Annotated in this window: 44 protein-coding genes and 1 pseudogene; 13 read left to right on the top strand and 32 right to left on the bottom strand. The window is 62.2% G+C overall.

Annotated features, from left to right (window positions below):
• Nucleotides 1-811, top strand: an 811-nt coding sequence (locus tag ASC93_RS23605; protein WP_229412850.1) for an IS1595 family transposase, incomplete at its 5' end; no start/stop codon positions are given.
• A 426-nt stretch (nucleotides 812-1,237) separates the two neighbouring features.
• Here the strand turns inward: ASC93_RS23605 and secF are convergent.
• The 5 genes from secF to queA form a co-directional block, all read right to left on the bottom strand.
• Nucleotides 1,238-2,260, bottom strand: a complete 1,023-nt coding sequence (gene secF, locus ASC93_RS23610; RefSeq protein WP_056448344.1) for a protein translocase subunit SecF — start codon at nucleotides 2,258-2,260, stop codon at nucleotides 1,238-1,240.
• A 14-nt stretch (nucleotides 2,261-2,274) separates the two neighbouring features.
• Nucleotides 2,275-4,167, bottom strand: coding sequence for a protein translocase subunit SecD (secD, locus tag ASC93_RS23615; protein WP_056448347.1), 1,893 nt, complete (start codon nucleotides 4,165-4,167; stop codon nucleotides 2,275-2,277).
• Between the two features lie 54 nt (nucleotides 4,168-4,221).
• Nucleotides 4,222-4,500, bottom strand: a complete 279-nt coding sequence (gene yajC / locus ASC93_RS23620; RefSeq protein ID WP_229412851.1) for a preprotein translocase subunit YajC — start codon at nucleotides 4,498-4,500, stop codon at nucleotides 4,222-4,224.
• A 359-nt stretch (nucleotides 4,501-4,859) separates the two neighbouring features.
• Nucleotides 4,860-5,999, bottom strand: a complete 1,140-nt coding sequence (gene tgt / locus ASC93_RS23625; RefSeq protein WP_056448353.1) for a tRNA guanosine(34) transglycosylase Tgt — start codon at nucleotides 5,997-5,999, stop codon at nucleotides 4,860-4,862.
• 8 nt (nucleotides 6,000-6,007) lie between these two features.
• Entirely contained in the window at nucleotides 6,008-7,057 is a 1,050-nt protein-coding gene (gene queA / locus ASC93_RS23630; protein ID WP_056448356.1) for a tRNA preQ1(34) S-adenosylmethionine ribosyltransferase-isomerase QueA, read from the bottom strand.
• 149 nt (nucleotides 7,058-7,206) lie between these two features.
• Here queA and recG point away from each other — a divergent pair, with 149 nt between their 5' ends.
• Nucleotides 7,207-9,291 carry an ATP-dependent DNA helicase RecG gene (gene recG / locus ASC93_RS23635; RefSeq protein ID WP_056448358.1) on the top strand — a complete coding sequence of 695 codons (2,085 nt, stop codon included), beginning with the start codon at nucleotides 7,207-7,209 and terminating at the stop codon, nucleotides 9,289-9,291.
• Between the two features lie 157 nt (nucleotides 9,292-9,448).
• On the opposite strand, the gene ASC93_RS23640 is transcribed toward recG, so the two are convergent.
• Both ASC93_RS23640 and ASC93_RS23645 read right to left on the bottom strand, forming a co-directional pair.
• Nucleotides 9,449-9,721, bottom strand: coding sequence for a hypothetical protein (locus ASC93_RS23640; protein ID WP_056448362.1), 273 nt, complete (start codon nucleotides 9,719-9,721; stop codon nucleotides 9,449-9,451).
• A 125-nt stretch (nucleotides 9,722-9,846) separates the two neighbouring features.
• On the bottom strand, nucleotides 9,847-10,527 hold the full coding sequence (locus ASC93_RS23645) for a DJ-1/PfpI family protein (protein WP_056448449.1): 681 nt from the start codon (nucleotides 10,525-10,527) through the stop codon (nucleotides 9,847-9,849).
• A 90-nt stretch (nucleotides 10,528-10,617) separates the two neighbouring features.
• On the opposite strand from ASC93_RS23645, the gene ASC93_RS23650 reads away from it, so the two are divergent.
• Nucleotides 10,618-11,595: a GlxA family transcriptional regulator gene (locus ASC93_RS23650; protein WP_056448365.1), complete on the top strand. Its 978-nt coding sequence runs from the start codon at nucleotides 10,618-10,620 to the stop codon at nucleotides 11,593-11,595.
• A gap of 156 nt (nucleotides 11,596-11,751) precedes the next feature.
• On the opposite strand, the gene ASC93_RS23655 is transcribed toward ASC93_RS23650, so the two are convergent.
• From ASC93_RS23655 to ASC93_RS23665, 3 genes are all read right to left on the bottom strand, one after another.
• Nucleotides 11,752-12,063: a hypothetical protein gene (locus ASC93_RS23655; RefSeq protein ID WP_056448369.1), complete on the bottom strand. Its 312-nt coding sequence runs from the start codon at nucleotides 12,061-12,063 to the stop codon at nucleotides 11,752-11,754.
• A 168-nt stretch (nucleotides 12,064-12,231) separates the two neighbouring features.
• A complete protein-coding gene (locus tag ASC93_RS23660; RefSeq protein ID WP_229412852.1) occupies nucleotides 12,232-13,167 on the bottom strand; it encodes an NAD(P)/FAD-dependent oxidoreductase in 936 nt (311 codons plus the stop codon).
• Entirely contained in the window at nucleotides 13,127-13,591 is a 465-nt protein-coding gene (locus tag ASC93_RS23665; RefSeq protein WP_056448376.1) for an Rrf2 family transcriptional regulator, read from the bottom strand. The genes ASC93_RS23660 and ASC93_RS23665 overlap by 41 nt, the downstream gene beginning before the upstream one ends.
• Nucleotides 13,592-13,964: 373 nt before the next feature.
• Here ASC93_RS23665 and ASC93_RS23670 point away from each other — a divergent pair, with 373 nt between their 5' ends.
• A complete protein-coding gene (locus tag ASC93_RS23670; protein WP_056448378.1) occupies nucleotides 13,965-14,870 on the top strand; it encodes a hypothetical protein in 906 nt (301 codons plus the stop codon).
• Nucleotides 14,871-15,135: 265 nt separating this feature from the next.
• On the opposite strand, the gene ASC93_RS23675 is transcribed toward ASC93_RS23670, so the two are convergent.
• On the bottom strand, nucleotides 15,136-15,987 hold the full coding sequence (locus ASC93_RS23675) for an NAD(P)H-binding protein (RefSeq protein WP_082548297.1): 852 nt from the start codon (nucleotides 15,985-15,987) through the stop codon (nucleotides 15,136-15,138).
• Nucleotides 15,988-16,049: 62 nt separating this feature from the next.
• Between ASC93_RS23675 and ASC93_RS23680 the strand changes: the two genes are divergently transcribed.
• Nucleotides 16,050-17,033 carry an AraC family transcriptional regulator gene (locus ASC93_RS23680; RefSeq protein ID WP_082548298.1) on the top strand — a complete coding sequence of 328 codons (984 nt, stop codon included), beginning with the start codon at nucleotides 16,050-16,052 and terminating at the stop codon, nucleotides 17,031-17,033.
• Between the two features lie 120 nt (nucleotides 17,034-17,153).
• Here the strand turns inward: ASC93_RS23680 and ASC93_RS23685 are convergent, their stop codons facing one another.
• The 6 genes from ASC93_RS23685 to pyrC form a co-directional block, all read right to left on the bottom strand.
• Nucleotides 17,154-17,630 (bottom strand): hypothetical protein, encoded by a 477-nt coding sequence (locus tag ASC93_RS23685; RefSeq protein WP_200958393.1) that lies wholly within the window; start codon nucleotides 17,628-17,630, stop codon nucleotides 17,154-17,156.
• Nucleotides 17,631-17,829: 199 nt separating this feature from the next.
• Nucleotides 17,830-18,129 carry a hypothetical protein gene (locus ASC93_RS23690; protein ID WP_056448384.1) on the bottom strand — a complete coding sequence of 100 codons (300 nt, stop codon included), beginning with the start codon at nucleotides 18,127-18,129 and terminating at the stop codon, nucleotides 17,830-17,832.
• 150 nt (nucleotides 18,130-18,279) lie between these two features.
• Nucleotides 18,280-18,654 (bottom strand): 50S ribosome-binding protein YggL, encoded by a 375-nt coding sequence (locus ASC93_RS23695; protein WP_056448387.1) that lies wholly within the window; start codon nucleotides 18,652-18,654, stop codon nucleotides 18,280-18,282.
• A complete protein-coding gene (locus ASC93_RS23700) occupies nucleotides 18,651-19,658 on the bottom strand; it encodes a Gfo/Idh/MocA family protein (protein ID WP_056448389.1) in 1,008 nt (335 codons plus the stop codon). The genes ASC93_RS23695 and ASC93_RS23700 overlap by 4 nt, the downstream gene beginning before the upstream one ends.
• A 13-nt stretch (nucleotides 19,659-19,671) precedes the next feature.
• Nucleotides 19,672-20,466 carry a DUF3025 domain-containing protein gene (locus ASC93_RS23705; RefSeq protein WP_056448391.1) on the bottom strand — a complete coding sequence of 265 codons (795 nt, stop codon included), beginning with the start codon at nucleotides 20,464-20,466 and terminating at the stop codon, nucleotides 19,672-19,674.
• Between the two features lie 4 nt (nucleotides 20,467-20,470).
• Entirely contained in the window at nucleotides 20,471-21,520 is a 1,050-nt protein-coding gene (pyrC, locus tag ASC93_RS23710) for a dihydroorotase (RefSeq protein WP_056448396.1), read from the bottom strand.
• Between the two features lie 146 nt (nucleotides 21,521-21,666).
• On the opposite strand from pyrC, the gene ASC93_RS23715 reads away from it, so the two are divergent.
• The gene (locus ASC93_RS23715) at nucleotides 21,667-22,404 is read left to right on the top strand and encodes a sulfite exporter TauE/SafE family protein (RefSeq protein ID WP_056448398.1); all 738 of its coding nucleotides are present in this window, start codon (nucleotides 21,667-21,669) and stop codon (nucleotides 22,402-22,404) included.
• Nucleotides 22,405-22,606: 202 nt separating this feature from the next.
• On the opposite strand, the gene ASC93_RS23720 is transcribed toward ASC93_RS23715, so the two are convergent.
• On the bottom strand, nucleotides 22,607-23,332 hold the full coding sequence (locus ASC93_RS23720) for an amino acid ABC transporter ATP-binding protein (protein ID WP_056448455.1): 726 nt from the start codon (nucleotides 23,330-23,332) through the stop codon (nucleotides 22,607-22,609).
• Between the two features lie 185 nt (nucleotides 23,333-23,517).
• Here ASC93_RS23720 and ASC93_RS23725 point away from each other — a divergent pair, with 185 nt between their 5' ends.
• Both ASC93_RS23725 and ASC93_RS23730 read left to right on the top strand, forming a co-directional pair.
• Nucleotides 23,518-24,789 (top strand): dicarboxylate/amino acid:cation symporter, encoded by a 1,272-nt coding sequence (locus ASC93_RS23725; RefSeq protein WP_056448402.1) that lies wholly within the window; start codon nucleotides 23,518-23,520, stop codon nucleotides 24,787-24,789.
• A 74-nt stretch (nucleotides 24,790-24,863) separates the two neighbouring features.
• On the top strand, nucleotides 24,864-25,934 hold the full coding sequence (locus ASC93_RS23730; protein ID WP_056448404.1) for a type II asparaginase: 1,071 nt from the start codon (nucleotides 24,864-24,866) through the stop codon (nucleotides 25,932-25,934).
• Nucleotides 25,935-26,100: 166 nt separating this feature from the next.
• On the opposite strand, the gene ASC93_RS23735 is transcribed toward ASC93_RS23730, so the two are convergent.
• Both ASC93_RS23735 and ASC93_RS23740 read right to left on the bottom strand, forming a co-directional pair.
• Nucleotides 26,101-26,973 carry a Kdo hydroxylase family protein gene (locus tag ASC93_RS23735; protein WP_056448407.1) on the bottom strand — a complete coding sequence of 291 codons (873 nt, stop codon included), beginning with the start codon at nucleotides 26,971-26,973 and terminating at the stop codon, nucleotides 26,101-26,103.
• 16 nt (nucleotides 26,974-26,989) lie between these two features.
• The gene (locus ASC93_RS23740; RefSeq protein ID WP_056448410.1) at nucleotides 26,990-28,834 is read right to left on the bottom strand and encodes an ABC transporter ATP-binding protein/permease; all 1,845 of its coding nucleotides are present in this window, start codon (nucleotides 28,832-28,834) and stop codon (nucleotides 26,990-26,992) included.
• Nucleotides 28,835-28,895: 61 nt separating this feature from the next.
• On the opposite strand from ASC93_RS23740, the gene ASC93_RS23745 reads away from it, so the two are divergent.
• Both ASC93_RS23745 and ASC93_RS23750 read left to right on the top strand, forming a co-directional pair.
• Nucleotides 28,896-29,330, top strand: coding sequence for an acyl-CoA thioesterase (locus tag ASC93_RS23745; protein WP_056448413.1), 435 nt, complete (start codon nucleotides 28,896-28,898; stop codon nucleotides 29,328-29,330).
• A gap of 24 nt (nucleotides 29,331-29,354) precedes the next feature.
• Nucleotides 29,355-29,873 (top strand): annotated as a pseudogene (locus tag ASC93_RS23750) (alkaline phosphatase); the annotation flags it as partial.
• Here ASC93_RS23750 and ASC93_RS30180 read toward each other — a convergent pair.
• From ASC93_RS30180 to ASC93_RS23770, 10 genes are all read right to left on the bottom strand, one after another.
• Nucleotides 29,871-30,626, bottom strand: coding sequence for a glycosyltransferase (locus ASC93_RS30180; protein ID WP_082548299.1), 756 nt, complete (start codon nucleotides 30,624-30,626; stop codon nucleotides 29,871-29,873). The pseudogene ASC93_RS23750 and the gene ASC93_RS30180 sit on opposite strands and share 3 nt — an antisense overlap.
• 301 nt (nucleotides 30,627-30,927) lie before the next feature.
• A complete protein-coding gene (locus ASC93_RS30185) occupies nucleotides 30,928-32,274 on the bottom strand; it encodes a glycosyltransferase family 4 protein (protein WP_082548300.1) in 1,347 nt (448 codons plus the stop codon).
• A 149-nt stretch (nucleotides 32,275-32,423) separates the two neighbouring features.
• On the bottom strand, nucleotides 32,424-33,500 hold the full coding sequence (locus tag ASC93_RS31120) for a hypothetical protein (protein WP_157202096.1): 1,077 nt from the start codon (nucleotides 33,498-33,500) through the stop codon (nucleotides 32,424-32,426).
• Nucleotides 33,501-33,688: 188 nt separating this feature from the next.
• Nucleotides 33,689-34,210: a DUF6817 domain-containing protein gene (locus ASC93_RS31125; RefSeq protein WP_157202097.1), complete on the bottom strand. Its 522-nt coding sequence runs from the start codon at nucleotides 34,208-34,210 to the stop codon at nucleotides 33,689-33,691.
• 10 nt (nucleotides 34,211-34,220) lie between these two features.
• On the bottom strand, nucleotides 34,221-34,790 hold the full coding sequence (locus ASC93_RS30190) for a 2OG-Fe(II) oxygenase (RefSeq protein ID WP_157202098.1): 570 nt from the start codon (nucleotides 34,788-34,790) through the stop codon (nucleotides 34,221-34,223).
• A gap of 517 nt (nucleotides 34,791-35,307) precedes the next feature.
• Entirely contained in the window at nucleotides 35,308-37,806 is a 2,499-nt protein-coding gene (locus ASC93_RS31130) for a DUF6531 domain-containing protein (RefSeq protein ID WP_157202099.1), read from the bottom strand.
• Between the two features lie 927 nt (nucleotides 37,807-38,733).
• Complete coding sequence (locus ASC93_RS23755; protein ID WP_056448419.1) at nucleotides 38,734-40,413, bottom strand: long-chain-fatty-acid--CoA ligase; 1,680 nt, start codon at nucleotides 40,411-40,413, stop codon at nucleotides 38,734-38,736.
• A 173-nt stretch (nucleotides 40,414-40,586) separates the two neighbouring features.
• Nucleotides 40,587-42,269 (bottom strand): long-chain-fatty-acid--CoA ligase, encoded by a 1,683-nt coding sequence (locus ASC93_RS23760; RefSeq protein ID WP_056448428.1) that lies wholly within the window; start codon nucleotides 42,267-42,269, stop codon nucleotides 40,587-40,589.
• A gap of 208 nt (nucleotides 42,270-42,477) precedes the next feature.
• Nucleotides 42,478-43,602, bottom strand: coding sequence for an aminopeptidase (locus tag ASC93_RS23765; RefSeq protein ID WP_056448431.1), 1,125 nt, complete (start codon nucleotides 43,600-43,602; stop codon nucleotides 42,478-42,480).
• Nucleotides 43,603-43,611: 9 nt separating this feature from the next.
• Entirely contained in the window at nucleotides 43,612-45,693 is a 2,082-nt protein-coding gene (locus tag ASC93_RS23770; RefSeq protein ID WP_056448458.1) for a molybdopterin-dependent oxidoreductase, read from the bottom strand.
• 119 nt (nucleotides 45,694-45,812) lie between these two features.
• Between ASC93_RS23770 and ASC93_RS23775 the strand changes: the two genes are divergently transcribed.
• Nucleotides 45,813-47,012, top strand: a complete 1,200-nt coding sequence (locus tag ASC93_RS23775) for a M20 aminoacylase family protein (protein WP_056448434.1) — start codon at nucleotides 45,813-45,815, stop codon at nucleotides 47,010-47,012.
• A 3-nt stretch (nucleotides 47,013-47,015) separates the two neighbouring features.
• Here the strand turns inward: ASC93_RS23775 and ASC93_RS23780 are convergent, their stop codons facing one another.
• Nucleotides 47,016-47,915, bottom strand: coding sequence for an NAD(P)-dependent oxidoreductase (locus tag ASC93_RS23780; RefSeq protein ID WP_082548302.1), 900 nt, complete (start codon nucleotides 47,913-47,915; stop codon nucleotides 47,016-47,018).
• Between the two features lie 140 nt (nucleotides 47,916-48,055).
• Here ASC93_RS23780 and ASC93_RS23785 point away from each other — a divergent pair, with 140 nt between their 5' ends.
• Both ASC93_RS23785 and ASC93_RS23790 read left to right on the top strand, forming a co-directional pair.
• Nucleotides 48,056-48,604, top strand: a complete 549-nt coding sequence (locus tag ASC93_RS23785) for an acyloxyacyl hydrolase (protein WP_056448437.1) — start codon at nucleotides 48,056-48,058, stop codon at nucleotides 48,602-48,604.
• 96 nt (nucleotides 48,605-48,700) lie between these two features.
• Nucleotides 48,701-50,146: a DHA2 family efflux MFS transporter permease subunit gene (locus ASC93_RS23790; RefSeq protein ID WP_056448440.1), complete on the top strand. Its 1,446-nt coding sequence runs from the start codon at nucleotides 48,701-48,703 to the stop codon at nucleotides 50,144-50,146.
• Between the two features lie 4 nt (nucleotides 50,147-50,150).
• Here ASC93_RS23790 and ASC93_RS23795 read toward each other — a convergent pair whose 3' ends face one another.
• Entirely contained in the window at nucleotides 50,151-52,541 is a 2,391-nt protein-coding gene (locus tag ASC93_RS23795; RefSeq protein WP_056448443.1) for a penicillin acylase family protein, read from the bottom strand.
• Nucleotides 52,542-52,729: the final 188 nt, after the last annotated feature.

Here is a 52,729-nt window from a genome sequence, read left to right on the forward strand (position 1 = left end):
AGGCCGGCCGTGTCCGCGCTGCGGTTGTGGTCGCGTACACCGCTGCGGCGAGGCGAGCGGCCTGCAGCGCTTTCGGTGCCTCGGGTGCGGACGCAGCTATAACGCCCTGACCGGCACGCCGCTCGCTCGTCTTCGCAAGAAAGAGTGTTGGCTGCCCTATTTGCAATGCGTCCTCGAATCGCGCACGGTGCGCGACGCTGCGCGCGTGACCGGCGTGCACCGGACGACCAGTTTCAGGTGGCGCCACCGGTTCGTGCCCGGCGCGATGCGCGACCGTCCTCCGATATTGGCGGCCATCGTCGAGGCGGACGAAACCTATCGCCTCGAATCTCAGAAGGGTTCGCGCAACCTGACGCGGCCGCCGAGAAAGCGCGGCGGCGTGGCCACGCGGCGCGGGATCAATCGCGAATACGACTGCCTCCTCATCGCGCGCGACCGCAACGGGCAGACGCTGGACTTTCATACGGGCCGAGGGCAAGTGACGGCCGCGCAATTGCATGCGTGCCTCAAGCCGGTATTGCCGGCCGACGTGTTGCTGATCAGCGACGGGGCGGCGGCGTATCGTCGTTTCGCCGTGCAAGCGCAGATCACGCACGAAGCCGTGAACGTGAAGGCCGGCGTGCGGGCGCGCGGCGCGATCCATATCCAGAACGTGAACAGCTGGCACAGCCGCTTCAAGAGCTGGCTGGTGCGCTTCCGCGGCGTCGCAAGCCGCTACCTCATCAATTATTCGGGCTGGCAACGGCTGCTGGATGCGCGGCGGCTGACGACGCCCGCGCATTTGCTGTGCGCTGCGGCCCGGCTCGGCTAGGGCGGCTGCGCTCGGTTACCTAAGTATCGCGAACACAGCCCAAAAAAACGCCCGCTCCGAAGAGCGGGCCAAGTCCAAAACTAGGGATGTCCTGAAAGAGACGAGTCCATCTTAGTTCCCGCCACCCTTGTCCTCTGTGCGGTGACTCACATTTTGTTAAATCTTCCTACTCATCTGTAAAAAATCCTATGCAGGCTGGGCGAAAGACAAAAAAAACCCGCTCCTTGCGGGAGCGGGTGAAGTCCAAAACTAGGGATGTCCTGAAAGAGACGAGTCCATAGTAAGGCAGCCTTAAGTGAACGCTCTGTGCGCTGCTTCACACAAAGAAAAATCTTTTATATCAAAGCGATGCGGTATTGATCCGTCCCATAAAAACAAAAGCCGCCACGGCCAGGCCGGGCGGCTTTATCGGGGGAACGATCGCGATTACACGACGGCGCCGTCCGTTTCGTCCTTCGCCTTGATCGGCTTGATCAAGTCTTCGCGCTTGACTCCCAGCCACATGGCGATGGCGGCCGCCACGAACACGGACGAGTAGATACCGAACAGGATACCGATGGTCAGCGCGACCGCGAAGTAGTGCAGCGTCTGGCCGCCGAAGAACAGCATCGACAGGACCATCATCTCGGTACAACCGTGGGTGATGATCGTACGCGAGATGGTGCTCGTGATCGCGTGGTCGATGACTTCGGTCACGGCCAGCTTGCGCTCCTTGCGGAAGGTCTCGCGAATCCGGTCGAAGATCACGACCGATTCGTTGACCGAGTAACCCAGCACGGCCAGCACGGCGGCCAGCACGGTCAGCGAGAATTCCCACTGGAAGAAGGCGAAGAAGCCCAGGATGATCACGACGTCGTGCAGGTTGGCGATGATCGCCGCCACCGCGAATTTCCATTCGAAGCGCACGGCCAGGTAGATCATCACGCCGATCACGACCATGACCAGCGCATTCAGGCCGTTCTGCGCCAGCTCGTCGCCGACCTGCGCGCCGACGGAATCGACGCGCTGCAGGGTCACCAGCTCGGTGCCGGCCGCGTTGACGCAGCTGGTCCGGGTGACGTTTTCGCCCTTGTCGGTGGTCTGCTGCACCTGCTTCGGCATACCGTTTTCCGTCGTGCACAGCGCTTCGAACACGGTCGACGAGGCGGCCACGCCGGTGGTGCCCTTGCGCACCGGCAGGCGCAGCATGACGTCGCTGGCCGTGCCGAAGCTGGTCACCTCGGGCTGTTCATAGCCCAGTTTTTCCAGGCTGTGGCGGATCTTTTCCTGGTCGGCCGCGTGGGAGTAGCGCAGCTCCATCGTGGAACCGCCCGTGAACTCGACCGAGAAGTGCAGGCCCCGCGTCGCGAGGAAGAACACCGCGGCGACGAAGGTCAGCGCCGAGATCACGTTGAAGATCAACGCGTGGCGCATGAACGGGATGTCCCGTTTAATCTTGAAAAATTCCATGTTCTACCCGCTCCTTATTTCTTGACGGCCGGCTTGGCGCCGGCACCGACCGCGCCGTTGTTCCACACGGTGCCGATGGCGATCTTGCCGAGCTTCTTCTTGCGGCCGTACCACAGGTTCACGACGCCGCGCGACAGGAACACGGCCGAGAACATCGACGTCAGGATGCCCAGGCAGTGCACGACGGCGAAGCCGCGCACGGCGCCCGAACCGAACACCAGCAGCGCCAGGCCGACGATGAGGGTCGTCACGTTCGAGTCGAGGATGGTCGCCCACGCATGGCTGAAACCGGCCGAGATCGCCGCCTGCGGCGTGTTACCCGCACGCAGTTCCTCGCGGATGCGCTCGTTGATCAGCACGTTGGCGTCGATCGCCATACCGAGCGCCAGCGCGATTGCGGCAATACCCGGCAGGGTCAGGGTCGCCTGCATCCGCGACAGCAGGGCCAGCAGGAACAGCAGGTTGCAGGCCAGCGCCACGACGCTGAAGAAGCCGAACAGCTGGTAGTAGATGACCATGAAGATCGCGATCGCCACGAAGCCCCACAGCGTGGAATGCAGGCCCTTGGCGATGTTCTCGGCGCCCAGCTGCGGGCCGACGACGCGTTCCTCGACGAATTCCATCGGTGCCGACAGCGCGCCGGAGCGCAGCAGCAGCGCCAGCTCGGCGGCCTTCTCGGGCGTGCCCAGGCCAGTGATCTGGAAGCGCGAACCGAGCTCGCTCTGGATCGTCGCGTTGGACAGCACGGTGTACTTGCCCTTTTCCTTCAGCAGCACGGCCATGCGCTTGCCGACGCGCTCGCGGGTCGCTTCGCGCATCCTGCGGCCGCCGTCGCCGTTCAGGTCGAGGCTGACGGACGGCTGCTGGTTCTGGTCGAAGCTGGCGGTGGCGCTCGAAATGTAGTCACCGGTCAGGAAGACGTCCTTCGATACCACGGCCGGCGCGCCCTGGCCCTGCGTGAACAGTTCCGAATTCAGCGGGATGGCGGCGGACAGTTCGGTACCCGGGGTGACCGATTCGTCGACCATGCGGAATTCCAGGGTCGCCGTGCGGCCGATGATGTCCTTGGCGTGGGCCACGTCCTGCACGCCCGGCAGCTGGACGACGATGCGGTCGCGGCCCTGTTGCTGGATCACGGGTTCCGTCACGCCCAGCTCGTTGATGCGCTTGCCGAGGGTCGAGATGTTCTGGCGGACGCCCTCTTCCACGACGCGCTGCAGCGCTTCCGGCTTGAGCGTGACGATCAACTTGAGGTCGGTGCCGTCGGCGGCATCGGCGAAGGCGAGGTCGGCGTTCTGGCGGGCCAGCACGTTGCGGGCCTGGTCGCGGGTGGCGGCGTCGCGGAATTTGATTTCGATGCGGTCGCCCACGCGGTCGATGCCGGCGTGGCGCACGTTGGCCTCGCGCAGCTGGCTGCGGGAGGCGGCCTGGATGCCCTTGACGCGGGTCTCCAGCGTGGCCTTGGCATCCACCTGCAGCAGGAAGTGCACGCCGCCGCGCAGGTCGAGGCCGAGATTCATCGGCTTGGCGCGCAGCTTCTCCATCCACACCGGCGTGTTCTTCACCAGGTTGACGGTGACGATGTAGTCGGGGTCGGTCGGGTCGCGGTTCAGATCGCGCTCCAGCGCCGCCTTGGCCTTGAACTGGGCATCCGGCGTCGCGAAACGGGCGATGACGGCGCTCGAGTCGCCGGATCCTTCCAGCCCCACGTTGTCGGACACGATGCCGTCACGCTTCAGGGCCTCGGCCACCTGAGTGACCGTGTCGCTGTTGACCTTGACCGTCGCCTTGCCGGTCGTGACCTGCAGCGCCGGCGATTCGCCGAAATAGTTGGGCGCCGTGTACAGCAGGCCGAGCAGCACTGCCACAAGGATCAGTATGTATTTCCAGAGGGGGTAACGATTCATGATGTTCCAGCGTTCAGGATCGGGCGGGAAGCGCGGCGCGAAGCCGCGGCCGGATTACAGGGCCTTGAGCGTGCCCTTGGGCAGGAGCGCAGTCACGGCGTTCTTTTGCACCACCACTTCGGTACCGGCTGCCACTTCGACCGTCACATAGGTATCGGTGACACGGGTCACGCGGCCCAGCATGCCGCCGACGGTGATCACTTCGTCGCCCTTGGCCAGCGCCTCCATCATGGATTTCAGCTCTTTCTGGCGCTTCTGCTGCGGACGGATCATGAGGAAGTACATGACCACGAACATCAGGACCAGCGGGGCGAACGTGGTGAGGTTACCCATCAGACCCGGTTCGGCTGCACCGGCGGTTTGCGCGTACGCGTTGGAAATGAACACAAGGACTCCGATTGTATAAATGTGAAAAAACAAGCGCTGTATTCTAGCACCGGCAAACTGTCAACAGCCAGTTTCCGGCCATGTGGGCCTAGGATGCCCGAATGCAAGACGTTATCGGAAATTTAATTTGACGGCATCGCCGACGATATGTGGGTCGCATATCGCCGGGGCGGGCACCCCGTGCCGGCCAATCGCATGCGGCTCGAACATCGATGACCGTATGCCCACGAACCGCATGCGTCAACGCGACGTCATGGTGGGCACAGGGGTGCCCACCCTACGGCCATGACAACGCAGCCGGGAAATCAGACGCCCCGCGCGCGGTCCGCGTTGAACTGCAAGCGGAACGCGTGGAAGCGATCGCCATCGATCGCATCGCGGATCTCCTGCATGAGGTTCAGGTAGTAATGCAGGTTGTGGATGGTATTCAGCCGCGCCCCCAGGATCTCCTTGGACCGGTGCAGGTGATGCAGATAGGCGCGCGAAAAATTCTTGCAGCAGTAGCAGGAACAGGTCTCGTCCAGCGGCGCCTGGTCGTCCTTGTAGCGGGCATTCTTGATCTTGAGGTCGCCGAAACGGGTGAACAGCCAGCCGTTGCGGGCGTTCCGGGTCGGCATCACGCAGTCGAACATGTCGACGCCGTTCGCCACGCCCTCCACCAGGTCTTCCGGCGTGCCGACGCCCATCAGGTAGTGCGGCTTGTTGTCCGGCAGGCGCGGGCCGATGTGCTGCAGCACCCGCATCATGTCTTCCTTCGGTTCGCCCACCGACAGGCCGCCGATGGCCAGGCCCGGGAAGTCGATGTCTTCCAGGCCCGCCAGCGATTCGTCGCGCAGGCGCTCGTACATGCCGCCCTGGACGATGCCGAACAGCGCGTTCGGGTTCTCGCCCTGCTTGAATTCGTTCATCGAGCGCTGGGCCCAGCGCAGCGACATGCGCATCGACTTCGCCGCCTCTTCCGCCGTGGCAGGACGGCCGTCGATCTCGTACGGCGTGCACTCGTCGAACTGCATGACGATGTCGGAGTTCAGCGAGCGCTGGATCTGCATCGAGATTTCCGGCGACAGGAACAGGCGCGAACCGTCGATCGGCGACGCGAACTTCACGCCCTCTTCCGTGATCTTGCGCATCGCGCCCAGCGAAAACACCTGGAAGCCGCCGGAGTCGGTCAGGATCGGCTTGTCCCAGCCCATGAAGCCGTGCAGGCCGCCGAACTTGTCCATGACGTCCGTGCCCGGGCGCAGCCACAGGTGGAAGGTATTGCCGAGGATGATCTGCGAGCCCACTTCCTTGAGTTCGTTCGGCGCCATCGCCTTGACGGAGCCATAGGTCCCGACGGGCATGAAGATCGGCGTCTCGATGGTGCCGTGGTTCAGTTTCAAACGGCCGCGGCGGGCGTGCGAGAGGCCGCTCGTGTCTTTCTTGAGGAGGGTGAATTCGAGCATGTGTAATGTCAGTTCGTTGCCGGGGCCGCGCGCGAGTGCGTCGTCAAAAGCATCGCATCGCCATAGCTGAAGAAGCGGTATTCGCTGGCGATCGCGTGCGCGTAGGCCTTGCGGATTTCATCGTAGCCGGCAAAGGCCGAGACGAGCATCATCAAGGTCGACTTGGGCAGGTGGAAGTTGGTGATCATCCGGGTGACCGTCTTGAACAGGTAGCCCGGGGTGATGAACAGATTGGTGTCGCCGCTGCCCGCGACGAGGGTGCCCGACTGCGACGCCGATTCCAGCGCGCGCAGCGACGTCGTGCCGACCGCCACGACATCGCGTCCGGCCTGGCGCGCGGCGCGCACGGTGTCGACCGTCTCTTGCGGAATCGTGTACCACTCGCTGTGCATCTTGTGCTCCGCGAGGTTTTCCACGCGCACGGGCTGGAAGGTGCCTGCGCCCACGTGCAGCGTGACGTAGGCGACGCGCACGCCCTTGGCCGCGACCTTGTCGAGCAGCGCCTGGTCGAAGTGCAGGCCGGCCGTGGGCGCGGCGACGGCGCCCGGCTCTTTCGAGTAGACGGTCTGGTAACGCTGTTCGTCGAAGTCGTCGGCGTCGTGCTCGATGTACGGCGGCAGCGGCAGGCGGCCGTGGGCTTCGATCAGGTCGAACACGTCGCCGTCGAAGTGCAGGGTAAAGAATTCACCGGCGCGTTCGCCGACGCCGACCTCGAACGCATCGGCCAGGCGGATGCGCGAACCGGGCTTCGGCGACTTCGATGCGCGCACCTGCGCGAGCACGGTGCGCGGGTCCAGCACGCGCTCGACGAGCACCTCGACCTGGCCGCCCGTGTCCTTCTGGCCGAAGAAGCGCGCCTTCAGCACCCGGGTATTGTTCATCACGAGCGTGTCGCCGGCCTGGAGCTGGTCGACGATGTCGGCGAAATGACGGTCGGTGATGCGGTCGCCGTCCAGCTGCAGCAGGCGCGACGCGCTGCGGTCGGGCAGCGGCACCTGGGCGATGCGCCCGGGCGGGAGGTCGAAATCGAAATCGGAGAGGGAGTACGTTTTGCTCATCTGGGAAAAACTCGGCGTGGCGCCTTACAATATGGGCTACAGCGTGCGGCGAACCCATTATTTTACACCCGGTTTCCGGACTGAGGGCGCAGGCCATAACCGTTATGCCCAAATCCTGATAAGCCGACAACACGCGCCAACGAACCGCCATGCCAGCCACGAATGCCAAACCGGCGGCCAAAGCCGCAGCCAAGACAGCACCGAAAAGCATCGAAAGCAAGCTCGCCAAGCTCGGCCTGCGCACCGACATGGACCTCGTCCTGCACCTGCCGATGCGCTACGAAGACGAGACGCAGATCGTGCCCATCCGCGAAGCCTGCCTGCGCGGCGGCCACGTGTCGCAGGTCGAGGGCGTCGTCACGAAAAACGAAATCGCCTATAAACCGCGGCGCCAGCTGCTGGTGACCATCGCCGACGACACGTCCGACATCCAGCTGCGCTTCATGAATTTCTACGGCAGCCAGGTAAAGCAGCTGGCCGAGGGCACGCGCGTGCGTGCGCGCAGCGAAGTCCGGCACGGCTTCTTCGGCGCCGAGATGGTCCACCCGGTCTACAAGATCGTCAACGAGGGCGCGCCGCTGCCCAATTCCCTCACGCCCGTGTACCCGTCCGGCGAAGGCCTGTCGCAGACGGTGCTGCGGCGCGCGATCGCGGACGCGATGAAACGCGTGGACTGGACCGATACCGTGCCGCGCGCCGTGCGCGAGCGCCTGAACCTGGCCGAGTTCCAGCCGGCCGTGCGCCTGCTGCACTATCCGCCGCCGGACGTCGACGAGCACGCGCTGACGGAGCGCTCGCACCCCGCGTGGACGCGCGTAAAATTCGACGAGCTGCTCGCGCAGCAGCTGTCGCTGAAACGCGCGCAGGAGGCGCGGCGCGAAAAAGGGGCGCCGGTCCTGGGCGCGGTGGGCGCGCTGTCCGAGGCGTTCTTGAAAGCCCTGCCGTTCAGGCTGACCAATGCCCAGCAGCGCGTCGTGGAAGAGATCCGCCGCGACCTGCGCGCAGACTACCCGATGCAGCGCCTGCTGCAGGGCGACGTCGGCAGCGGCAAGACCGTCGTCGCGGCCCTGGCGGCCGCGCAGGCCATCGACAGCGGCTACCAGGCCGCGCTGATGGCGCCGACGGAGATCCTGGCCGAGCAGCACTTCCGCAAGATCGCCGCGTGGATGGAACCGCTGGGCGTGAAGGTCGCGTGGCTGACGGGCAGCCTGAAAAAGAAGGACAAGACAGCGGCCAGCGAGATGGTGGAGTCGGGAGAAGCCAACCTCGTGATCGGCACGCACGCCCTCATCCAGGACACCGTGCAGTTCGCGAAGCTGGGCCTCGTGCTCGTCGACGAACAGCACCGCTTCGGCGTCGGCCAGCGCCTCACCCTGCGCAACAAGGGGTCCGACGGCCTCGTGCCGCACCAGCTGATGATGTCCGCGACGCCGATCCCGCGCACGCTGGCGATGACGTATTACGCCGACCTGGAAGTGTCCGTCATCGACGAGCTGCCGCCGGGCCGCACGCCCATCGTCACGCGCGCGATCGACCAGAACCGGCGCGACGAAGTGATCGAGCGCGTGCACGCGGCCGCGCTGGAAGGCCGGCAGGTCTACTGGGTCTGCCCGCTGATCGAGGAATCGGAAGCGCTGCAGCTACAGACGGCCACCGAGACGTACGAGACGCTGGCGGAGGCGCTGCCCGACCTCGTCGTGGGCCTCGTGCACGGGCGCATGAAGCCTCTCGAGAAGCAGGTGATCATGGATGCGTTTTCCGCGGGCGACGTGCACGTGCTGGTGGCGACGACGGTGATCGAGGTGGGCGTGGACGTGCCCAACGCGTCGCTGATGGTGATCGAGCACGCGGAGCGCTTCGGCCTGTCGCAGCTGCACCAGTTGCGCGGCCGCGTGGGCCGCGGCTCCGCGGCCAGCGCCTGCCTGCTGCTGTATCAGAGCCCGCTGGGTCCCGTCGCCAAGCAGCGGCTGATGACGATGCGCGAGACGACGGACGGCTTCGAGATCGCACGGCGCGACCTCGAAATCCGCGGCCCCGGCGAGTTCCTGGGCGCGCGCCAGTCGGGCCAGGCCATGCTGCGGTTTGCGAACCTGGAGACGGATCAGTGGATCGTCGAACAGGCGCGCGACGTGGCGGCGTGGCTGCTCGGGTCGGACCGGCCCGAGCTCGAGGCGATCGTCGATGCGCACCTGTCGCGCTGGCTCGGTGGACGCGAAGAGTTTCTCAAGGTCTGAGCCAAAACGTCGTCACGCGCACCAAAACCCCATCCGCGCGCATCAAAACGTCGTCCCCTCCACCAAAACGTCGTCCCCGCGCAGGCGGGGACCTAATGTCTGCGGCCGTGCACGCAAACTTCGGCCCCCGCCTGCGCGGGGGCGACGGTGCGATGACTTACTTGCCCGCCATCGGCGCCGTCGAATCGGCCGCAGCATCCTTCGCTGCGTCCTTCTGCTCGGCCTTGGCAGCGGCCTTCTTGTGATGCTTGGCCTTCTTCACGTGCTTCGTGGCCGCCTTGGCTTCCTGCTTCTCGTGCGTGGCTTCGGCCTTGGCGACGGCCGGCGGCGTGGCCGAATCCGGCGTGGTCGTCGGCGCCGGGGCCGGGGTTTGCGCGAAGGCGGCGGTGGCGAACAGACCGGCGATCAGGGCAGCGATGGTGTTTTTCATGATGAAGGGTCCTCGGTAGTTTTGGATGTCAGTGATGCACGTTTGCGTGTCACTTGTGCCTGAAAACGGCCCACCCCACTATCCTGTTGACGCGATTTACAAATGCTTACGCGCCTGACAAGCGCTTACAGCTCGACCATTGCCGCCATCGCCGCTTCGACCTGCGCCAGCCGCGGCACCATCGCGGCGCGGTAGCGTGCCACCAGCGCCGGGCCGGCGCCCTCGGGCGAGCCGGCAGCGAACGGCGGCTGCGGATCGTATTCGAGCGCCAGCTGGATCGTGCGCGCGACGTCTTCGCCGGCCAGTTCGGCCGCCAGCGCGAGACCGAAGTCGATCCCTGCCGTCACGCCGCCGCCGGAGATCCGGTTGCGGTCGCGCACGATGCGTTCCGCCACGGGCACGGCGCCGAAACGCTCCAGAAACGGCAACCACATCCAGTGGCAGGCGGACCGATAGCCCGCGAGCAGGCCGGCCGCGCCCAGCACGAGCGAGCCGTTGCACACCGACGTGACGTAGCGCGCGTGTTCTCCCTGGCGGCGCAGGAAGGCCAACGTGTCGCCGTCGCCGAACAGGCGCTCGATGCCGAAGCCGCCGGGCACGCACAGCACGTCCAGCGGTGGACAGTCGGCGAAGGTGGCCGTCGGGTTGATCGTGAAGCCGACGTCGGTCGGCACCGGATCGCGCGTCTTCCACACGAGGTGCACCTGCGCGCCGGGCACGCGGCCGAGGACCTGGGCGGGACCGGTCAGGTCGAGTTGGGTCACGTGGGGGAACAACAGAAATCCGATGTGCAGCGCATTACTCATGGCAGGCTCCAGTTCGTCGATGAAGGATGACACCATTCTAGGAAGCGGCTAGCATTGGCAGCAATGTCAAACTTGTGCTGAATCCTGCCAATGTCTTCCAAACCTCGCCCGGTCGCCCTGATCGCCTTCGACGGCGTCCAGGTGCTCGACGTCACCGGCCCGGCCGCCGTGTTCGGCGCCGCCAACGACGCCGCGGGTTACGCCTTCTATCGCCTGCACATCCTGTCGCCGCAAGGCGGCCCCGTGACCAGCAACTGCGGCCTCGCGGTCGTCACGGCGCCGCTGGCCAGCGTCAGGCCGGGCGCGCTGGACACCGTGCTGGTCGCCGGCGGCAGCAAGCGCGGCCTGCGCGCGCTGGCGCAGGATGCCGCCGCGCAGACGTGGCTGCGGCGCGCCTGCGCCCGCGCGCGTCGCTACGGCTCCGTGTGCACGGGCGCCTTCGCGCTGGCGGCCTGCGGCCTCCTGGACGGCAAGCGCGTCGCCACGCACTGGGAAGCGACGGACATCCTCGGCCGCACTCATCCCGACGTCGAGGTCGATGCGAACGCGCTCTACGTCGAGGATGGCAATGTGTGGACGTCGGCCGGCGTCACCACCGGCATCGACATGTGCCTGGCGCTCGTCGCGCGCGACCTGGGCGACGCCGTCGCCAACGCGATCGCGCGGCGCCTCGTCCTGTATGCGCGCCGCCCCGGCTACCAGTCGCAGTTCAGCACGGTGCTGGCGGCCCAGGAAAAGGCGGACAGCCCGTTCGCGGCGCTCGTCGACTGGATCCGCACGCACCTGGACGAACCGCTGGACGTGGCCGCCCTCGCCGGGCGCGCAGGCATGTCGCCGCGCACCTTCCACCGCCGCTTCACGGACGCGCTGGGCGAGACGCCGGCGCGCTTCGTCGAGACGCTGCGCCTCGACCACGCGCGCGACCTGCTGTGCACGACGCTGGCGCTGAAGACCGTCGCGGCGCAGACGGGTTACGCGACGCCGGGCCAGCTGTCGAAAGCGTTCGCGCGCCGCTTCGGCGTCAGTCCCGGGCTGTTTCGCGCGATGCAGGGCGACGCGACCGCGTGAAAAGTTCCGCCCCAGCGCAACGCGGACGCCATCCGCTTCCCGGGCGGCGCACTGGCGGCGCGGGCAGGCACGCGCTGAAGCCCGGCATCCGTCGGCGACAAGCACGCAAAAAAAAAGCCCGCATCGCGCGGGCTTCATGAAGCAGGAACGGCGGACTTATTTGGCGGCGACGGGCGCTGCGGCAACGGTCGTGTCCTTGCTGTCCTTGGCGGCTTCCGTCTTCGCGGCGTGGTGCTTGGCCTTGTGCTTGGCGTGCTTCGCGCTGGCCTTGGCTTCCTTCGCATCGGCCTTGGCGGCCTTCGCGTCGGCCTTTGCTTCCTTCACGTCGGCGCTGGCGGCGACCTTGGCGTCGGCCTTCACGGCGGCGGGGGTCGCGGCGGGCGTCGTCGTGGCGGCAGGTGCCGGGGTCTGGGCGAAAGCAGCGGTGGCGAACAGGCCGGCGATCAGGGTAGCGATGGTCTTTTTCATGATGGAGAGTCCTTGAAGTTTGTCGGGGCAGGTGCACGTCGTTTGCGTGTCACTTGCTCCTGAAACGCGGCCGGCCGGATGGGTGTTGACGGGCTTTACAAATGCTTACCGTGCTGACAATCGCTTACAAGCTTTGGCGCGCGAGCCAGGTGGCGGAGGTCGGGGGACCTACGCCGCCTGATTTAATTCCGCAATCAATGAACGATGCGTCGCAACGCCGGCCATCGCCCCGTCGGCGACGGCCAGCGCCACGCTGCCGGCCGCCCGTGCCATGTCGCCGCAACAGAACACACCGGGCACATTGGTCGCCTTCATTGCATCGGTCGCCACGAATTCGCCCATCGGGCCGGCCTCCATGGCGCAGCCGAGCTGCCGCGGAAGCGCGCCGGCGACCGTCGTGCGCGGCACGACGAACAATCCGGTCATCGGCAATCGCCGCCCGTCGCGCAGCACGACGTCGGCTTCGCCGTCGATCCGGGCGACCGGCGCCGCTTCGAGCGTGACGCCGCGCCGGGCTAGCGCTTCGTGCTGCGCATCGCTCGGCGTGAACGCGTCGTTCAGGAAGAGCGTGACGCGGCCCCAGTCAGGCAACATCAATGCGTGATGCATCGACAGCTCGCCCGTGGCGAGCACGCCGATATCGCCTTCATCGAGCTCGTAGCCGTGGCAATACGGGCAGTGGAATACGCTTCGCCCCCAGCGCTCGGCAAGGCCCTCGATACCGGGAAGCGTATCGGTGACGCCCAGCGCCAGGACCAGGCGGCGTCCGCTGACGGTCCCGCCGTCGCTCAGCGTCACCTCGAAATACTCGCCGTCGCCGGTGGCCGACATCGCCGTGTCGCTAGCCCAGGCGACATTCGGATAGGCCTGCAATTGCGCCCGCCCCTGCGTAGCGATGGCTGCCGCTTCGCTCCCGTCTTGCGTCAGGAAGCCATGAGAATGCCGGGCGAAGCGGTTGCGCCGCCGCCCCGCATCGATGACGAGCACGTTGCGGCGGGCACGCGCCAGCTGCAACGCGGCGGAAAGCCCCGCGTAGCTGCCGCCGACGACGATAACGTCGAAATCAGCCTGGTTTGGGGACGTGTGCATGATGCTGTTCTCCATGTTGGGCGTACTGCGCATTGAAGCGCTCAGCCAGATCGGCCAGCGTGACGCCGGCAAAGCGGCTGACCAGCAAGGCTTCCGCTTCGTCGAAGGCGCTGCTCAGCGACTGGTTGACGACCTTCTCGACCAGGCACTCGGGATGCTCCACGCGATTACCCATCGCGAACACCGTCGGCGAACCGACGCTCACATAAATGTCGTGCAGCGTGAGGTTGCGCAGGTCCGCCGTGATCACCCAACCGCCGCCATGGCCTTTTTCGGAACCGACATAACCACGTTCCCGCAGCCCGGCAAGCGTACGTCGCACGAGTACCGGATTGGTCTGCAAGAAGCCAGCCAATTCCTCGGAGGTGAGCGGCCGTTTGCTGTGCGCCATGTGCAGCAGCAGGTGGAGGACGGAAGAGAGCTTACTGTCGCGTTTCATGTAACTTATGATAGTACATGAGCGCTTTGGGCGCAACAGTCGATTGCCATGGTCGCGTGGACCGCATTGTCGACAGCGCAGGCGTGATGCTGCTATCCCGGTTGGAAGCAAGTTAGTGCGCCTGATAAAACCTCTTGCTTGTCCTGACAGAAACCGCACCGTACACTGAGCCATTTGAACACCTGTAACCGGCCGGGACCGGCCGTTGCTGCAGCCGATCACAGACTCACAGCATGTGGCCAACGACGGACAGTGGTAAACGTCCACAACCGAGTCAATATCATTCTATTAGAACCCGTGTGTCGGGTTTTGCTTCCTCCTGTAGCTTCTCAGAAGAACGTACCATTCCACAAAATAAATACAAACTTACACTATGAAGAGCCTTCCGAACTGGATGCAATTAAAGGATGGATTTATCGATTTCGCAGAATTGGCGATGGAATTGATTGGGAGATCGGAAGATGATCCTAAATATCTGAAGTTCGCCGCCGTGAATGCGCAGGTCGCCCTGGAATTATTCTTGAAGTACTACTATTCGAAAAATGGCAAAGTCGTCGAGATTCAAAAAAAGAAAAACGGCATTCCGCAAGAAGAATTCATCGAGCATTCGCAGATATTAAATCATTATTATGCGGAGAGAAAATGGTCCTATGGCGTGAAGAGAGAACTTGTTTTTATGATGGAGGCAAGAAATTCCATCCTTCATCGGGCCCAGCAAACCGGTTGGAGTTCCGAGCTGGCCACGAGTGTCGTTAGAACACTCTTCTTTATTCACAGCACCTGGTATTCAGATTTCGGTAACTGCTTGTTTGAAAGAAGTTACGGGAAACCTCAGCCGCTCTCTCGGAACAAGGTATGGCAGACAGGCGTCGACAGTTTCGTGCATCAGCTTTCTGACTTGCACGATATGGAGATCCGAACGTGTTTGACGTGCAAGCATCAAGCTGTGGTCGCGGGCGAGTTTTTCGGATTGGAAGGTGCGGAAGGTGACGAGTATCTAGTTTGCCTCAACTGTTTCGACTCGATAGATATTGAGCACGAAGCCCGATTATTGGATTGCCATAAGTGCGGAGAAAAAGCTTACCTTATCGACGCGTTTAACGAACAAGAACATCAGCTTTACGTTGGAAAATGCTCGGAGTGCGGCGAAGATAGTTGGGTGCGGGCTTGCGCAAACTGCGAAATATTCTTCCATCCGGAAGAGGGAGAGAGTGAACTTTACGGCAAATATTTTTGTTCAACAGACTGCTCGGATATGTTTAAGGAAAAGCCAATGTAGCACTGCGCGCTCATCCAGGTGCTGGTGCTTTGTGACGGAAACCATTGGCCCGAGAATGCCTGTCTCTGCATCCTGGCCGTCCGCAATGAGTCGGAAATTGCCGTACACCGCCACGGTCAAGGCCAAATCACGATCTACGTCGATGGCAACCCGTCGGCAGCAAAACGTCCCCGACTTCGGAAACACGTAACGCCGCCGACACGTGCCCCAAGCCGGCCGCCGGACCGTCGGCCGACTGCGCCACGGCGACACGGAATTCCCCCGTTTACCGGACCGCCCACACATCCGCCGCGGCCTGCGCAAAATCGTCGAAATCACGCGCGGGCCGGTCGGTAACGCGCGCCACGGTGTCGGTAACGTCTGCGCCGTAACCCTCGCGGATGGCATCCTGGTCGCGCAGGATCATCTCGAGGTAATCGGCGGGCATGCCTGCCTGTTGAAGCAGTTGTGCCATCCCCTCGCGCGGCAAGGCGTGATGTACGACGGCGCGCCCGGCCGCTTTCGCGATCGCATCCGCCGCTTCGCCGAAGCTGAGCGCGCGGGGGCCCGTAATCACGTGGGTCGCATGGGCGTGCCCGGGTTCGGTGAGCGCGCAGGCTGCCACGCCCGCGATGTCATCGGCGTCGACGAATGCGACCGCGCCCGTGCCGGTCGCGCTGGCGACTGCCCCCGCCTGCCGGATTGCGGGAAGAAGAAACCCTTCGGAGAAATTCTGGGCGAACCCCGTGGGGCGCAGGATCGTCCACCGCAAACCGGATTCGCTCACCGCCCGCTCCACGTTGCGGCGGCCGGAATCCTGCGGCTCATGCGGAAAGGCGACGCCCATCGAAGACAGTGCGACGACGGATTCGACACCGCTGCCTCGTGCCTGCGCGAGGAACGCGGCGACGACGTCGGACGGATCTTCGACGAACGCCGGCGGGACGAGGTAGATGGCGCGGGCGCCATCGAGGGCCGGAGCGAATGTCGCGGGGTTGTGCCAATCGAACACAACATGTCCACCATCGCCGCGACGGCTCGCGGACCGCGCGGCCTGGCCGCGCCGGGCAAGGTGGTTGAGCAGGCGGCGCCCCGTTTTTCCGGTGGCGCCCGTTACCAATATGGGAGAAGCATGCATGACGAAATCCTTGATCTGTTTTGTAGGAGACGTCACTATAAGAATAAATTCCGATCGAAAGAATGCACGAAACCCTCCATTCCATGTTCAAACGTATCGACTCATGTACTGATGCTCTAACGCAAGTGCTGGAAGCGGCCCAGCTCGGCGGGCGCTTGTCGGCCTCGATTTCGGTCAGGGCGCCGTGGGGCTTGCGGTTCGGGCACGTCGAGCGGCTGGCCGGCTTCCATGTGGTATCCCGCGGGGTTTGCTGGCTGCTTTGCGAAGGGGATGACGCACCGGTTCGGCTGGAGCCTGGCGACCTGGTCCTGTTACCGCATGGCACAGCGCACGTCTTGTGCGATGACCCTGCCAGCGAAGCCATCGATCTGCACGCCTACGCCGCGAATATCGCCCCCGGCCAGACGTTGGCTTTGCCCGACGGAAGTGGACTGGAATGCGCGCTGCTATGCGGTTCCTATTCATTGTCGCTCGACGGCCGCTACCCATTGCTGCACGGCCTGCCACGGCTGATCCATCTGCGGGCGGCGCAAATTGCCGAAGGGGCGCTGGCCGCCACGGTCCGGATGCTGGAAGCGGAAGCCGCGCAAGGGGCGCCCGGCTCTTCGCTCGTCATCGATCGCCTGATCGATCTGCTGTTCGTTCATGCGCTGCGCACCTGGCTCGCGATCCAGGCCGACGGGGCGAGCGACAGCTGGTTCGGCGCGCTCGCAGATCCGGTCGTCGGCCCCGCGTTGCAGGCGGTCCACGCCGATCCGACTTTCAACTGGACCGTGGAGACATTGGCGCGCGCGGTCGGGCTATCGCGCGCGCCGTTCGCGCGCCGCTTCCGCAGTGCCGTCGGCGAGCCGCCCCTGTCCTATATCACGCGTTGGCGCATGGCCGTCGCGGCCGGGTTCCTGGAGCAAGGCGAGCGCGCGGCGCGCGTGGCGGGCCGGGTCGGATACGACGACGAATTCGCGTTTGCCAAAGCGTTCAAGCGGGTGCGCGGCATTTCGCCGGGCGAACACCGGCGCCGCTATGCCGGCGCAAGCGCCGGGACATGACTGGCTTCGAAACGCTCGCATCCATTCACTGGAGGTTGGGCAGGCAATACGTACCCGACCACGAGCACGGGCGTAAAAAAGCCCGCATCGCGCGGGCTTCGCCGGCATCGGACAATGGACTTACTGGGTGACCGGCGCGGCAGGCGCCGGGGCAGCCTCCGGTGCCGGAGTGGCCGGCGCGGCCGGAGTGGCGGGAGCGGCCGCATCAACCGACGTCGCAGCCGGTGCCGCCGGGGTGGCCGGGACAGCCGGGGCGGCGGCGGTTGCCGGAGCGGCTTCCGCGGCCGGCGTCGTCGTCATGGCGGCCATGTCGTCCTTCATGGTGTCGGTCTTCGCGACATGCTTCGTCTTGCTCTTCGCATGCTTGGCGCTCGCCTTCGCTTCCTTGGCGTGCGTCCTGGCCGTCTTCGCGTCGGCGTGCGCTTCCTTCGCGTCGGCTTGCGCTGCCTTGGCTTCGGCCGGCATGGCCTTCGTCTCGGTTTTCGTTGCCTTCAGGTCCGCGTTGTTGACCAGCACGGCTTGCTTGGGTGCGGACGTCTGGGCGAAAGCTGCGGTGACAAACAGGCCGGCGATCAGGGTAGCGATGGTTTTTTTCATGATGAAGGGTCCTCGGAGTTTATCGGGAAGGTGCACATCTTTCGTGTGTCACTTATCCCTTCAACGAGGTCTTCTGTCCGTCTGTTGACGCACTTTACAAACGGTTACTGTATTGACATGTGCTTACACCGCTGCGTTGCGCCGTGCACGCAAACGAAAAAGCCCGCATCGCGCGGGCTTTTCATGCGTCCGGACCGGATTACTTCGCCGCGACCTTCGTGGCCTTGTGCTCGGCCTTCGCGTGCTTGACGTCGGCCTTGGCTTCCTTCTTGGTGTCCTTGGCCTCGGCCTTGGCAGCAGCCTTCGTTTCCTTGACGTCGGCCTTGGCATCGGCCTTGGCTTCCTTCACGTCGGCCTTGGCGGCTTGCTTCTCCTGCTTGGCTTCGACCTTGGCCGCGGCCGGCGTGGCGGTTGCCGGCTTGGTGGCCGGTGCCGGCGCCTGGGCGAAGGCAGCGGTTGCGAACAGGCCGGCGATCAGGGTAGCGATGGTCTTTTTCATGATGAAGGGTCCTAAGAAGTTTTGGGGTCGGTGCAAGTCGTTTTGCGTTGCACTTGAGCCTAAAACGAAGCGGCATACCCATCTGTTGACGCGCCTTACAAACGGTTACCGCGCTGACAGATCCTTACATCTCGACAGTTTCAGCGCAGTTCAGAAATCGTAGCCGTGCCAGGCATCCTTGAAATCCCTGGCGCGCGCGTCGACGACTTCCGGCCGCGCGCGCAGCCATGCGATCACGGCCTCGCGATCGTCTTCCGTCGGCGAACCGCGCTCGATGCGGGCGACCACGCCCTCGGTTTCGCTGAACGGCTCGCGACCGCCGAAGCCGCCGCCGAGCAGACCGCGTTCTTCCAGCGCGCCGAAGAAGTCGTTGATGAAGTCGTGGTACGGCTCGCCGCGCATCGGGGCGTGGAACACGAGTTCGACGTCGAAGCAGTGCTCGCGGAATTCGCCGACGCGCATCTTCTTGCGCTGACGGGCATTCAGGCGCCGCATGCGGCTGGTCGAACGGGGATCGCGTTTCATGGATTCTCCTTGGTTGTCATCGATTGGTCGGCGTCGTACGTCAGCCCGATCTGGCGCCGGACCTCGTCCATCACGCCCATCAGCGCCAGCGTATCGGCATGCGTCATGCCCGGGCTTTCGACGAGGCCCGCGCGCCAGCAGCGCTGCGCCTCGGCCACCTCGTGCACGTAGCCGTTGCCGACGTAGGGCGTGGGCACGGTGCGCGAGATGCCGTCGGCGCGCACCACCGTCACCGTCTGCGCGCGGTAGAACATCGTGTTCATGCGCACGTGGCCACGCTCGCCCGCGATCGTCAGCTCGCTCGGCAGGCGCGCGCGCAGCGAGCAGCTGCACATCGACATGCCGCCGCCGCCGTGGCGCAGCAGGATGCCGGTCTGCTCGTCGACGCCGGTCGGGCCGAAGTCGGCGTGGGCCAGCACGGTCTCCACGGGGCCCAGCAGCGCCACCGCGATCGACAGCGGATAGATGCCCAGGTCGAGCAGCGCGCCACCGCCCAGCACGGGATTGAACAGGCGGTGGTCGGGGCCGACGTCGGCCTTGAATCCGAGGTCGGCGTTCACCTGGCGCACGGTGCCGATCTCGCCCGAGTCGACGATGCGGCGCACCTCGGCCAGCGCGGGCAAAAAGCGCGTCCACATCGCCTCCATCAGGAACAGATTCTTCTCGCGCGCGAGCGCCACCAGTTCCTCGGCCTGGCGGCGGTTGACCGTGAAGGCCTTTTCGCACAGGACGCCCTTGCCGGCCTCCAGCGCCAGGCGCACGTTCTCGTAATGTGCGGGGTGCGGCGTGCCGACGTAGACGAGGTCGACGTCGGCGGCCCCCACGAGGTCGTCGTACGATCCGTACGCCGTGCCGCCGAATTCGCGCGCGAACAGTTCGGCGCTGTCCAGGTTGCGCGAGCCGACGGCGGCGAGCTGCGCGTCCGGTGTGTCCTCGAGTGCGGTGGCAAAGGCCTTGGCAATCTTTCCCGTGCCAAGGATGCCCCAACGTACCTTGTCGTTCATGGCGCTGTCCTCCTTATGCATTGCTGGCCGGCCGCCTGGGCCGGAACACGGTTGGGTCGAGATAAAACGCTTCGTCCTGGTCCGGCCACCAGCCTGGCACGCCCAGCACGGGCAGCGGCGTGAAGCCGGCCGTGGACAAGCCCTCGGCCGCTATCGCCTTGGACACCGCGGCATCGATCCAGTCGCGGCGCCCGGCGCGGTCGAGCGCAAAAAAATCCGCGGCGGCGGGCACGACGCGCACATGGGCCGTGATCGCCTTGCGCGGCACGACGAGCTTTTCCATCAGCGCGTGCCCGAACAGCCACAGTTCGCAATCGCGCCCGAACATGGCGCGCTTGTCGAACAGGGCGTCGCGCCAGCGGTGCGCGCGCAGGTCGTCGACGAGCGCGCGGCCCGCGGCGCCGTCACGCACGACGAGCAGGGCCGCGTTCTCGTCGAAGATGGTGGCGGCGTCGCGCGCCGGCCCGCGCGACTTGCCCACGCCGGCCTGCGCGATCTGCGCGGCCTGCAGGGCATTCAATGCGCGCTTGATGCGCGGGAAGGTCTGCCACACGAGGCCATTGAAGAAATCGTGCAGGTTCGCGCGCGTGGGCACGCAGCCCGTGGCGCCGATGAAGGCTTCGTACGCCATCCCTTCCGGCAGCGCGTCCTGGGGCACGAAGCGCAGCGGCTGGCCGCCGTCGTTGACCAGCCCGAGCCGCGCCGCATTCGCATTGAACGCCGCGATGAAGGGGCCGTCCGTCAAACTGTCGAAAGCGGGACGGACCGTGTCGTACCACGGCCGCGTCCAGTCGATGTCCGGGAACATCCCGTTACAGCATCTTCCAGCCGATCTGTTCGCCGGCGTTCAGCGGCACCAGTTCCTGCTCGCCCATCGGCACCGTCGCCGGCAGGTTCCACGCCTCGCGCGTCAAGGTGATCGTGCCCTCGTTGACGGGCAGGCCGTAGAAGTTCGGGCCGTTCAGGCTCGCGAACGCTTCCAGTTTATCCAGCGCGCCGGCCTGTTCGAAGGCGGTGGCGTACAGCTCCATCGCGTGCAGCGCGGTGTAGCAGCCGGCGCAGCCGCAGCTCGCTTCCTTCGCGTGCACGGCGTGCGGGGCGGAGTCGGTGCCGAGGAAGAAGCGCTCGTCGCCGCTCGTCGCCGCCGTCACCAGCGCCAGGCGGTGTTCCTCGCGCTTCAGGACCGGCAGGCAATAGTAGTGCGGGCGAATGCCGCCCTTGAAGATCTCGTTGCGGTTGTACAGCAGGTGGTGCGCCGTGATCGTCGCGGCGATCGGGCCCTCGGCCTCGGCGACGTACTCGGCCGCGTCCTTCGTCGTGATGTGCTCGAAGACGATCGGCAGTTCCGGGAAGTCGCGGCGCAGCGGACGCATCACGCGCTCGATGAACACGGCTTCGCGGTCGAACAGGTCGATGTGCTGATCCGTGACTTCGCCGTGCGTCAGGAGCGGCATGTCGAGTTCCTGCATCACTTCCAGCGTTTTATAGCACTTGCGCAGGTCGGTCACGCCGGCGGCGGAATTCGTCGTCGCGCCGGCCGGGTACAGTTTCACGCCGTGGATGAAGCCGGTGTCGCGCGCGCGGCGGATCTCGTCCGGGTCTGTGTTGTCGGTCAGATACAACGTCATCAGCGGCTCGAACGACATGCCGGCCGGCAGCGCGGCCAGGATGCGGGCTCGGTATTCGGTCGCCAGCGCCGCGGTCGTGACGGGCGGCTTCAGGTTCGGCATGACGATGGCGCGGGCGAACTGGCGCGCGCTGTGCGGCAGCACGCTGGCCATGGCCGCGCCGTCGCGCAGGTGCAGGTGCCAGTCGTCGGGGCGGATGAGGGTGATGGTGTCGGGGGATTCGATGATGGACATGGCGGCTCTCGGATTGCGAACCCCGACATTTTACTCGCACGCACCGCGTTCGGCATGCCTTGTAGGTGCGCACGATACATTGCAATACAGAACGGAAATACCCTTTGGGGCTAGAATCGTCGTATTGTCAACCGGCCCGCGCAAACATGACATTCGAATTGCTTACGCTTGCCCAACTGGCGTGCATCATCGTGTTCGCTTACACGGTCTACGGCCTCACCGGTTTCGGCTCGGCCGTGACGGCGATGCCGCTGCTCGTGCTGTTGATTCCGCTGCGCACGGCGGTGCCGCTGATGCTCGTGTTCGATCTCGTGTCCGGCCTGCTGCTGGGCCTCAAGAACCGCCGCTTCATCGAAAAGCGCGAAGCCCTGCGGCTGATCCCGTTCATGGTGGCCGGGATGGCCATCGGCGTGCTCGCCCTCGTGCGTGCGCCGGAGCACCTGCTGCTGCTCGTGCTCGGCCTGTTCATCCTGAGCTATTCGGCCTGGAGCCTGCTCGTGCGCGGCAAGCCGCAACCGCTGGCGTCCACGTGGGCCGGGCCGTTCGGCGTCGTCGGCGGCATGTTCACGGCGCTGTTCGGCACGGGCGGACCGTTCTACACGATCTTCCTCACGCGGCGCCTGCACGACAAGCTGACCCTGCGCGCCACCATCAGCGGCGTGCTGTTCTTCAGCGCCGTCGCGCGCCTCGTGCTGTTCACGGGCGCCGGACTGTATCGCCAGCCGGCGCTGCCGCTGCTGGCCGCCGCGCTGCTGCCGTTCGCGCTCGGCGGGCTGTATCTCGGCAACCGGCTGCACCGGCGGCTGCCGGCGGAGCGGGTCAGGCAGGCCGTGTGGGTGGTGCTGATCGCGGGCGGGGCGAGCCTGGTGTTGCGGAACCTGTAAGCGTCGTTCCTGCGCCATGAACTGCGTCGTCCCCGCACTACGAACTGCGTCGTCCCCGCGGAGGCGGGGATCCAATTTTGCACGCATCGCGGCGACGCCGGGAGTACCTGGGCCCCCGCCTGCGCGGGGGCGACGGTTTGCTTGCGCAGGCGACGTTCTTCTCGCGAGGGGCGGCGTTTTGCTGATAACAATGCGATTGGTGTCAGTGGATGATCCGCGCCAAGAACTCCCTGGCCCGGTCCGACGTCGGCGCCTCGAAGAACGCCTCCCCGGTGCTGTCCTCGACGATGCGTCCCTCGTCCATGAACACGACGCGGTCCGCCACGCGGCGCGCAAAGCCCATCTCGTGGGTCACGACCATCATCGTCATGCCGTCGGCGGCCAGGCCGGTCATCACGTCGAGGACTTCGCCCACCATCTCCGGATCGAGCGCGGACGTCGGCTCGTCGAACAGCATCGCGACGGGGTCCATCGCCAGCGCCCGCGCGATCGCCACGCGCTGCTGCTGGCCGCCCGAGAGCTGGGCCGGGAATTTGTCCTGGTGCGCCAGCAGGCCCACGCGCTCCAGGTATGTCAGGCCGTTCGCCGTCGCCTCGTCGCGCGGGCGTTTCAGGACCTTGACCTGGGCCAGCGTCAGGTTGTCGCGCACGGACAGATGCGGGAACAGCTCGAAGTTCTGGAACACCATGCCGATGCGCGCGCGCAGCGCGGGCAGGCGCGTGGCCGGGTCGCCGACCGACGTGCCGTCCACGCGGATCGCCCCTTGCTGGAAGGGCTCGAGGCCGTTGACGGTCTTGATCAGCGTCGACTTGCCCGAGCCGGACGGGCCGCACACGACGACCACGTCGCCGCGCGCGACGCGCGTCGTGCACTCGCGCAGGACCTGGAAAGGGCCGTACCACTTGCTGACATTGTCGATTTCGATCATCTTGTTTTCACCGAATTTGGGCGTGCTTGACAGCACCCGCAACGCCAAGGATACTGCCGGGACTTGTCAATATCACAGCACCAGGCACCCGGCAACTACCTGATCTTGCACGAGATTGTGCCACGGCGCCGGAACAGGACGGACGATCTCCCCTGTTCCGCAATCTGCCACCACAGAGGAAGCTTATGAACCAAAGAAACCGCCTCACCACCTGGATCCTCGTGGGCCTGGTACTCGGCATCGCCGTCGGCTACGTGGCGAACACCCATATGACCGACACCAAGGGCTTTGCCGAGACCATGTCATTGGTGACGACGCTGTTCCTCCGCCTGATCAAGATGATCATCGCCCCGCTCGTGTTCTCCACGCTGGTGGTCGGCATCGCCAAGATGGGCAATGCCGCGGAAGTCGGCCGCATCGGCATCAAGGCGTTAAGCTGGTTCATCATCGCTTCCCTGCTCTCGCTCACGCTGGGCCTGATCCTCGTGAACCTGTTCCGGCCGGGCGACGCGATGGCCGCCGCCGGCCACCTGCCGGACATGAGCGCCTCGTCGGGCATCACCGCCTCCGGCCTGACGCTGAAGGACTTCGTCACCCACCTCGTGCCGACGTCGATCGCCGACGGCATGGCCAGGAACGAGATCCTGCAGATCGTGATCTTCTCGATCTTCTTCGGCACCGGCGCCGCCGCCGTGGGCGCGCGCGCCACGCCGCTGATCGACGCCATCGACGGCGCGGCCCACGTGATGCTGAAGGTGACGGGCTATGTGATGAACTTCGCGCCGTTCGCGGTGTTCGCCGCGGTGGCCGGCGTCGTCGCCACGAGCGGCCTGGGCGTGCTCTCCACCTACGGCAAGTTCATGGGCGAGTTCTACCTCGGCATCGCGCTGCTGTGGGCCGTCCTGATCGCGATCGGCGTGCTGTTCGTCGGCCCGCGCCTGTTCAAGCTCCTCGGCCTGCTGCGCGAGCCGACCATCCTCGCGTTCACCTGCGCGTCGTCGGAAGCCGCGTATCCGAAAACGCTGGAAGGCCTGGAACGCTTCGGCGTCAAGAACCGCCTGGCCGCGTTCGTGCTGCCGATCGGTTACTCGTTCAACCTGGACGGCTCGATGATGTACTGCACCTTCGCCTCGGTCTTCATCGCCCAGGCCTACGGCATCGAGCTGGCGCTGTCCACGCAGCTGACCATGATGCTCGTGCTGATGCTGACGTCGAAAGGCATGGCCGGCGTGCCGCGCGCATCGCTCGTCGTGATCGCCGCCACGCTGGGCCAGTTCCACATCCCCGAAGCGGGCCTGCTCCTGCTGCTCGGCATCGACCACTTCCTCGACATGGGCCGCTCGGCCACGAACGTGATCGGCAACGGCATCGCCACGGCCGTCGTCGCGAAGTGGGAGGGCGATCTCACCGATCCCGCCCTCGCCACCCAGGACGTCGCGACCGCGCCATTGCGCTAGACGCCCCCCGAATCCAGGCTCCTCCCAAGGAGCCTTTTTTTTGCCTTCCAAAAATTGTTAAAAAAGGAGATCTGATGTTTTTAAAATTCATACGCACCTGCTTCGCACTGTTCCTCTTTACGCTGTGCGCAGCGGCCGCGCACGCCGCGGGACGCCTGCCGAACGTGGTGATCCTCGCCACCGGCGGCACCATCGCCGGCACCGGCGCCACCAGCACGACGACGGTCGGCTACACGGCCGCCAAGGTCGGCGTCGATGACCTGATCAAGGCCGTGCCGGAACTGAAGCAGGTCGCGCACGTGACCGGCGAACAGGTGTTCCAGATCGCCAGCGAGAACATGAGCAACGAGCACTGGCTGACCCTGGCCAAGCGCGTCAACACGCTGCTGGCCAGGCCGGACGTGGACGGCGTCGTGATCACGCACGGCACCGACACGATCGAGGAAACGGCGTACTTCCTCGACCTCGTCGTCAAGAGCAGAAAGCCGGTGGTGGTGGTGGGCGCGATGCGTCCGTCGACCGCGATCTCGGCCGACGGCCCGATCAACCTGTACAACGCCGTGCTCGTCGCGGGCAGCCAGGAAGCGGTCGGCAAGGGCGTGCTGGTCGTGATGAACGACCAGATCAACGCCGCGCGCGACGTCAGCAAGACCAACACGACGACGACGGACACCTTCAAGGCGACGGAACTGGGCCTGCTCGGCTACGTGGTGGGCAACCAGCCGCACTTCTACCGCGCCTCGACCCGCAAGCACACGGTGGACACGGAGTTCGACGTGAGCAACCTGACGTCGCTGCCGCAGGTCGACATCGCCTACACCTACGCGAACGTGGGCCCGACGGCCGTCAACGCGCTGGTCGCCGCCGGCGCCAAGGGCCTGATCCACGCGGGCGTGGGCGACGGCAGCCTGCCGATCAAGGTGCGCCCGGCCCTGTCGGCCGCGCGTGAAAAGGGCGTGATCATCGTGCGCGCCAGCCGCGTGGGCCAGGGCATCGTCGCGCGCAACGGCGAGGCCAATGACGACCAGCTGGACTTCGTGGTGGCCGATACGCTCAATCCGCAGAAGGCGCGCATCCTGTTGATGCTGGCGCTGACCAAGACGAACGACACCAAAGAGATTCAGCGGATGTTCTACACGTATTGATTTTGGATGCATGGTGGGCACGTTCGTTTGTGAGGCCCCCGGCCTCACAAACCCCACCGACGATGTTCGCATTACCGTAGGGTGGGCGGCCCTCCGCCCACGCGCAACGCCAACACATCGCGCGCGTCAACAAAAAATGGCCGCGCTTGCGGCCATTGTTACGTCGTCACACCAGCGCGTGCCCCCGCATGCGCGTCAGGATCGCCAACGGACTCGCATCCTTGTCGTACTGGTGCATGGGCGACAGCTGCAGCGTGTGTTCCATCATGTACTGCCCCGCCATCACGGCGTGCGAGGTCTGGTCCGAGAAGCACACCCACGCGCAGCCCGGCGGGAAGCCGAACGTGACCTGCGGCGCGTTCTTCTGGTAGTCGAGGTCGGACTTCATCGCGTCGTGCAGCTGCAGCATGATGTGGTCGTATTCGCTGCGCAGCGACTTCGTCACGTGCAGCATGTTCAGCACCTTCGCCTGCCACGCCGAATACGGTTTCACTTTCGGCAGGAAGCGCCGGGCCACGTCCTCGAACGGTTCGCCCACGCGCCACACGCGCGGCTCGCCGTCCTGGTTCACGTTGGTGAATACCCGCAGCAGGCGCTCGCCGTAGTTCGGGCGCGACGGAAACGAGTCCACGTGCATGCGGCGGTCGTCGGCGCGCCACGATTGCACGCGGTTCTGCACGACCGACGGCCGGAAGCTCGTCGCGCCGCGGCGCAGGTGCTCGCCGTAGCGCGGCACCAGGTTGCCCAGCAATCCTTCGGCCTCGGCGCGGAACCGGCCGATCATCCCGGCCATCAGCGCGCGCGTCGCGTCGTCGCCGACCACGCCTTTCAGGTCGCCGCCGGCCGAGAGGCTGATGTTGCGGGTCTTGGGGTCGCGGATGTCTTCGCGGAACAGCGCCAGTTCTTCCTTGTGCGGCGCGAAGCCGTGCTGGCCGAAGTTCGGAAAGTACAGCACCTTGCCCGCTTCCAGCGCGGCGATCCAGGCCGGGTTGCCGTGGCCTACGTCCGCCATGTCGATCTCGACGATCTGTTTTTCCATTCCGTTCACATCCTCATCAATCTTGTACGGCTTCGACCGCGGGCGAGGCCAGGTCTTCGTCCTGCCTGGCCTGCTGGCGGTCCCACATCTGCCGGTACAGGCCATCCGCCGCGATCAGGGCCGCGTGCGTGCCCCGTTCGACGATGCGGCCGTGGTCGAGCACGAGGATCTGGTGGGCGTCGGCGATGGTCGACAGGCGGTGCGCGATGACGAGCGTCGTGCGCTGCTTCGCGATTTCCTTCAACTGCGCCTGGATCGCCTGCTCCGACTTCGAATCGAGCGCGGACGTGGCCTCGTCGAAGATCAGGATCGCCGGATTCTTGAGCAGCGTGCGCGCGATGGCCACCCGCTGCTTCTCGCCGCCGGACAGTTTCAGGCCGCGTTCGCCCACCATTGTCGCATAGCCGTCCGGCAGGGTTTCGATGAAGTCGTGGATCGACGCTGCGCGCGCGGCCGCCACGATGTCGGCGCGGCTCGCGCCCGGGCGGCCGTAGGCGATGTTGTATTCGATCGTGTCGTTGAACAGCACCGTGTCCTGCGGGACGATGCCGATCGCGTGGCGCAGCGAATCCTGCGTCACGTTGCGCACGTCCTGGTCGTCGATGCGGATCGCGCCCTGCTGCACGTCGTAGAAGCGGAACAGCAGCCGGGACAAGGTCGACTTGCCCGAGCCGCTGTGGCCCACGACGGCCGTCGTGGTGCCGGGCGGGATCGTGAAGTCGACGTCGAACAGGATCTGGCGTTTCGGATCGTAGTTGAATTCGACGTGCGAGAACTCGACCCGCGCACCGTGCGTGACGAGCGGCCGCGCATCGGGCGAATCGGCCACCTCGCGATTCTGTTCGAGGAGGCCGAACAGGCGCTCCATGTCCGCGAGGCTCTGCTTGATCTCGCGGTAGATCACGCCGAGGAAGTTCAGCGGGATGTACAGCTGGATCATGAAGGAGTTCACGAGCACGAGGTCGCCCAGGGTCATCGTCTTGTCGATCACGCCCTGCGTCGCGCGCCACAGGATCGCCGTGACGGCCGCCGCGATGATCAGGGACTGGCCCGTGTTCAGGACCGACAGCGACGTCTGCGAACGCACCGCGGCCTGCTCGTACTTCTGCAGGCCCTCGTCGTAGCGCTTCGCTTCGTAGTCCTCGTTGCCGAAGTATTTCACCGTCTCGTAATTGATCAGCGAGTCGATCGCCTTCGTGTTGGCCTTCGAATCCAGCTCGTTCATCGTGCGGCGGAAATGCGTGCGCCATTCCGTGACGGTGACGGTGAACGTGATGTACGTGACGAGCGCGACGCACGTGATGCCGGCGAACCAGGCGTCGTAGTGCGTGCCGAGGTAGCCCAGCACCAGCGTGATCTCGACGAGCGTGGGCAGGATCGAGAACAGGGAATACGAGACGAGCGAGCTGACGCCGCGCGTGCCGCGCTCGATGTCGCGCGTCATGCCGCCCGTCTGGCGGTTCAGGTGGAAGCGCAGCGACAGCGCGTGCAGGTGCCGGAACACTTTCAAGGCGATCGTACGTACGGCGCGCTGCGTCACGCGCGCGAACAGAAATTCGCGCAGCTCGGTGAACAGCGTGGTCGAAAAGCGCAGCGCGCCGTACGCGACGAGCGCGCCGAGCGGCAGCACGAGCAAGGCGTGCGGGCTGGATGGGTTGATCGTCAGGTGGTCGATCAGCTTTTTCAGCACGAGCGGCACGCCGACGTTGGCCATCTTGGCGCCGACGAGGCAGATCAGCGCGGCCAGTACGCGCCATTTATAGACCCACAAATAGGGCAGCAGGGTGGCGATGGTGGCCCAGTCGTTCCGTTTGGCGTTCGGATCGGCGGGCGGCAGGGAGTTCGGCGGAGAGCGTCGCATGGCAGGGCTCGAAGTTTTATGGTTCAATCGGGAGGATTGTAGCCTTTACCGGAAATTCAAGATGACCCAGCCAGGAAACCAGACCCCGTCCATCACCCGCCTGCCTGAAGGAAAGATGCCAGTGCTGCGGATGATGCCCGCCCCGTCCGATGCGAACGTCTACGGGGACGTGTTCGGCGGCTGGATCATGGCCCAGGTCGACGTCGCCGGCTCGCTGCCGGCCGTGCGCCGCGCGAATGGCCGTGTCGCCACCATCGCCGTGAATTCCTTCGTGTTCAAGAACCCCGTGTTCGTGGGCGACCTGCTGTCGTTCTACGCCGACATCGTCAAGGTCGGCAATACGTCGATCACCGTCTACGTCGAGGTGTACGCGGAACGCAACCGCCTGCAGACGGACGTCGTCAAGGTGACCGAAGCCACGCTGACCTATGTCGCCACGGGCCCGGACCGCAAGCCGCGCCAGTTGCCGCCGCTGGAATCGCTGATCGCGCAGTAAATCGCAGGCCGCCGCGCACTGTCCATGAGCTGGCCGCGCCGCCTGTTCCTGCTGAACGCGGCGCGGCTCGCGGCCGCATCGTCGGCGTTATTGCACGCCGCGCCGTCGAACGCGGCCGGCTATCCGTTCAGCCTCGGCGTCGCATCCGGTTCGCCGCTGCCGGATGGCGTGATCCTTTGGACGCGCGTGGCGCCCGATCCGCTCGACGAGACGAAGACCCCATCGCTCGCCCTCACCCTGCGCTGGGAAGTGGCGCACGACGGCGCGTTCCGCAACATCGCCGCGAAGGGCAGCGCCGTCGCGACGCCCGAACTGGCGCACAGCGTGCGCGTCGACGTGCGGGGCTTGCAGCCGGCGCGCTGGTACTGGTATCGCTTCATGCTGGGCGACGCCGTCAGCCCCGTCGGCCGCACGCGCACGGCGCCCGCACCGGACAGCATGCCGGACTCGCTCAAGCTGGCCGTGGCCTCGTGCCAGCACTGGGAATTCGGCAGCTATGCGGCGCACCGCTACATCGAACAGGCGAACCCGGACCTGATCTCACTCCTCCGGTGCATACTTCTTCCAAAGCCGTAATAGCGTATCGCACATGTCTTGGCCGGCCAGTCGGATCTGATTAACGCCGAATGGTTCTTCCGATTGCCATGGCTTGCGTTTGCCGACGTAATGCACGATGCGGGCAGATACCAGTTTCTCGGGGGTCATTCGGGTGCTTCCTACGTTAAACTCTGAAGGCAATTCGTGATACATATCTTTTAACACAAGGTTCAGAACAGTTTGATTACCCGACCAAGGACTCGCCTCCGCCACATGCATGAGCTTGCGCCAAATCTCTGGTGTTCGAACTCGCTTCCCCAAACTAAGTACCCCGGAATTAAACCCGCCTAAATGTTTAATCTCCATACCTTCTCCCGGCGGCAACGAGCAAGCCGCGACATCTCCCCTATACGCCAAAAGCTCATCAATATTTCCGACAATAATCATGTCCGCATCCAAATATATAAGCTGCTCATAATCCACCACTCGAAACAACTCATAACGAAATGCGGGACTCATGCGCCAGTCACGATGTTTCGTGAAACAGCATTTTTGATATAAATCGCTGGCAATCGTCCTATATTTTATGTTCGGATACTCTAATTCTATTCGGCGCCGCGAAGCCTCGCTCAGCACTTCGCTATAACAGACGATATAAGGAATAGCGATATGAGGATTTGACTGCCTCAAACTGCGCATTAATGCAGCCAAGCCCACCGAATATTCATCATCAACGTGGGAACAAAAGGCGACATCCATTTTTACCTCTAAGGACGAGAAAACACTAAAGGATCTTAGGCTCGACAGTGAACGCAAAGCAGAAATCGTTATATTACTTAGCAGTATCGCTCAATATCAATTTATCAGCTTTTGAGCGGAGAATTCGGATTGCGCCAAATTGACACTCGGGCTCACATAAGAACGAATTTACGACATCGAGAAGCTCTTGCATGAGATGCCGCGCTCCAAGGGTGAGCATTTTCATATATTACCTCAGCCACGAACAGATTCTTTCCACTACAGGCAAATGCGGACAGGCAAGAGAATACTGTCCCCTGCATCAAACACAGCTTAAACCACTTAATGCCGCTTCGAATTTCCGCCCCTCGCTATCGATGCTAAATGATTCCACAATTGTGGCACGAGCATTTTCGCCTGCAAATTTTGCAAACTCAACATCGACCAAAGCCCGCCTCATCGCATTCGCGAGGCTTGATGAGTCACCAGCCAGAAATAACAAGCCATTGATCCCATCAAGTACAAGCTCTTCGATCCCGGATACATCGCTAGTCACAACAATAAGCTTCATTGCCATGGCCTCTTTGATGCTATTCGGCAACATATCGCGATCGCCGTCCGGGGCCACTAAGCAAGGAAGTACGAATACATTTGCCTGGTCTAGAATCTTGACGATCTCATTTTGAGTACGAGGCCCGATTGCTTTGACAAAATTGTCCAATTGAAGAGATCGAATCTGTTTGTCAATATCGTCCTTAAGCGGGCCATCCCCAACAATCGACAGTTTGAATAACAGACCTTCTTCTCTTAGTATTGCACACGCATCGATCAAAATATGGAGGCCCTTTTTGTGCACTAATCTAGCCACACATACGATCGAATTGTTCGGACTCTTTTGCTGCCACGACGGATTAAATAAACCGACATCGATGCTGCTATGTATTACTTCCATTCCTCTCATTATTCTGAATTTTGGCGTCAAAATCCTCTTATTGTATTCAGATATTGCAAAAACCTGGGAAGCATGTTCGATCAGTGACTCGCGTATTCTCCCATACCTCTGATCTTTGACTTCAGCAAAAATATCCTTTGAACGCAACGTAACCGTATAGGGTACCCAAGGATACTGCGTCGTTATAATCTTGGTCTTTACAACGTCCCATGGGAAAAGAAAAGGACAGTGAATATGGTCCGGCTCAAAGATTTCGTCTTTGGTTGACAGATGGTGCCGGGCCGCCGACAGATTGCCAAACCTATACGAGCAAACGAGCAATTCATATAACAACTTAAAGCCAATAAGACAGGCCCTGACGAATGGCGCGCGAACTTGCCCCTCGTATTCTGCTTCGGATTTTCTTTGTAAAATATTTTTTTTTGGAAAATAGCTTATAAAGAAAGAAGCTCGAAATTCTTTAGACCGCAGCAATTTCCACGCTAAAGCCGCGATTGTTTTCAACCCAGCCGCAGCGCCCGGACTTCGGCATTCTTCATATCGGCAAAATTGAAGCAGACCGCTTTGAACAATTTTATCATTCATGAACGAAAAGTCATGCCATCGCGAATATATCCTTAAATCATGACCCATTCCCTGCAAATAAAGAAGCTCTTCCAAAATAAACGTTTCCGAATATTTTGGGAAAGTATTTCGGATATATGCTATTTTCAACATTTTCAATTCGAAATATGGACACTAGAGAGATCACTATATAAGCAACCTCCTCAAATGATATTCAGCCCCTCCGAGGAGCCCGTAGGAAATATATGTGATAGCAGATCAATATTCTCTCACTCGAAATTAATGACCGCGCTTACGATAGGTTAATTTAACAATATCCGCGCAGCAAAGTCTGGGGCATTCGTTAATTTCCAACGTCCTGGAAATGCCTGTTTTGGCCAAGCTTGTACCGCTTCCAAAACTTCGGTCCATTTCTCCGTTCGGGTAACAATATGAATATTAAGGCCTAGGCGTCGTAATGCGCTACATGCAAGATATTGCTCAGGATGCATAGGGAAGAATATCATGCGGATGCCCTTCTCTAGACAATGTGCAGCTGCTCCCGTTGCGCTATGCCATAGGGCGATATCAATCTCACTGGAGAGTTGGTCTAAACGATACATAACTGAGGTTGATATCGTACAGCCGGCAGCTACCAATTCAGACACAACGCTCGCCGGAAAATCTGGCAAGTATGCAACGACTTCATATCCGAGTCTTATGGCGGCTTGAAGAATTAGTAGCGATGCCGGATGCGAATATTTTAGATACGCAAAAAGCTTCCTCGCACCATTTTTCGGCCAAATAGGCAGTACGCCTCCACCGACGGCTTCAATTTGACCAAGATGCCGCTCGGGGGAATGCATCGAAAAATGATTAAAATCGCACCAATTTCTGTACCAAACGTCCCCTTGGAATAAATGAGAAAAAGAGCTTAACGGATTTAAACGTAAGCGAACAAGCCCCTCATTTATAACCGATAAGGTTCTTGTCTCGGAAGCAGCTAGCTGTTCGGTTAACACCTCAGGACGTATTGCCGGCATGAATCCCGTCTTCTCGTTCGGCATAGGCGGCATCGCAAAGCCGCTATCAATAGAACGAACCTCGATAGAGAGGCTCAGCGCAGCGAGTCGTGCCGTCGGGGCAGACTCACAGAAAACCAGATCCGCTTTGACGGTCGTGAGAATTGCCCGCCAAGCGACCAGCAGAGAACTTACCTGTTCGGAGGTACTGTAGCCAGTATTGTGAAGTATATCAGCGTGATTGATGGCAAAAATTGGATTCGACAGACGAGGGAACCGTGGTGCCTCAAACCACGTGACCCCGTACGGTTCGAGAAGTCTTGGCGCATGTGTGGTGTCCTTGAGAATGCAGGTCACACGATAGCCCATGATGACCATTTGTCTACTCAAGGCCGCCAACGGAACAATATGGCCCAGACCGTCACCTAGCTCCCAACAAAAAACAACATGTAGCATCTATTATTTCCCCCTATATGTTCTTTCCGGAAAATATAGATACCAAAAGCTAAGCTGACAAGTTAAGCAAATATACTGAGCGCACGGTTCATTCTTTAGCATTGTTCGAATCAAAAATATTCGCCGCACAGAAACGATACGACGCCTTGTCGGACGCGGTCAGAGGTCAACATTATGTTTACGTCAAACTCGTCGACTAGGTCAGAAAGAAACTGCTCGCCACTTTTTTGATCTATTAAATTAGCGCATTCAATCTCGATTAACTGAGATAAAGTAAAGTCGTCCAGGACGTAGAATTGACCGTCGAAACGACTTACAACTCCCCCATTGTATATGGCCTCGATCCAACTAGATGGGCGATTAGCAAGATGAAATAGGAAAACAAGACGTTCGGCGCGATCGCCAATCAGCGCTCTGAGCCGTTTTCTATGAGTGATTTGAAGAGCAGAATAACGAAAGGCGTTTGTTCCATAAATACTGTGAAACAGGCCGGCGACGCATACTGCTTCGTCAGCTCCCCATTTCTGAAGCAACTCATGTGTGCCGTGAAGATGCTCCGCTAAGGAACGGCGGCCGTGACGTATATCCGTAGTTCCGCAGCGGTAAAGAAATTCCTCAAGGTGCCTACTCACAGATAATCCTTCACGCAAGCTGCGTTTTTATGACAATCGAAACTCGTAGTTCGGGGCATTCACGGCTGGGCGCCTGTGCTTTGTGAAGAATTGATCCGGGAAATAAAACGATTCGACCGGGTTGCGGCGATATCGATTTAATGACTTCATCGTCGTCCGAATAAAACGTTATATCTCCCGCCCAGTTCTTCCTCCAAATATCGTGGGCATAGTATATCGTTGTAAAATAATTTTCTTCATCTGTGCTGTCTGCGTGAATATGGCCTTCGACCCCGTATGTATGTGCATTAGCATAAACTCGTAGCGGGATGTGTCCACGCAACTGATCTTTAGATAAAATTTCCCATAATGCATGAACTGGTGAGGCAGCAAGATTATTCTTTAGTTCCGGCAGGCAATTTTTTCTACTTTTGCCGTCACCACCGGCGAAATGAGCGTGCCAAAAGCAATAACGGTCGTGATTTGTGTTCGACCTCCAACCGTATCCCCATATTGGTCGCCGGGCAAGTTCGGTCAATTCGTTTCGAAGATCATGTGGAATCGCATTATCAATTACGTTAATTTTGTCGTTTACGAACATAAAAGGATTCGTCATATAAATAACAAGATCTTTCTTTTCAAAAGGCGCCGCTACTCACTTTTCCTAATTTCGTCCCTGACGATACCAATATGAAGCAACGACGGAAATCAATGAAATTATTCCCGCGCAAACAAACGCCATTATGGACGGAGGGTAGAACATTGTTACCCACAAAATACAAGCACCCAACATAAAACTCAAAAACACCGCGATCTGTCTTTTTCGCAACCTTCCGAGCTCGATAATTGCAGCGACTCCTAGAAAAATCGAAGTGATGCTACCGTTCCGCAGTAGGGGCTCGAAACTTAGGCTGCCAGTTATTCGGTACACAACCGCCTCGCTCGCGATAAGAGAAAGCAACCCAACCCCGCAAAGCGCTTTGATTTTCCAGGAGAATTTAAGATCCATGATAACAAAACCTGCGAGATTGGGTTAGCCCTAGTATTATCGTCCAGTTACTTCCGACATACTTTTTGGTTTGGATATTTTAGGCGGTTCGAATCGATTTGAGATTGCCTTATTGGCAACGCGCATAACAAACGTTGGGAATATTCATCACGCAGTTGTCGTATGACGCCTGCGCGCCCACTTGAGCAGCTTGATATGCGGCTTCAGCTACCACTATGCAGGCCAGACCCAAGACAACGGTTGCGGCGACAAGAGCGCAACTAACGTCCGCAGCTGTATTTATAATAAATGCCTGCTGCAAAGCAGCATCAAGGGTATTTTGGCACATCTGTTGGTTAGAAGAAGTGCACGCGTCACAGCTAGCGCTTCCACTATCGCCGGTGTCTCCAGGGCCGCTACCGTCACCGATACCGATACCGCTATCGCCCGAATCACTAGTGTCGTCACTATCGGTATCGCCGGCAGGAGGCGGAGGCGGGGGCACATAAGGATCGCCCGAGAGGATACCGTCGCCACCATAGTCGGTGGTAGAGTATGCCATCAACATAGGGGCGACAGTTGTGGTGGTAGGGTCGCCAGAGGATTTTGTAGCCTCTGCCACGAAATATTGAGAGAGGCCGGAGAAGGATCCGAAGAAACCAAAACCGAACAATGGATCCTTCCACTCGTCCTCAAACGGGACTCCTTCGACAGTGCTTGAACCGCCTTGTTGGTACGCAAACAGCAGCGCTTCGCCATTTTCTCCCCTGGCAATGTAGGTACCGTCGGCACCCACCATGCGCGTAGCCTTCCCGGTCGCTGAATCGTACTCGACATCGAACGTCCGCTGCTTCGCATCGATCCACCGGATAAGTTCGCCGCTTGCGCCGTAGACGAAGTTTCTTGCCTGACCGAAGGAGTTCGTTAACAAAGATATACGTCCCTGCGCATCTCGGACTGCCTGTGCCCATTCGCCAGCCGTATTGATAATTTTCGTTAATGCGCCTCGAGCATCACGTTGAAATGAAAATTGCCGGCCTAAAGAATCCGAGAATTCTAAGAGCAAGCCTTTCGCATCTCTCGTCGCATTTGCGCGATATCTGTTTGCCATTTTCTCTGAAATGACAGCGCCTGCTTTATCGTACGCATAAGTTGCGGATGAGTTTTTATACGAACTATCCACTTGCGCAAGACGCCCTTCATCGGTGTACTTGAAGCGACGCGAATGTTTTTTCCCTTGGATCTCCGACAATTTGCCACCTTCACGCACGGCAGTATAAGTTCGTGCTTTCCTGTCACTTTGTGCGGCGATGACTTGCCCGAATTGATCGAACTGGTATGTTGTGCTGCCTGCCGCGTCAGCGGTGCCAATAAGCGTTCCACTGTCGTCGAAATCCCATGAGCGTCTATATTTCCCGTTATCAATGGACGTAAGCTGGCCCGTTTTATTGTAGGTGTATTGATATTTCTTCTCACCGCGGCTCATTGAGACTCGATTGCCGAGCTCGTCATATTCTAACGATAAGGCGACCGAGTTCTTCTCTGATTGCAGCGATACTAGCTGGCCATCCAAATTGTGCGCTAGCCGAAGCTCGGTCGTGCCTTCGCATCGAATCTTGGAATTGCTAACGTAGCCCGATGGATATAACTCGTAGTCGTACTGAAAGTGCCCGGCAATCGATGTGGTTTCGCTTACGCGAGAGTTAGCGTACTTTACATTGAGAGCGACTGTCCCACATGGATCGGTTATGCTCGCAATCCCCGACACGTCGTTCATAACGGACCATTTTGCTCTCACCACGTCTTGCCACTGTATAAGGTCCTCTCCGGCGTAGCTGAATACAACCGTACGTCCCGCGCTATCCTCCAGAGAACTGAGCGCGCCGTCTTTTGACCAGTTAAAATCTATTTTCAAAGTGTTATTCTGATTGGCAATAGACTTTAATTTTCCGGCTTTGTCTCGCTCAACATTAACGCGCCCAAGCTCCTTAAAATCAATTGCAGACAATCGGTAGATTCCGTTCGTCTTTTCAAAGATTCTTGTGGCACTTCCACCGACTTTCTCGACTAATTCATTGTCGCCGTTTTTTTCAATATTTTTATGAGCAGTGAGTCCCGGCTTAATGTTTTGAAACTTCAGCCCAGCAATATCACTCTGGAAATTGATTACGTCGCCGCCAGCGGTATATAACGTGAGCCCGTTTTCAGTGGGCAATATGTAATCATCGTAATTGCTTGCCCAACCTCGTCCCAATCCGGTGTTCTTGAGATTTTCGCTGTTATATATCCTGTCAAATCTTATCGGCGGCATTCCGTGAAGCACCAGATCTGTTATGCTAAAGACTAAGCTTCCGGTTGATGACTCGACATAATTCACAGGAACGCCAGCCCGTGACGAACGGGACATAGGATTTAAAACCCTCGGCAACGATACATTTTTTATGAGCGGAGCGGAGTCGAGGATATTTGAAAAACTTAATTTCGCGCGACCGACATTCACACAGCTTGTACAGGCTGCCGCAGTGGCTCTATCAAGCTCTCCAGATTCTTGCGCGAAACCAAAGTTATCGAATCCAGTCGCAAGTATTGACGAAACGACTGCTTTTAATGTTTGTCTACGGGTAACCATATTCTCTCTTTCAAGATTTTATTAGTAATAATGCACCGGAAATTACGCGGATTGATTAGTGCTTTAGCCCGACTTCGTTCAAAGGTATTGCTACTTCGCAGACCGAGAAAAGTTTGCAAAAACTCCGAAGACGAACGCATGGTCTAAAGGCCCGATCAGTGACAGTTGCGCTCTTCCTCGAAGAATTTATTTACCCCGCATAAAACGCACTTATTTTTCCCGTCTTCATGCTTTTTACGACTAAAACTATACTTATGGAGCATTCTGGAATGCTATCTAAAAGTAACATTACAAAGATTTAATCTTCATCCTATTTAAATGAATTTGGCGCTTGTATGTTAAACGGTAAGCAGGTGCGGTAAAGTCTGAAGTCTGGCAGTTCTAGAAGCAGACCGGCGCGTGCAGTTTGGTACGCGCTGGGGTGTTGGAGCCCGTGACTGAGTCGAAAGCGCAAGCCCACCGTACTGGTCTTCCTGATCCCAAACGGTTACGAGCGCCGGCACTGGTCGAGCTCGCATGCACAAGCAGGGGGGCCGGGGACCGTGTCTGTTACTTCAATGGTAGGCATCGATGTCGCCAAGGGTGGCGATGAACCCGCACATCAGGTTCGGCCGCAGCGACAAGCGCGGCTACATGCTCATGGAGATCACCCCGGGAGAAACGCACGCGCTTCATGGGGCTGGATGACCTGCGCGCCCCGAAGACTGTCCAGCGCTAGCTGGCGGCGTTTCGGGTGGGGGATGGGAAGCCGGAGGTGGAGATTACGACGATCTGGTAGGCGGCCCGCGCCTTGAACACGTCCCCGCGGGGGCGGGGGGATCCAATTTGCGTGCAGTACCGGCCCCCTGTAGAACTTGGGCCCCCGCCTGCGCGGGGGCGACGGTTTTACCTGCGGTCGCGTAAACGGTTCGCGGCCGCGCGTCCCGGTTACGCCGGCTGCTTCTCGTCGCGCAGCTCGCGCCGCAGGATCTTGCCGACGTTCGTCTTCGGCAGGCTGTCGCGGAACTCGACGTACTTCGGCCGTTTATAACCGGTCAGCTGGTCCTTGCAATACGCCAGCAGCTCTTCCTTGGTGAGCCCCTTGTCCTTCTTGACGACGTACAGCTTGACGGCCTCGCCGGAGTGCTGGTCCGGCACGCCCACGCACGCCACTTCCAGCACGCCCGGGTGCGCGGCGACGACGTCCTCGACTTCGTTCGGGTACACGTTGAAGCCCGAGACGAGGATCATGTCCTTCTTGCGGTCGACGATCTTGACGGCGCCGGTCTCGTTCATCACGCCGATGTCGCCCGTCTTGAAGAAGCCGTCCGCCGTCATGACCTTCGCCGTCTCGTCCGGGCGCTGCCAGTAGCCGGCCATCACCTGCGGGCCGCGCACGGCGATCTCGCCGGCCGTGCCGAACGGGACTTCGTTGTCGGCTTCGTCGATGATGCGCAATTCCGTCGACGGCAGCGCATAGCCGATGGTGCCCGTGAATTCCTTGATGTCGCAGCGGTTGGCGGCGACCACCGGCGACGTCTCCGACAGGCCGTAGCCCTCGACGATCGGCGCGCCCGTCACCGCGAGCCACTTGTCGGCCACGACCTTCTGCACGGCCATGCCGCCGCCCGGGCAGACGAGCAGGCCGGAGAAGTCCAGGCCGGCGAAGTCCGGATGGTTCAACAGGCCGTTGTACAGCGTGTTCACGGCCGGGAAGACGTTGACGCGGTAGTTCTTGAGCTCCTTGATGAAGCCGCCGATGTCGCGCGGGTTCGGGATCAGGATGTTGGTGCCGCCCGCGCGCAGGCCCATCAGGGCGCACACGGTCAGCGCATAGATGTGGTACAGCGGCAGCGCGCACACGAATTGCGGCGTCGCGCCGGCCGGGATCTTCGCCAGCGTCGGGGCGAACCAGGCTTCGTTCTGCAGCATGTTGGCGATCACGTTCCTGTGCTTCAGCACCGCACCCTTCGACACGCCTGTCGTGCCGCCCGTGTACTGCAGGAAGGCGACGTCCTCATGGCCGCACTCGACGGGCTTGCGCGCCAGGCGCGCGCCTTCGGCCAGCATGCGCTTGAACGGCACGGCCGACGGCAGCGACCACGCCGGCACCATCTTTTTCACCGTGCGCACGACGAAGTTGACGAGCAGGCCCTTCACGCCCAGCAGGTCACCCATGCTGGCGACGATGACGTGCTTGAGCTTCGTGTTGGGCGCGACGTCCGCGACGGTGTGCGCGAAGTTCTCCAGCACGACGATGGCTTCCGCGCCGGAGTCGTTCAACTGGTGCTGCAGCTCGCGCGCCGTGTACAGCGGATTGACGTTGACGATGGTGTAGCCGGCGCGCAGGATGGCGGCCATCGCCACCGGATACTGCAGCACGTTCGGCAGCATGATCGCCACGCGCGCGCCCGGCGCCAGTCCCTTCTGCTGCAGCCACGCGGCCATCGCGCCGGACAGCTTGTCCAGTTCCGCGAACGTCATGGACTTGCCCATGCAGGCAAAGGCGTCGCGGTTGGCGTACTTGCGGAAGGAGTCCTCCAGCAGGTGCGTGAGGGAGCGGTACTGCGTCCAGTCGATGTCCGCAGGTACGCCCGCCTCGTACGACTTCAGCCAGAATTTGTCCATGTCATTGCCTCGCTTTTTTTTCGTTCAATTCAAATCGTGTGCGCAAAAAAACCGCCCGGCGGCGGCTTTCGTCACCCCCGCGCAGGCGGGGGCCCAAGTGCTGCGCGTTATCGCAATGCGTGCAAATTGGGTTCCCGCCTGCGCGGGAACGACGGTCGATGCGTTCCAGTCTGTTACGCCGCCTGCTTTTCGTCGCGCAGCGCGCGGCGCAGGATCTTGCCGACGTTCGTCTTCGGCAGTTCGTCGCGGAATTCGATGTATTTCGGTTTCTTGTAGCCGGTGAGCTCGCGCCTGCAGTACTCCATCAGCTGTTCGGCCGTCAGCTGCGCGTCCTTGCGCACGACGAACACCTTCACCGCTTCGCCGGAGTGCTCGTCCGGCACGCCGACCACCGCGCATTCCAGCACGCCCGGATGCGCCGCGATCACCGCTTCCAGTTCGTTCGGGTACACGTTGAAGCCCGACACGAGGATCATGTCCTTCTTGCGGTCGACGATCTTCACGTATCCGTTTTCGTCCATGGTGCCGATGTCGCCCGACTTGAAGAAGCCGTCCGCCGTCATGACCTTCGCCGTCTCGTCCGGGCGATTCCAGTAGCCCGCCATCACCTGCGGACCGCGGATCGCGATCTCGCCCACACTGCCCACCGGCAGCGGCTTGCCGTCGTCGTCGACGATCGCGATGTCCGTCGACGGCACCGGCAGGCCGATCGTGCCCGTGAAGCCGGGGATGTCGCAGCGGTTGCACGTGGCCACCGGCGCCGTCTCCGACAGGCCGTAGCCCTCGATGATATTGGTGCCCGTGAGCGCCTTCCACTTGTCGTTGACGGCCTGCTGCACGGCCATGCCGCCGCCGTTGGACACTTTCAGCCCGCTGAAGTCGACGCCCTTGAAATCCGGATGGTTCACCAGCGCGTTGTACAGCGTGTTCACGGCCGGCAGCATGTTGATGCGGTACTTCCTGAGCTCCTTGATGAAACCCGGGATGTCGCGCGGGTTCGGAATCAGGATGTTCAGCGCGCCCACGCGCATGCCCCACAGCGCGCACGCCGTCAGCGCGAAGATGTGGTACAGCGGCAGCGCACACACGATGGTCGGGAATTCGACGAGCGGCGGACGGCTCATCGCCGGCTTCGACCACGCCTCCGTCTGCAGGATGTTGGCGATGACGTTGCGGTGCGTGAGCGTCGCGCCCTTCGACACGCCCGTCGTGCCGCCCGTGTACTGCAGGAAGGCGACGTCGGTATTCTTCAGCTGCGCCGGCTGGAACGGCATCTTCGCGCCCTGCGCCAGCGCGTCCTTGAAGCGCACCATGTGCGGGATCGAAAAGTCCGGCACCATCTTCTTGACGTTGCGGACGACGAAGTTGACGAGCATGCCCTTGGCGCCGCCCAGCAGTTCGCCCATGCTGGCCACGACGACGTGGCGCACCGCCGTGTTATTCAGCACCTGCTCGACCGTGTGCGCGAAGTTCTCGAGCACGATGATGGCTTCGCTGCCCGAATCCTTGAGCTGGTGCTCCAGTTCGCGCGGCGTGTACAGCGGATTGACGTTGACGACGGCATAGCCCGCGCGCAGGATGGCGGCCAGCGCCACCGGGTACTGCAGCACGTTCGGCATCATGACGGCCACGCGCGCGCCCGGCTTCATGCCGCGGCTCTGCAGCCAGGCGGCCAGGCGCTTCGACATGCCGTCCAGTTCCCCGTAGGTGAGGAACTTGTCCATGCAGACGAAAGCGTTGTTCGCCGCATACTTGCGGAACGATTCCTCCAGCAGCTGCACCAACGAGCCGTACTGGTCGGGATCGATGTCCGCCGGCACGCCGGGCGGATAAGCCTTGAGCCAAATCTTGTCCATCGGTGCCTCTGTCTCCAGTGTCGTTATCGTTCTGAGCCCGGCAAGATCTTACCAATCGGACGCCCCCTGCGGCGACCAATTGGCGTCTTTTGTTCTATTTGACAGTACGACCTAAAAAAATCGCACGGTCGTGCTGATATTGATAAACAAGATGCTATCGGGCAGCGCGCCCGGACGCAAGCACTTTTGCGTAATTCGAACAACGACTCTATCGATCCTGTGGCCGCGTTTCGCTGCGCTGTACCATCAACGGCGCCGTCACGAGCGGCGGCACCATCGCGTTCAGGATCCGGTGGCGGTCGGCGCTGTCCATGTCGGCCAGGCGTTTGACGGCCCCGTAAAACTTCGGGAAGCTGCCTTCGCGCTGCAACAGGACGCGGAATGCCGGCACGAAGTCTTCGTAGGTCGCGATCGAGGCCAGGTGGGCATTCGACAGCGGCTGGTCGAAGAAGCGATCATACCCCGCGTAGCCGCCCCAGTTGCCCTTGAGGACCTGGTATTCGTCCTTGAGCTCCTGGAACAGGCGCACCTTGACGGCGCGCTTTGCGGCATCGCTGCGGTCGACGACGGCGTAATTCTGCTCCAGCGCCTTGCGGTACTTCATCAGCAACCCGAGGAAATCCTTCTTGCGGCTCCGGTAGCGCGCGTAGGCGTCGCGCATCTGCGGGTTGCCGAAGCGTTCCATCCAGCGCTCGACGCCGACCTCTTCCACCGTCGAGGCGAATGATTCGTTGAATTGCGAATCGCCCTGCGCGTACACGATCTGGTGCGCCAGCTCGTGGAAGACCATGCGCGCCAGTTCGCCGTCCGGGTAGTTGATGAACGTCGAGATCAGCGGATCGCTGAACCAGCCGAGCGTCGAATACGCGGCCACGCCGCCGACCTCGACGTCGTCGCCCGCATCACGCAGTTCCTGCGCATACGCCTGGGCCGCGGCCTTGCTGTAGTAGCCGCGGTAGTTCACGCAGCCGGCCACGGGGAAGCACCATTGCAGGGGCCGCAGCGACAGCTCGGGCGTGGCGACGACATTCCACAACACGTATTGCCGCTTCAGGGCCGCGTAGTTTTTGTAGCTGTTGTTGTCGGGTAAAGCCATTTCGGCAACTGCGAAGCGGCGGATCTGGCGCGCCGTCTCGAGGCGATGGCGCAGTTTGGTACTGGTGCCGGGGTCGGCGATCCAGTCATCGATCGGACGGGCGTCCGACAGGAGTTCAAGCTGGCCCTGGGCCGCCTGGGAGTAGTAGTTCAGCGTGGAACAGCTGGCCAGCAGCCCCGCCGCCGTGCCGGCGAACAGCACGGTGCGGAGCCACGGGGTAATCCGTGTAAGTTTCATATTTCCAGATCATGGTGCGGCCTTTTCAACCTGCACCAGCGTGTCGTAAAAGGTGGGCGCCCGGCCCATATCGGTCAGGCGCTGACTGGTGACTTCATTGGCGTTCTTGCCGTCGCTGGCGAGCTTCTTCCACCAGATCGACAGGCCGACCACGAGGCCGGCCCGCGCTCTGGCGGTGACCCGGGCGCGCGCGACGAACGCGCCCCGGTCGTTGAAGATGCGTACCATCTCCTTATCGACGATGCCGCGGGAAGCGGCATCAAGAGGATGGATGTCCAGGTGCGGCTCACCTTCCGTTGCGCGGAGGCTCTGGACATTGACAAAGGTAGAGTTGAGGAAGTTCCTGGCCGGCGGAGAAATCATCGCCAACGGATATTTCTGCGCCAGTTCGGGCGTGGAAGCGGCCGACTCGTGGTTCGGGATGTAAGTCGGCAGCGGATCGAGGCCATCGGCGAGCATCGAGCTCGAATAAAACTCGCACTTGCCGGACGGCGTGGGGAAACCGCCTTGCGCGAACGGCGCGGCCGGCATGTTCAGCTTTTGCCAGCCGGTGCGTTTCAGGGACGACCAGTCGAAATGGACCGCGCGCTCGTTGTTCACGTCGAACGCCTTGGCCGCCAGTTCGTCGTCCGTCTCGTCGAAGGCCGCATCCGTAAAGCCCATGCGTTTCGCGAGCAGGCGGAAGATTTCCGTATTCGGCCTGGATTCGCCCAGCGGCGCGATCGCCGCGTTATTCGCCATCATGTACAAGTGGCCGTAGGCGAGGTGCGCGTCGACGTGTTCCAGCTGCGTGGTGGCCGGCAGCAGGATGTCCGCGTAATCGGCGGTGTCGGTCTGGAAGTGTTCCAGCACCACGGTGAACAGATCCTCGCGCTCGAAGCCGCGCTGCACCTGCGCCGAATCCGGCGCGATCGCGAGGGGGTTCGAGTTGTACACGATGACGGCTTCGATCTTCGGGCCGAACGCGGGCGATGCGTCGCGTTGCAGGTCGGCGCCGATCGTGTTCATGTTGATCGTGCGCGGGAGCTTGCCGCGCAACAGGTCCGGGCGTTGCAGGACAATTTTATTGGCCGGGAACGTGCCCGACGTCGACAGCTGCACGCCGCCGGCCGCCAGGCGCCACGCGCCCACGAGGGCCGGCAGGCAGGCGATCGTGCGCACGGCCATGCCGCCGCCGTGCACGCGCTGCAGGCCGTAGTTCATGCGGATCGCGACCGGCTCGCCCGCGCGCGCCGTGCGGCCGTATTCGCGCGCGAGGTCGACGACTTCATCGACCGTGATGCCGCACGTCTGCGCCGTGCGTTCCGGCGTCCATTCGGCCACGCGGTCCTTCAATTGCGCGAAGCCGAACGTGTATTGTTCGATGTAGTCGTGGTCGAGCAGGTTTTCCTTCACCAGCACGTGCATCATGCCCAGCGCCAGCGCGGCGTCCGTGCCCGGCATCAGCGCGATGTGCTGGTGACATTTTTCTGCCGTGAGGGAGCGATAGGGATCGATGGCGATCAATTTGGCGCCGCGGCGCTTCGCCTCCTGCAACCGCGTCCACAGGTGCAGGTTCGACGCGATCGGGTTGCCGCCCCAGATCAAGACCAGCTTCGCATCCTGGAACTGTTCGGTATCCGTGCCGATCGAACCGCCGATGGTGTATTTATAGCCGGTGGCGCCGGCGTTCGCGCACACGGTGCGGTCGAGAAAGGAGGCACCGAGCGTGTTGAAGAAGCGCATGGCCATCGCCTCGCCCTGCACCAGGCCCATCGTGCCGCAATAGCTGTACGGCAGGATCGCCTGCGGGTCGCGCGCGGCGATGGGTTGCAGGCGATTCGCAATCTCGTCGAGCGCCTGTTCCCACGTGATGCGTTCGAACTTGCCCTCTCCCTTCTTGCCGGTGCGGCGCATCGGGTACAGCAGGCGGTCGGGGTGGTACGTGCGTTCGATGTAGCGCGACACCTTCGTGCACAACACGCCGGCCGTCGTCGGATGATCCGGATCGCCCTTGACCTCCGTGGCCACGCCGTCCTCCACGGTCACGAGGAGCGCGCAGGTATCGGGGCAGTCATGCGGGCAGGCGCCGCGGACGATGGTCTTGGTCATCGGATTCATCCAGAAAAGCGTCGATAAACCAGTACTTTATACGATTCCGGCGGCTGCCGTGGGGACCCTGGCATTGCACATGGTGGAAGGGCTACAATAGTTCAAAAGGAGAGAAACGAATGAGACTAGTCGAACCTATCCTCGCTTACCAGTCCGAGCTCGAAACGATCCGGCGCGACATCCACGCCCATCCCGAACTCTGCTACGAAGAACAACGCACGGCCGACGTGGTCGCACAACGCCTGACCGAATGGGGCATCCCCGTGGTGCGCGGCCTGGGCGTGACGGGCGTCGTCGGCATCATCAAGAACGGCACCTCCGACCGCGCCATCGGCCTGCGTGCCGACATGGATGCGCTGCCGATGCAGGAACTCAACACATTTGAGCACGCGTCGCGCCATGCCGGCAAGATGCATGCTTGCGGTCATGACGGCCACACAACGATGCTGTTGGGTGCAGCCCACTATCTGTCGCAGAACCGCAACTTCGACGGCACCGTCTACCTGATCTTCCAGCCCGCCGAAGAAGGCGGCGCGGGCGCGCGCCGCATGATGGACGACGGTTTGTTCGAGCGCTTTCCGATGGAAGCGGTGTACGGGATGCACAACTGGCCGGGCATCAAGACGGGCAGCTTCGGCGTCGTCGCGGGGCCGATGATGGCATCCAGTAACGAGTTCCGCGTCGTCGTGAAGGGCAAGGGCGCGCACGCCGCGCAGCCGCACCGCGGCATCGACCCGGTGATGGTCGCCGTGCAGATCGCGCAAGGTTGGCAGACCATCATCTCGCGCGAAAAGAACCCGCTGGACACGGCCGTGCTGTCGATCACGCAGATCCACGCCGGCAGCGCCACGAACGTCATCCCCGACGAAGCCGTCATGATCGGCACCGTGCGCACGTTCGCCACCGACGTCCTGGACCTGATCGAGCGGCGCATGCACGAGATCGCGGGCGGCCTCGCGGCGGGCTTCGGCGCCACCGTCGATTTCTCGTTCAAGCGCAATTACCCGCCCCTCATCAACCATCCGGAGCAGACGGCGTTCGCGGTGGAAGCCATGCGCGCGGTGGTGGGCGCGGACAACGTCGACACGAACGTCGAGCCCACGATGGGCGCCGAGGACTTCGCGTTCATGCTGCAGGAAAAGCCGGGCTGCTATGTCTTCATCGGCAATGGCGACGGCGAGCACCGCATGGGTGGCCACGGCCTCGGACCATGTCAGCTGCACAACGGCAGCTACGACTTCAACGACCAGCTGCTGCCGGTCGGGGCCAGCTTCTGGGCGAGATTGGTCGAGATGAGCCTGCCGTTGAAGCCCGCCTGAGGTTTACGGCAGCTGGTCCTCGGCCGTGCCGAGGCGCTTGCCGGGATTCATCCGTTCCAGCGCGATGAGGCCGGCGGCGTGGTCGGCGGACGGGATATCCCGTTCGATGGTTTCGTACTGCCGCGTCACCAATTCCGTCACGGGCAAGGTGACGCCGGCCGCGCTTGCTGCCGCCAGGATATTGCGCTGATCTTTCAGCTGCGTCTTGACCTGGCCGCCCGGCATGAAATTGCGCTCCAGCATGCGCTGGCCGTGGACTTCCAGCACGCGGCTGCCGGCAAAGCCTTTGCTGATCGCGTCGCGCACGGCGGCCGGATCGGCGCCGGCCGCTTCCGCCAGCAGCAGCGCTTCGGCCACCACATTGATCGTGGCGCCCACGATTAATTGATTGCACAGCTTGGCCACCTGGCCGCTGCCGACGGGGCCGACGGCCTTGGGATTGCCCAGCACGCGCAGCACGGGTTCGGCCTGCGCGTAATCGGCGGCATCGGCGCCGGCCATGATCGCGAGCTGGCCCGCCTCCGCGCCGCCCACGCCGCCCGACACGGGCGCATCGACGAAGCGGCAACCGGCCTGCTGCAAACGCGCGGCAAACGTCAGGGCTTCGTCCTGGCGCGTGGAACTCATGTCGATCCACAGTGTGCCCTTGGCGAGCGCCGGCAGGGCGCCGTCGATGACCTGGCCGACGATCGGCCCCGCTTCCAGCATCGAGATCACGATGTCGGCGCCGCGCACGGCGTCGTGCAGGTCGGCGTGCGGCGCGGCGCCCGTCGCGCGCAGGGCCTCGGCCTTGGCGGCCGTGCGGTTCCACACGCGCAGGGGATAGCCGGCCCGGGCCAGCCGGGTCGCCATCGGCTTGCCCATCAGGCCGATGCCGAGAAATGCCACTGTCGGTAACGTCATTCCATCCTCACGAGTATTCATTGACCATATTGTAACAATTGACAGGGTGCCTACGCCCCTTCATCGACCTCGCTACAATAGCGGTCTTGCCGTGACCTTGTGCTCGCACGGCTCCACTTTTATCGCAAAGGCGTTTGTCCATGAAAAAAATCATCCGTTCCCTGGCGGCCGTGGCCGCGTTATTGGCCATGCAGGCGGGCCATGCCGCCGACGGCATGTTCGATTCGTCATCGGTGGAAGCCGGCGGCGGCGAACACGTGCAGGTCGTCCGTCTCGCGGTCCAGAAGGACTGGAACAAGAGCTGGCTGCCGACCAGCGGCTACCACCTGTCCGGCTACTGGGACGCGAACGTCGCGTACTGGCGCGCCAACCAGTGGCTGGACGTGAAGGGCGAAAAGAAGGACCTGGCCGTGGTCGGCATCACGCCGGTGTTCCGCTGGGAAGCCGACAACAAGCTTGGCTTGTACGCCGACGCCGGCATCGGCGCCGCCGTGTTCTCCAGCGTGTACCGCAACACGCATCGCCAACTGTCGACCGCCTTCGAATTCGCCGACCACGTGGGCGTCGGCTATGTGTTCGCCAACAAATGGGAACTGGGCGCGCGCCTGCAGCACTACTCGAACGGCGGCATCAAGCACCCGAACGGCGGCGTCAACCTGCTGCTGCTGAAAGCCGCCTACCATTATTAATCAAACCGGGGTCAGAGCCCGATTTTGGGCAATTTCCAAAAATCGGGCTCTGACCCCGGTTCGGGGTTGTGGGTTTTATGTGACAATCGACTCCCGATGACCGATACCGACACCATCAAGCGCTACCTCCCCTGGCTGGTGGCGACTGCGCTGTTCATGGAGCAGCTCGACGCCACCATCGTCAACACTGCGGTGCCCAGCATCGCGGCCAGCCTGCACGTCACGCCGCTCAGCCTCAAATCCGTCGTCACCAGCTATATCCTCAGCCTGGCCGTGGGCATCCCGGTCAGCGGCTGGATGGCCGACCGCTTCGGCACGCGCCGCGTGTTCTTCACGGCGATCGCGATCTTCACGGTGGCGTCGGTGCTGTGCGGGCTGTCGCTGAACGCGCCGATGATGGTGGCGGCCCGCCTGCTGCAAGGGCTGGGCGGGGCGATGATGATGCCGGTGGGACGTTTATCGATCATTCGCACGTTTCCCAAGAACGAGCTGCTGGGCGCGATGAACTTCGTGATCCTGCCGGCGCTGATCGGGCCCCTGCTCGGGCCGACGGTCGGCGGCCTGATCGTGCACTGGACGTCGTGGCGCGCCATTTTCTTCGTCAACGTTCCGGTCGGCCTGCTGGCCCTGTTCCTCGTCTGGCGCCACATGCCGGACTACCACGGCGCCGAGCCGCGTCCGCTGGACGTGATCGGCCTGATCCTGTTCAGCTCGGGCACGGCGATCCTGTCCTGGCTGCTGGAAATCTTCGGCGAGCACACGCTCGACCCCATGACGGCCGGCCTGATGCTGGCGCTGTCCGTCGCCCTGCTGGCGGCATACGCCTGGCATGCGAGCGAGTCCCAGTTCCCGCTGCTGCGGCTGACCTTGCTGAAGGTGCGCACGTTCCGCATCTCGGTGCTGGGCGGCTTCATCACGCGCCTGGGCATCGGCGGCCTGCCGTTTTTGCTGCCGCTGCTGTACCAGCTGGGGCTGAAACTGGCGCCGTGGCAATCTGGCCTGCTGATGATGCCGACGGCCGCCGCCGCGATGGGCATGAAGCTGATCGCTCCCAAAGTGCTGGCGCGCTTCGGCTACCGCCAGGTGCTCGTGTTCAACACGATTTGCATCGGCCTGACGATCGGCCTGTTCTCGCTGGTGGGCGCGAATACGCCCTGGTACGCGATCGCCGGCATCGGCCTGCTGCAGGGCTTCTTCAACTCGCTGCAATTCTCGAGCATGAACACGCTGGCCTATGCCGACGTCGACCCCAAGGATTCGAGCATGGCCAGCACGATCGCCTCGTCGTTCCAGCAATTGTCGATGAGCTTCGGCCTTGCCGCCGGCTCGCTCGTGACGGCGTGGTTCCTGGGCCGCGTGCCGCAGACGGACCAGGTGATGGTCACCCGGGCGCTGCACCACGCGTTCATTACCCTGGCCCTGATGACGATGCTGTCGTCCATCGTCTTCGCCCGCCTGCGCCGCGGCGACGGCGAAAGCATCACCAGGAGCAAGGCGGCCACCGCGGTGGCCCAGGATCCGGCGCCGCTGTCGCAAGCCTGACGTATTACTCGGTCAGCGTCACGGTCGTGCGGTTCGGATCGGCCTTGATGCTGGCCTCGCTGAAGGGCAGCGCCGGCCACTCCTTGCGCGAATACGGCCCGAGCTGGTCCGCATAGTACGGCGACTTGGGATCGGTCGACTGGCCATACACGAGCAGCGCGTTCGCGACCGGGCCGGCATCGTCGAACGTCACGATCTGCACATAACTCGTGCCCCAGTAGACGTTGTTGTAGCCGGTGGCCGTCAGGCCCGTGCTCATCTTCAGCGAATTGTACGACCCGTCAAGATCGCCCACGCCGCCGTGCAGCGGCGTCCGCACGCCATTGCGCGTTTCGCCCTGGTAATCGCCCAGCTTGCCGTCGAGCGGGACGTTCAGCGACTGCAGCCGCAGCGCTGCATTCTTTAGCGCCGCGAACATGGCCGGCAGCGCAGCGGTCGCGACGCCGTTGGGCGTATGCACCGGGTCGGCCGGATCGAGCGGCACTTTCCATTTATTGGGAATCTGCGACGCCGTGTTCCAGAATTCGCGGAACAGCACGGCACCCCGGCTGTCGATGTTCGCGTGACGATCCCACGCGGCGAGGACGGTGCAGGCCTGGGCCAGCGTCGCGTCGTCCGTCGGGCAGGCCGGCAGCAGGTCCGGCAGCACGACCTCGGCGGCATAGATGCGGTCGGCGAACACGAGCGTCTGCAGGTCGGACAGCTGGAATTTGTGGCCTTGCTGCGCCAGTTCCTCGAACTGGATGAAGCCGATGCGCGTGCGCAGGCGCTGTTCGACGCGCGTCTTGCCGTACAGCGGAGAATATCCCAGCGGCGCCGGGCCGGTGAGCAGGGAACGGGCGTTGGTCAACCAGTAGCTGTCGTTCGAGTTCCCCACATAATCCGTGCGCAGCATCGAAGGCGCATTCGCGGGCGAGAAGATGCCGGCCGGCGCGTTGGCGTCCTGGCCCCACGCGCAGGCGCTGCGCGAGCCGTCGAACAGCACGAGTGCGGGCATGAGCAGGCAGCTTCCGGCGAACTTGTCCGTCGTGACGTTCGGGACGACGCTCGCATCCGCATACAGCGCGTTGCCGGCGCGGTCGGCCGCGATGGTGTTCACCCACGGCAGGCCGACGACGGTGTCCAGCGACGATTTGAGGGCCTGGACGCTCGTCGCGGTGCCGATCCCCAGCCACTGTTCGAGCATGCGCGTATTGCCGCGGTTCGGGTCGGCGAGGACGTATGCCGTGGTGCTGTTCCACGCCAGTCCCGCTTCCGGCTTGACGATCACGGCGCCCTGCTTGCTGAAGTAAAACGTCTTGCTGCGCTTCGTCGTCGTACCGTCCGGCATGAGGATGTCGACCGACACGGTCTTCGACGTCATCTTCGACCGTTCACCGTCCACGAGATAGGTCGTGCCCGTGGCATCGCCCGCATCGAGGACCAGTTTGAACGTCGTGAAGTGCGTGGCTGCCGTGACGGTGTGCGACCACGCGACATCCTTGTTGAATCCGATGACGACGGCCGGCATCCCGCCCAGCACGGCGCCCATCACATCGTAGCGGCCGGGCACGGTCAGGTGCGCCTGGTAGAAACGGTCGGTACTCGTCCAGGGGAAGTGCGGATTGCCGAGCAGGAGCCCGTGTCCGCTGGCCGACAAATCCTTGCCGACGGCCAGCGCGTTGCTGCCGAAGCCCTGGTGCACCACTTTATCCAGCCGCGCGAGGAGGAAGGCCGGATCGAGCTTGCGCTGCGGCCTGCGCGACGCCACCGTTGCGTTCCCATCACGCGCCCCGGCCACGACTTCCTTCGCGAACACTTCGCCCGACGCGTGCAGCGCCTTCTCGGCCAGGACGAGGTACATGTCGTCGACCGTCATCGGTTTCACCCATTTCGCGTTGTTGCACGCCGCGGGATATTTGCCGCTGTTGTCCTTCAGGTAGCGGTTGTAGCCGGCGACATAGCCTTCCAGCAGATCACGCGGCTCCTTCGCCCCTGCGGCATAGCCGGCGCGCAGCTGGTCGACGTCGAGATAGCCCTTGAAGAAGAAGTCGCTGTCCTCGTTCTTGAGGTCCATGAAGCCGCTGGCGGCACCGTATTCGTCGTCCTTGCGGACCGTCGCATGGGCGTCGCCGCCGAAGAATTGCGATCGTTCGCCGCGTACCGTCAGCAAGGAATCGGCAAACATGCACAGGTTATCCTGCGCATAAGCATAGGCAAGGCCATAGCCGAGGCTGCGGAAGTCCGCGGCTTTGACGTGCACCACGCCGTGCGTCGTGCGGGTGACTTCGGCGCTGAACTGGGGTGGTGGCGTTGGGATGGACGACGGATCGTCGCTGGCATGGTGGCCGCACGCGGCGAGCGTGGCGCCCAGGGCGACAGTGGCGATTGCAGGAAAAACCCGATTGAAGTACATGCGGCTCCTTATAGGTAGATAAGCATTCGGTCAGCCAACGATGCTAGCTGTTTTTGCTTTTTCCACAACTACTGGAATACCAGCTTGTCAGGTTTCGATTTTTCCGATTCAAATATATTTTTTATTGCGCACCAAAGCAAAAAGCCCGCTCAGTATCAACTGAGCGGGCTTCTGCATATAACTAGCCT

The organism is Massilia sp. Root335, from assembly GCF_001425685.1.
GTDB classification, from domain to species: Bacteria; Pseudomonadota; Gammaproteobacteria; order Burkholderiales; family Burkholderiaceae_D; genus Telluria; species Telluria luteola.

Bases quoted from the DNA above. Each gene is read 5' to 3' on its own strand.
- ASC93_RS23770 (WP_056448458.1), bottom strand. From the start codon at position 45,693: ATGACCAAGACCATCGTCCGCGGCGCCTGCCCGCATGACTGCCCCGAT.
- recG (WP_056448358.1), top strand. From the start codon at position 7,207: ATGCCAGCCACGAATGCCAAACCGGCGGCCAAAGCCGCAGCCAAGACA.
- ASC93_RS31120 (WP_157202096.1), bottom strand. From the start codon at position 33,500: ATGGTCATCATGGGCTATCGTGTGACCTGCATTCTCAAGGACACCACA.
- ASC93_RS23660 (WP_229412852.1), bottom strand. From the start codon at position 13,167: ATGGAGAACAGCATCATGCACACGTCCCCAAACCAGGCTGATTTCGAC.
- ASC93_RS23760 (WP_056448428.1), bottom strand. From the start codon at position 42,269: ATGGACAAGATTTGGCTCAAGGCTTATCCGCCCGGCGTGCCGGCGGAC.
- ASC93_RS23720 (WP_056448455.1), bottom strand. From the start codon at position 23,332: ATGATCGAAATCGACAATGTCAGCAAGTGGTACGGCCCTTTCCAGGTC.
- yajC (WP_229412851.1), bottom strand. From the start codon at position 4,500: ATGGGTAACCTCACCACGTTCGCCCCGCTGGTCCTGATGTTCGTGGTC.
- ASC93_RS23640 (WP_056448362.1), bottom strand. From the start codon at position 9,721: ATGAAAAACACCATCGCTGCCCTGATCGCCGGTCTGTTCGCCACCGCC.
- ASC93_RS23680 (WP_082548298.1), top strand. From the start codon at position 16,050: ATGCACGAAACCCTCCATTCCATGTTCAAACGTATCGACTCATGTACT.
- secD (WP_056448347.1), bottom strand. From the start codon at position 4,167: ATGAATCGTTACCCCCTCTGGAAATACATACTGATCCTTGTGGCAGTG.
- ASC93_RS23690 (WP_056448384.1), bottom strand. From the start codon at position 18,129: ATGAAAAAGACCATCGCTACCCTGATCGCCGGCCTGTTCGCAACCGCT.
- ASC93_RS31130 (WP_157202099.1), bottom strand. From the start codon at position 37,806: ATGGTTACCCGTAGACAAACATTAAAAGCAGTCGTTTCGTCAATACTT.
- ASC93_RS23650 (WP_056448365.1), top strand. From the start codon at position 10,618: ATGTCTTCCAAACCTCGCCCGGTCGCCCTGATCGCCTTCGACGGCGTC.
- ASC93_RS23715 (WP_056448398.1), top strand. From the start codon at position 21,667: ATGACATTCGAATTGCTTACGCTTGCCCAACTGGCGTGCATCATCGTG.
- ASC93_RS23725 (WP_056448402.1), top strand. From the start codon at position 23,518: ATGAACCAAAGAAACCGCCTCACCACCTGGATCCTCGTGGGCCTGGTA.
- ASC93_RS23785 (WP_056448437.1), top strand. From the start codon at position 48,056: ATGAAAAAAATCATCCGTTCCCTGGCGGCCGTGGCCGCGTTATTGGCC.
- ASC93_RS23665 (WP_056448376.1), bottom strand. From the start codon at position 13,591: ATGAAACGCGACAGTAAGCTCTCTTCCGTCCTCCACCTGCTGCTGCAC.
- secF (WP_056448344.1), bottom strand. From the start codon at position 2,260: ATGGAATTTTTCAAGATTAAACGGGACATCCCGTTCATGCGCCACGCG.
- ASC93_RS30190 (WP_157202098.1), bottom strand. From the start codon at position 34,790: ATGTTCGTAAACGACAAAATTAACGTAATTGATAATGCGATTCCACAT.
- tgt (WP_056448353.1), bottom strand. From the start codon at position 5,999: ATGCTCGAATTCACCCTCCTCAAGAAAGACACGAGCGGCCTCTCGCAC.
- ASC93_RS23745 (WP_056448413.1), top strand. From the start codon at position 28,896: ATGACCCAGCCAGGAAACCAGACCCCGTCCATCACCCGCCTGCCTGAA.
- ASC93_RS23775 (WP_056448434.1), top strand. From the start codon at position 45,813: ATGAGACTAGTCGAACCTATCCTCGCTTACCAGTCCGAGCTCGAAACG.
- ASC93_RS23700 (WP_056448389.1), bottom strand. From the start codon at position 19,658: ATGAACGACAAGGTACGTTGGGGCATCCTTGGCACGGGAAAGATTGCC.
- ASC93_RS23795 (WP_056448443.1), bottom strand. From the start codon at position 52,541: ATGTACTTCAATCGGGTTTTTCCTGCAATCGCCACTGTCGCCCTGGGC.
- ASC93_RS23730 (WP_056448404.1), top strand. From the start codon at position 24,864: ATGTTTTTAAAATTCATACGCACCTGCTTCGCACTGTTCCTCTTTACG.
- ASC93_RS23765 (WP_056448431.1), bottom strand. From the start codon at position 43,602: ATGAAACTTACACGGATTACCCCGTGGCTCCGCACCGTGCTGTTCGCC.
- ASC93_RS23670 (WP_056448378.1), top strand. From the start codon at position 13,965: ATGAAGAGCCTTCCGAACTGGATGCAATTAAAGGATGGATTTATCGAT.
- ASC93_RS23705 (WP_056448391.1), bottom strand. From the start codon at position 20,466: ATGTTCCCGGACATCGACTGGACGCGGCCGTGGTACGACACGGTCCGT.
- ASC93_RS23740 (WP_056448410.1), bottom strand. From the start codon at position 28,834: ATGCGACGCTCTCCGCCGAACTCCCTGCCGCCCGCCGATCCGAACGCC.
- ASC93_RS30185 (WP_082548300.1), bottom strand. From the start codon at position 32,274: ATGTTGAAAATAGCATATATCCGAAATACTTTCCCAAAATATTCGGAA.
- ASC93_RS30180 (WP_082548299.1), bottom strand. From the start codon at position 30,626: ATGGATGTCGCCTTTTGTTCCCACGTTGATGATGAATATTCGGTGGGC.
- ASC93_RS23695 (WP_056448387.1), bottom strand. From the start codon at position 18,654: ATGAAACGCGATCCCCGTTCGACCAGCCGCATGCGGCGCCTGAATGCC.
- pyrC (WP_056448396.1), bottom strand. From the start codon at position 21,520: ATGTCCATCATCGAATCCCCCGACACCATCACCCTCATCCGCCCCGAC.
- ASC93_RS23655 (WP_056448369.1), bottom strand. From the start codon at position 12,063: ATGAAAAAGACCATCGCTACCCTGATCGCCGGCCTGTTCGCCACCGCT.
- ASC93_RS23790 (WP_056448440.1), top strand. From the start codon at position 48,701: ATGACCGATACCGACACCATCAAGCGCTACCTCCCCTGGCTGGTGGCG.
- ASC93_RS23685 (WP_200958393.1), bottom strand. From the start codon at position 17,630: ATGAAAAAAACCATCGCTACCCTGATCGCCGGCCTGTTTGTCACCGCA.
- queA (WP_056448356.1), bottom strand. From the start codon at position 7,057: ATGAGCAAAACGTACTCCCTCTCCGATTTCGATTTCGACCTCCCGCCC.
- ASC93_RS23735 (WP_056448407.1), bottom strand. From the start codon at position 26,973: ATGGAAAAACAGATCGTCGAGATCGACATGGCGGACGTAGGCCACGGC.
- ASC93_RS23645 (WP_056448449.1), bottom strand. From the start codon at position 10,527: ATGAGTAATGCGCTGCACATCGGATTTCTGTTGTTCCCCCACGTGACC.
- ASC93_RS23675 (WP_082548297.1), bottom strand. From the start codon at position 15,987: ATGCATGCTTCTCCCATATTGGTAACGGGCGCCACCGGAAAAACGGGG.
- ASC93_RS23780 (WP_082548302.1), bottom strand. From the start codon at position 47,915: ATGACGTTACCGACAGTGGCATTTCTCGGCATCGGCCTGATGGGCAAG.
- ASC93_RS23755 (WP_056448419.1), bottom strand. From the start codon at position 40,413: ATGGACAAATTCTGGCTGAAGTCGTACGAGGCGGGCGTACCTGCGGAC.